This window comes from Streptomyces viridiviolaceus (assembly GCF_014650995.1).
GTDB classification, from domain to species: Bacteria; Actinomycetota; Actinomycetes; order Streptomycetales; family Streptomycetaceae; genus Streptomyces; species Streptomyces viridiviolaceus.
In genome coordinates, this window is the sequence record NZ_BMWA01000009.1 from 109,611 (window position 1) to 165,280 (window position 55,670).

Here is a 55,670-nt window from a genome sequence, read left to right on the forward strand (position 1 = left end):
GGGTGGTGCCCCATGCGGCCGCGCGGGGTGAACGTGCGCGTGCGACGGGCAGGCGGGTGTCCGCCCGGCATGTCCCCGACCTTGGGCCCGGGGGCCGCCGCAGCACGCACCGGACGCCCCCTAGGCCCCGCCCATCGGCTCGATGTCGACCCGCACCGGCGTCCCCCACACCCGCAGCACCTCGTAGTCCGTGAACTCGTGGACGAGCCGGTACGCCATGGCCGGGCGGGGGCCGCGGCGCTGGGCCGCGATGTACAGCTCGGCCTCGCGGCGGTCCCGGCGCGGGGTGCCGCACAGCTGCCACGCCTGCCCGTTCCACAGCTCCGGCAGCCAGCGCTGCTGGGGCTGCGGCCGGTCACCGCGCACCCCGTAGCGGGACGGGACCGGCTCGGTGGGACGGGGCGGGAGGGGGCCGCCGCCGTACTCGGAGCGGCGGGCGGCCCGGCGGCGGGTCTCGCACAGCAGGCACAGGTCGGGGGCGGCGGTGTCCACCGGGCCGTTCGGATGCTCCGGGCAGCGGGTGCTCGGGGCCGTCGTCGTGACGCTCTCCTCCAGCAGGTCCAGCGCGCGCTTCAGATCGGTCCTGACCTCGTGCAGCTTCGCGTCCGGAGTGTCGGCGGCCAGGGCCTCGCCGTGCTCACCGAGGAGACGCAGGGCGCGGCCCAGGGCGGTCAGCTGGGCGTGGTTCATGTCCCCCAGAGTCGCACACGGCACCGACAGCCCCGTCCGCGTCCACCGGGGCCCGCTCGTCGCGCAGGCCGAAGAGGTACGTCGCCGCGAAGCCGACCGCGTACCCCGTCAGCAGTCCGCCGCCGTACACCCCCGCCGTGACCGCCCACCCCCGGCTCCCCGCCAGCAGCGGGAACAGGGCCCAGCCCGACGGGCCGATCGCCGTCGCCCCGACATCGGTGCCGAGCATCGCGAACAGGCCGACGAAGGCGCCGCCCGCAGCGCCGCCGAAGCAGGCGGTGAGGAAGGGGCGGCCCAGGGGGAGGGAGACGCCGTAGATCAGGGGTTCGCCGATGCCCAGCAGGCCCGCCGGGAGCGCCGATCTGATGGTCGTCCGCAGGGACGTGTCGTGGCGCAGGCGGACGTACACGGCCGCCGCGGCGCCGACCTGGCCCGCGCCCGCCATGGCCAGGATGGGCAGCAGCACGGTGTGGCCCTGCTGTTCGATCAGGGTGGTGTGGATGGGGATCAGGGCCTGGTGCAGGCCCAGCATCACCAGGGGGAGGAAGAGACCGCCGAGGAGAAGTCCGGCCAGGGCGCCCGTGGTGGTCAGCAGCCAGTTCGCCGCCGTGCCGATCGCGGTCGCGACCTCTCCGGCCGCGTACATGAGGACGTACAGCGTGACCAGGCCGGAGACCAGAACCGTCAGGGTCGGGGTGAGCAGGACGTCCGCGGTGCCGGAGAAGCGGTCGCGGCACCGCTTCTCGACGGCGCAGCCGAGCAGCGCCGCCGCCAGCGCGCCGAGCACGCCGCCCTGGCCGGGGGCGAGCGTGACGCCGAACGCCGTCACCTTCGCCACCCCCGGGTACACCACGACGGCCGCGACCGCGCCCCCCAGCACGGGCGTGCCGCCGAACTCCTTCGCCGTGTTGTGGCCGACGAACACGGCGATCAGCGCCATGAAGGCGGAGGACAGGGCGGCCAGGGCGGGGGTGACGCCGGGGAGCCAGCCCAGGTTGGTGAGCAGGCCGCCGGCGCCCGCCAGGATGCCGCAGCCGATCAGGGCCGGGATGAGCGGCACGAAGACGGCCCCGACGCGCCGCAGGACCGTCTTCAGCGGGGTCGCGTTGCGCCGCTTCTGCCGTGCCTTCAGCTCGGCGCCGCGCCGGGCCGGCTCGTCGGCGGTCCCCCCGGCCGGCAGCAGTGCCTCGAACGCCTCCGTCACCCGCCCGACCGCCCCGGGTCCCAGCACGACCTGGTACGACCCGTCGTCCTCGACCAGGCCGAGCACACCGGGCAGTTCCCGCAGGGCCGCGTCGTCCACCCGGGACCGGTCGGCCAGTCCCAGGCGCAGGCGGGTCATGCAGTGGGCGACGGAGGTGACGTTCGCGGGGCCGCCGACCAGGCGGAGGATCGCCGCGGCCGTGGCGTGGGGGTCGTTGCGCACCCCCCGAGCGTGCGGTCAGCCCCGCGCCGCCGCCAGCGCGGCACGCAGATGGCCGCCGGAGTCCTCCAGAAGGCGGGCGGCCGTCGGGCCGTCCACCTCGGCCAGGAGGGTCAGGATGGCCGGCTTGACCTCGCCGTCGGTGGCGGTGAGCGCGGCCTCGATCTCGTCGTCCGCGGCCCCGGTCGCGAGGGCCACGATCCGCCGTGAACGGGCGCGCAGCTTCTCGTTGGAGGCGCGCACGTCGACCATCAGGTTCCCGTACGTCTTGCCGAGGCGGATCATCGTGATCGTCGACAGCATGTTGAGGACCAGTTTCTGCGCCGTGCCGGCCTTCAGCCGGGTCGAGCCGGTGATCAGCTCGGGCCCGACGACGACCTCGATGCCGTGCTCGGCGGCGGCCGCCAGGGCGCTGCCCGGGTTGCAGGCCAGGCCGATGGTCAGGGAGCCGCGGGCGCGGGCGTGCTCGACGGCGCCGATGGCGTACGGGGTGCGGCCGGAGGCGGAGACGCCGACCACCGTGTCGTCGGCGGTCAGGGCGAGGGCGTCCAGGTCCGCCCGGGCCAGCTCCTTGGAGTCCTCGGCCCCCTCGACGGAGGTGACCATGGCCTCGGGGCCGCCCGCGATCAGGCCGACGACCTGTCCCGGCCGGGTGTTGAACGTAGGCGGGCACTCGGAGGCGTCCAGCACGCCGAGCCGGCCGGCCGTACCGGCGCCCGCGTAGACCAGCCGGCCGCCGCGGGCCATGCGGGCGGCCACGGCGTCGATGGCGGCGGCGATCTCGGGCAGCCGCTCGGCGACCGCGGCGGGCACGGCGGTGTCCTCGCCGTTCATCAGCCGCGCGATCTCCGGCGTGGGCAGCCGGTCGATCTCGGACAGCTCGGGGCGGAACGCCTCGGTGGTCAGGGTCTCCAACTGGGCACGGAGGTCGTGGTGGTGGGAGGTGGAGGTCATGGCGGGCGGCTCTCTTCGGTGTCTTGCCGGTGCGGTACGTGTGCGGTGCGTCTGCTCGGTCGCTCGGTGAAGAGGAGGGCGGGGCCTAGCGGTGCGTTCCGCCGCGCGGACTGTGGCGGTGGGCCAGCGCCTCGTACGAGGCCGCCAGCGCCGGGGCGGCCGTCTCGTAGCAGCGCTGCGCCACCCCCACGAACAGGCAGTCCACGACGAGGAGCTGACTGGTCCGGGAGGACATCGCGGCGGGGCGCAGCTCGCTCTCCCGGGAGGTGGACGTGGTCAGCACGTGGTCGGCGTACTGGGTGACGGGGCTGTCGGGGCGGCCGGTGACGGCGACGGTGGTCGCCCCGTGCTCGAAGGCGACCCTCAGCGGCTCGATGACGTCCCCCGTCGACCCGGAGTGCGTGATGGCGATGGCGACGTCGCCGGCGCGCAGCTGCACCGCGTTGGTGACGGCGAGGTGCGGATCGCCGGGCGCGTGGGCTATGAGCCCTATGCGCAGGAGCTTCTGGGTGAGGTCCTGGGCGACCAGACCGGAGGCGCCGATGCCGTACACGTCGGTGCGGCGGGCGGCGGCGATCGCGGCGACGGCCGCGCCGAGCTGGGCTGTGTCCAGGCCGGCCGCGGTGTCGGCGAGGGTCTGCTGCTCGTCGTAGGCCAGTTTGGCGACGACGTCGGCGATCGGGTCGTCCACCGCGATGTCGGTCGTGATGGCGGGTGCGCGGCCCGACTGCTGCTGGGCGGCGAGCCCGGCCAGCGCGAGCCGGAGATCGCGGTAGCCGGGGTAGCCGAGCAGGCGGGCGGTGCGGACGACGGTGGCCTCGCTGGTGCCGGTGAGCTCGGCGAGACCGGTGACCGTGAGGGCCGCGCAGCCGGCCGGGTCGCTCGCGACGGCCTCGGCGACCCGCTGCATGGAACGGGTCATCGACGGCGCCAGCGTGCGCACCTTGGCCGCGAGGGCGCCGGGCGCCGGAGGGGTGGAGAAAGTTTCCTTCACGTCATCGGTCACTCTTGAAAGATATTTTCGTTTCGGCCTGCGGGTCAAGAGTGCGCACAATGGGTGCATGGACCCCATCAGCCCCCTGGAGCAGGCGCTGCATGCCGCGCGCGCCCTCGTGCTCGCCGACCTGGTGGCGGGCCAGGTCGCCGAGGCGGACGTCGTCTCGCTCGTCGAGGAGTCCGTCGCGCAGCGCCGGTGGTGGGTCGAGCAGTGGCCGGAGGGCGCGGAGTTCGTGGCCGGGCTGGTCGCGCAGGACGTGCAGGACGCGCTGCTGGAGCGCTACGGCCGCTGGCCCCTGTGCCCGGTCTGCGGCTCCGGCGATCCGCACGCCCTGGACGTCGAGCCCGAACTCGGGCCCGACCCGCACTGGGTGTGCCCCGAGGCGGGCGTGAAGGTCGCGGCGGTCGGCTCGCTGGGCACGGCCACCGGCGGCATGCCGTCCTCGTGAGCGCCGCCCGGTGACCGTCTACATCGACCCGCCGACCTGGCCGGGCCACGGCCGTATGTGGTCGCACCTGGTCAGCGACGTCTCCTACGCCGAACTGCACGCCTTCGCCGAGGCCCTGGGCGTGCCGCGCCGCGCCTTCGAACGCGACCACTACGACATCCCCGCGCACCGGTACGCGGAGGCGGTGTCCGCCGGTGCCCTGGAGGTCAGCAGCCGCGAGGTGGTGCGGCTGCTGCACGGCGCCGGACTGCGGCGGCGCAAACGGGCCGCTCAGCCCCGCAGTTCGTAGGCGAACCGCTCGTCGTCCTCGGACACCCGGGAGAAACCGGCGCGTTCGATGACGCGCTGGGACGCGACGTTGCCGGGCTCCGTCGTCGCGAACACGCTCGTCACCTCCTGCCGCGCCAGCGCCCAAGACGCCAGCGCGCGCAGTGCCTCCGTCGCGTAGCCGTGGCCGCGGGCGGTCTCGGCGAGGTCGTAGCCGACCTCCACCCGCCCCTCCCCGTCCGGCGCCCCGTGGAAGCCGATGCCGCCGACGGCGTGCCCGTCCTCCCGGCGCACCAGCGCGAACACCCCCCACTCCGGCCGGTGCACCCCGGCCTCGTACGCCTTGAGCAGCATCCCGGCGGCCTCGCGCGTGCCCTCGTACGGGCCGCCGTCGACCCAGAGGAACCCGCCGTCGCCGCCCGCGGCCAGGTCGGCCGCCCCGGCGGGCGTGACGCCCTGCAGGGTGAGGCGCTCGGCCGGGACGACCAGGTTGTTGTTCCAGCGCCACTCGGTGACCGGGGCCCGTCCGGGCAGTTCGCCGCGTCCGGTGGCCCACAGCAGGGTGCGCCAGTGATCGGGTCCGGGCTGGACGTGCGGGAAGATCCGGGTCAGGACGTACGCGCACACCTCGGCGGGCGGCTCGAACGACACCCCGAGGCCCGTGGCCATGTCGTGCGTGTGCAGCAGCGCCTCGGCGATCCCCATCGCGGCGAAGCCCTCGCGGTTCGCGCTGCGGAACGGGTAGGGGTGGAAGGCGCGCACCTCGCGCGGGGTGGTCCGTACGGCGGCGGCGAGCAGGGCGCCCATCGTCTCGACCACCCGCAGGACGCCCTCGTTGTCGGTGCCGTCCTCCAGGGCGAGTTCGAAGGGGATGTAGCCGTCGGCCGCGCGTCCGGCCAGCTGGCCCGCGTAGCCGACGAGGCACTCGGCGACGTGCAGTGCCGTGGCCCGGCAGCTCCAGTCGAGGCCGGCCGCTCTCACCCGCTCCCAGTCCTGGTCCGTCGCCGTCCGCAGCGCCGCCACGGCGCTCGCGACGGCCTCCTCCACCCGGTCCCCGCCCATGTTCAGCATGCCGGGCAGGCTACGGTGCCGGGTCGCCCCCGGGCGACAGCATTTCCAGCTCGCCGGCGATGTTGTAGCGGGCGGTCGCCTCCCACTCCCGCTGCCCGTGCGGCGTGCGGAACAGCCTTGGCAGGTCCAGCAGTTGGCGAAGCACCGCGGCCCGTCCCGTGCGGAAGGCGTCGTCCGGCACGAAGTGGTACTCCTGGCGGACGGCGGCGGCGTAGGCGGCGTACGCCGACGGCGACGAGGCGAGGACCGCCAGGTCGGCGTCGCACAGCACCTGCCCGTTCCGGTCGCCGTCGGCCGGGTCGTGCCCGACGGTGAGCCGGACCAGCCGCGCCACCTCGGCGGTCTTCGCCCCGGACACCCCGGCCTCGGGCAGGGCGCGCTCGGCGAGCCGGGCCGAGCGCTCCTCGTTCTCGGACCGGTCGGGCAGGTAGACGGCGTCGTGGAACCAGGCCGCCAGCCGGACGACGTCCGGGTCGTCGGCGTACTCCTCCAGCTCGTCGACGCGGTGGAGGACCGCGGTGAGGTGCGTGAGCGTGTGGTAGTGGCGCTGGGGCTCCTGCCAGCGGGCGAGCAGGTTGTCGGCGTACGGCGCCGGGTCCGGGCCCGAGCCGGGGCGCCGGGCTCCTTCCAGGGCGCGGGCGAAGCGGAAGCGCAGGGCGTCGAGATCGGCCATGCGTTCATTCTCCCGTCAGAGGGCGGGCGGCCCCTAGCGTGGACCCCATGACGACTCCTGCTGACGTGCACGACGTACGCGACCCCGAGCTGCCCGGGCGGCTGCTGACCATCGAGCGGGACGAGCTGGTGCCGCTGCTGCGGTCCAGGAAGGACGAGGACTTCGCGCTGCCGGTGGCCGCGTGTCCGCGCTGGACCGTGCGGGACGTGCTGGCGCACTGCTCGGCCGCGCTGATCAGGGTGGTGGAGCGCCGCTTCGAGAAGGGCGTCTTCTCGCCCGAGTGCAACGACCGGGACATCGCCGAACGCGCCGGCTGGACCAACGCCCGGGTCGTCGACGAGCTGGAGCGCGGTATGACCGAGGCCGGGCCGGTGATCGCCCGTGCGGGCGGCGTGCTGGACGCGGTCGCGCTCGGCGAGTGGGTGCACGCAGGGGATGTGCGGGTCGCCTTCGGGGAGCCGGGGGCGTACGCGGGGCGAGGTCTGCCGGAGGCGCTCGCGCTGCTGGCCGCGGTCACCCGCGCCCGCGGCCACGTTCCGCTGCACGCCGACCTCGACGACGTGGACGAGCCGCTGAAGCTCGGCGAGGCGAGCGGTGAGCGGCCGCCGGGACGCTTCATCGGCGACGCGGCGACGCTGGTGCGGCTGTACGCGGGGCGGCCGGTGAACGGCGGCGCCGGGTACGAGCTGGCCGGGGTGGAGGCGGCGGAGCTGAACATCTTCGGGGACTGATCGGCGGATGAGGGGAGCCCCGCGCCGGTGGTCGGGCGTAGTCTTGGATTGGACTAGACCTCTAGTAGCCCGATAAGCCTGACGAATGGGGCCCCATGAGCAAGCGTGCAGTCCTGGAGGTGATCGCCCTCGACGTCGAGGACGCGGTCGCCGCCCAGGCCGGAGGCGCGGACCGCCTCGAACTGGTCACCGACATGGCGGCCGACGGGCTCACCCCGTCGGCCGCGACCGTCGCCGCGATCCGCGCCGCCGTCGACATCGACGTACGGGTGATGCTGCGGCTCGCGGACGGGTTCGCCGCCGGGGACGCCGAGCGGCTGGTCCGGGTCGCGGAGGAGATGCGCGGCATCGGCGCCGAGGAGTTCGTGCTCGGGTTCCTGGACGCGGACGGTGACGTGGACCTGGGCGCGGTGGAGCGGGTCGCCGGAGCGCTGGAGGGCTGCCGGTGGACGTTCCACCGGGCCATCGACCGGGCCGCCGACCGGGACGGCCTGCGCAAGCAGCTCGCGGACTTCTCGGGGCTGGACACGTATCTGACGGCCGGGGCGTCCGGCGGGGTGGACGACGGACTTCCCGTGCTGCTCGCCGAGGCGAGGCGGTCGGGGGAGCCGGGGTATCAGCAGCAGTTGCTGGTGGGGGGCGGGTTGCGCCTCGACCATGTGCCCACGCTGCTGGAGGCGGGGATCGACGGGTTCCACATCGGGGGCGCGGCGCGGCCCGACGGGTGGGACGGGCCGGTTTCCGCGGAGGCGGTGGCGCAGTGGCGGCGGGTGCTGGGGGACTGAGCGTCGGCCGGGCGGTGACCGTTGCCTGCCGCGGGCTGGGGTGGGCGGCGCAGCCCGGCGCTGCGGGGTGCCTCCCCCACTCTCGGCTCCGCTCGGGCGGGGGGACCCCCACCGCCCACCCGTGCCGCCCCTGGGGGTACCTCCCAGGCCGTTCAGGCACTGGGCGAGGCACGATTGCCCGCGGTTACGCGGCTGCTCGGCTACGCGAGCTGCGGTGGCAGGTCGGACCCGTGCGTCACGATCAGGCCCGACACCGCTCGGGTCAGGCACACGTACAGGCGCCGCAGGCCGGTGCGTTCGTCCGGTTCGCCGTCGACCACGGCCCGCGGCTCGTCCAGGACCACGTAGTCGTACTCCAGGCCCTTGGCCAGCGAGGCCGGGACCAGGGTCAGGCGGGTCTCCCGCGTCGTCTCCTCGCCCGGCCCGAGGTGCGGGATCCCCGCCGCCGCGAGGGACTCGGTCAGCTCCGGGACGCGGGCGTCGGCGGCGATCAGGCCGACCGATCCCTCGCGTCCCAGCAGCTCGCGGCACGCCTCCACCACGTCCCCGGTCCCTGCGGCGGCGCGGATCTCGAAGAACCCCGGGTTCTCGCGGATCGACGCCACGGGCGTCAGGCCCGGCGCGATGTGCGGCAGCAGCCGGGAGGCGTACGTGATGACGTCCGTCGGCACGCGGAAACCGGCCGTCAGCTCCTCGATCACGGCGTCGCCCTTGCCCAGATGCGCCAGCGCCTCCTGCCAGCTCCGGGTCGCCCAGGGCGTGGTGCCCTGCGCGAGGTCGCCGAGGACCGTCGCCGAGCCGGTGGTGCAGCGCCGGCCCACCGCCCGGTACTGCATGGGGGAGAGGTCCTGCGCCTCGTCGAGGACCACGTGCCCGAGGGAATGGGTGCGCTCGATCAGGTCGGTGGCCTCGTCGATCAGCACGGCGTCCGCGGGCGACCACCGGGCGGACTTCACCGTCCGGGCGGGCTTCACCCACGAGATCGCCTTCTGCTCCTCCTCGGTGAGGACGCCCTCGGCGTGCTCGGCGAGGAAGTCCGCGTCCGTCAGGAGCCGGAGCACGAGCTTCGCCGGATCCACCGGCGGCCAGACAGCCTTCACCGCCGCCTTCACCGCCGCGTTGCGGGCCACCGCGTTCTGCACCCGGTCGTCCGGGGCCTCGCCCGCCCGCTCCATCTGCACCAGCACGGCGTGCGCGATGCGCTGCGGGAGGGCCTCGCGGGCGGCGCCGTACCGGATGTCCCGCTCCAGCAGCTCGCGGACGATCTCCTCGAGTTCGTACGCCGCGACGCGCCAGCGGCGTGAGCCGCGGACGACGACGACCGGCTCGGCGGGCATCGTCACGTGCGAGTACAGGGCCCGGCGCAGCACCTCGGCCATCCGGGCGTCGCCCTTGACGACCGCGGCCGCGGCGTCGTCCGTGCCGCGCACCTCGACGTGCGCGACCAGGTCGTCGACGGTGGCCTGGCGGACCGTCAACTCGCCCAGGGCGGGCAGCACCTGCTCGATGTAGTGCAGGAAGGACCTGTTCGGCCCGATGACGAGCGTGCCGGTGCGGGCGAGCCGCTCGCGGTGGGCGTAGAGGAGGTAGGCGACCCGGTGCAGGCCGACGGCCGTCTTCCCGGTGCCGGGGCCGCCCTGCACGCAGACGGAACCGCCGAGCCCGGCGCGCACGATCTCGTCCTGCTCCGGCTGGATGGTCGCCACGATGTCGCGCATCGGACCGACGCGGGGCCGCTCGATCTCCTGCTGGAGCAGTTTGCTGGTGGCCGCCGCCTCGGCCGGGTCGGACAGGTGCTCGTCCTCGTACGCCGTCAGATCACCGCCGGTGTACCCGAAGCGGCGGCGCAGCGCGATGTCCATCGGGTCCTTCTTGGAGGCCCGGTAGAACGGCTGCGAGACCGGCGCCCGCCAGTCGATGACCATCGGGTCGCCGTCCGCGTCGTGCACGTGCCGGCGCCCGATGTAGAAGCGCTCCCCTCCGGCGCCCTCCGCCTGCTCGGCGCCCGGCGCGTGCAGGTAGTCGAGCCGGCCGAAGAACAGCGGGGTGTCGCTGAGATCGGCCAGTGCCTTGATGCGGTCCTCGATCTGGCGCTCCAGGACGGCGGCGTTGACCCAGTTCGCGGTGACGTCCGAGATGTCGAGGGACTCGACGTCCTCCCGCATGGCGCGCAGCGCGGAACGGGACGCGGCGAGATGGGAGCGCTCTCGGGAGAGGGGGTCGTCGTGGACGGGCGTGGACAAGGGGGTGCCTCCGGGAAGACCTGCTGCGTGGACGGCGCGAGCTTCGCGCGGTGCCGACCGGTTTCCGTCCGGGCGGCGGCACTCCGTGGGGAGGCGGGCAAGAGCGGAGATTGTAGGGCAGCGGGGGAGCCGACAGCCAATGGTTTTTCCGACCCCTAGGGGACGCCGCCCGCCGCTGTGAGGGGAACGGTCCACCTGGAGGCGTACGCGGCCCGGGCACGGACTGGACCGGAGAGCGATGACGGCCGTATGCCCGAAATCGCACCATGGAGGCATGAGCGCAGCAACCATCTCCCCCGCCCCGGCACCCGGCCGCCCGCCCGGTGCCACGCCCGTGGCCGGCAGCCACCGGCACCGGCTCGGCGACGCCCTGCGCGCCGTGAGGGTGTTCGCGGGCGCCGCCTTCGACGTGGTCGTCCTCGGCGAGTACGGCGAGGAGGCCGGCGTCCGCCGCCGGTGAGCGTCCGGGGCCCGGACGTTCCTCAGGCGCCCTCCGCCAGCAGCTCGTCCGCGTCCACGATCCGGTACGCGTACCCCTGTTCCGCCAGGAAGCGCTGGCGGTGGGCGGCGAAGTCCTGGTCGATCGTGTCGCGGGCGACGACCGAGTAGAAGTGCGCCTGGTGCCCGTCGGCCTTGGGGCGCAGCACCCGGCCGAGGCGCTGGGCCTCCTCCTGGCGTGACCCGAAGGTGCCCGAGACCTGGATGGCGACCGTCGCCTCCGGCAGGTCGATGGAGAAGTTGGCGACCTTGGAGACGACGAGCACACTGATCTCGCCCTGCCGGAAGGCCTCGAAGAGCTTCTCCCGCTGGGCGTTGGACGTCTCGCCCTTGATCACCGGCGCGCCCAGGTGCTCGCCCAGTTCGTCGAGCTGGTCGATGTACTGGCCGATGACGAGGACCTGCTGCCCGGCGAAACGCCGCACGATCGCCTCGGTCACCTTCCGCTTGGTGTCGGTCGTCGCGCAGAAGCGGTACTTCTCCTCCGTCTCGGCGGTGGCGTACGCGAGCCGCTCGGAGTCGGTGAGGTTGACCCGGACCTCCACGCAGTCGGCGGGCGCGATGTAGCCCTGCGCCTCGATCTCCTTCCACGGGGCGTCGAACCGCTTCGGGCCGATCAGCGAGAACACGTCGGACTCGCGGCCGTCCTCGCGGACGAGGGTCGCGGTCAGGCCCAGGCGGCGGCGCGCCTGGAGGTCCGCCGTGAACTTGAAGACCGGCGCGGGCAGCAGGTGCACCTCGTCGTAGACGATCAGGCCCCAGTCCCGGGAGTCGAACAGCTCCAGGTGCGGGTAGACGCCCTTCCGCTTGGTCGTCAGCACCTGGTAGGTGGCGATGGTGACGGGCCGGATCTCCTTCTTCGTCCCGCTGTACTCGCCGATCTCGTCCTCGGTGAGACTCGTGCGCTTGACCAGCTCGTGCTTCCACTGCCGGGCGGAGACGGTGTTGGTGACGAGGATCAGCGTCGTGGACTTGGCCTGCGCCATCGACCCGGCGCCGACCAGCGTCTTGCCCGCGCCGCAGGGCAGCACGACCACACCGCTGCCGCCGTGCCAGAAGTTCTCCACGGCCTGCTTCTGGTAGGGCCTGAGCGCCCACCCGTCCTCGGCCAGCTCGATCGGGTGCGCCTCGCCGTCGACGTACCCGGCGAGGTCCTCGGCGGGCCAGCCCAGCTTCAGCAGCGTCTGCTTGATCTGGCCGCGCTCGGAGGGGTGCACGGCCACCGTGTCGGGGTCGATGCGGGCCCCGACCAGCGGCGCGATCCGCTTCGACTTCAGGACCTCCTCCAGCACCGGCCGGTCGGTGGTGGTCAGGACCAGCCCGTGCGCCGGGTGCTTGGAGAGGGTGAGGCGGCCGTAGCGGTCCATCGTCTCGGCGATGTCGACGAGCAGCGCGTGCGGCACGGGATAGCGGCTGTACTGCACGAGCGCGTCCACGACCTGCTCGGCGTCGTGGCCGGCCGCCCGCGCGTTCCACAGGCCCAGCGGGGTCACCCGGTAGGTGTGGATGTGCTCCGGCGCCCGCTCCAGTTCGGCGAAGGGCGCGATGGCCCGCCGGCAGTCGTCGGCCCGCTCGTGGTCGACTTCCAGGAGCAGGGTCTTGTCGGACTGGACGATCAGCGGACCATTCACGGGCGGCACCCTTTCGCGTGCGGACGGCCGGACGACGACTCGGCCAAACGTCCAGTGTGCCTGATCGAAGGGCGGTACTACTTCGGTCCGAGGTTGTTGATCAACGGCCCTTCGACGGTGACGCCCTCGGTGACCAGGGACTCCACGCCCGTGGTCGGCAGGGGGAGCGGCAGCGCGGTGGCCTCGGGGGCGAGTGCGCCGAACAGCGCGGCGCCGGTGATCAGGGCGGCCACGGAGACGGCGACGGCGGAGTGGGCGGTGTCGGAACGCTGGGAACGCATGGGGCTTTCCGGCCTTTCCTGGGCAGGGGAACGCGGAACGGGGAGAACACCGGGGCGGGAGCGGGCCGGGCCCAGGGGGACTGGGGCCGGCCCGACGGGATCCCGGGACGGGTCAGAAGGTCACGCCGCCGGTGAGGTCGATGCCGACCGCCGCGGCCTCGGCGGCGAAGGCGCCGAGGAGGGCTGCGGTGGAGGCCAGGACGGCGGCGACACGACGGAGGGAACGCATCGGTTTCTTCCTTTCGTTGCGGTGCAGGACACCCGGTGGCTGCCCTGGCGCCGACGTCTCGATGCGAATTATGAAAAAAGCTCCCTCTCGGGTGGGAAACACCCGGTGTGGCGTGCATGAAACGCCGCGTACGCCCGAAAGTGCGCAAGAAGGCGGAGGACAGGGCCCGTCCGCGTAAATCCAAGGGGTCAACGGCTGTCGTCCGCCAGCTCGGCCACTCCCGTGATCCGGTGCAGCGGATACGTGCGCACCTCGTCGGCGGTGTGGTCGTACGCCGTGACGAAACCGCCCTCGACCCGGATCGGGGCGACGACACGCTGGCTGGCGGCGCCCTCGGCGTTCACGTAGCCGATCCACAGCGCCTCGCCGGTCAGGACGGCGGCCTGCATGGTGGCGAGGGTCTCGGCGGGGCCGGTGCGGGGCAGCTCCCCGTTCGCGTCCGGGCTGTCGTCGCCGGGGGCCGGCTTGCGCGGGGCGGTGGAGGCCAGGTCGCCGGCCCGGATGGCGCGGATCGCGGCGGCCAGCAGGGTGTCGTCCGGCACGGGCGGGCCGTCGGGCACCGGTTCCGGCGCCGTGCGCGGCGGGGTGCGGTGGGCGTCGGCGCGGGCGATCAGCACATCGCCGGCCGCGGACTCGGCGGCGGGCGCGAAGCCCATCGCGCGCAGCCCCTCCAGCAGCGCCGCCGGGTCGGCCTGGGCGGCCAGCACGGTGGGTGCCAGGCGGCGCAGGCCCAGGGCCGCGGCGCGCTTGTCGGCGAGGATCTCGCTGAGCATCGCGTCGTCGTCGCAGCGCACGTACGCCGAGGCCGCGCCCACCCGCAGCTGCCCGTGCCGGCGCGCCACGTCGTCGATCAGGTACGCCAGCGGCTGCGGCACGGGCGTACGCGAGTGCGCGGCGAGGAAGGCGTGCAGGTCGGCGGCGGACCGACCGGCGTCCAGCGCGCGGCGCACCGAGGCGGGCGTGAACCGGTAGACGGTGGCCCCGCCCTTGGACTCCACGTCCGCGAGCACCCCCAGCATGTCCGCGAGCGGACGCTCCAGCGGCCCCGGTGCCACCGCCGTCAGGTCGGCCTGGAGGAGCACGTGGTCCAGCGGCTCGGGCAGGAGCGGGGCGAGCAGGCGCGCGGCGGTAGCCGACGCGGCGGCCTGCTCGGCGGGGGACAGGGACGCGGGTGCGTGCGGAACGCGGTGGTGGACGGGGAGCTTGTCGCCGGGGCCGGAGGGCTCCCCCTCGTCGGGGTGCCTGGCCTCGGGCGCCCCGATCAGCGCCCGCCCGGGTGCCGACAGCGCGCCCCGCCCGGTGACGCCCAGCAGCTCGGCCTCGGACAGCGTCCACCGGGCGAGGCGGGTGCGCAGGTCGTCCTCCCTGCGCTGGGGGCGCTCCCAGCGCAGCCGGGCCAGTACCGAGTCCTCCACCGGCGCGGCACCCTCGGGCAGCCCCGCCAGCAGGGCCAGCACCCGGTGCCGGACCTCGGGCGCCGCCGAACGGTCCAGGTTGGGTCCCAGCGCCGACAACGTACGGTCCTTGGCGTCGCGTCCGCCGACCAGCCCCGGCGTCCGGGTCGCGAGCAGCCACGCCTCGGCGAGCCGCACCCAGCGCTCGGCGGCGGGCAGCTCGCGCCACTCGTCGTACTCCGGTGTCGCCGCGTACCGCTCGTCGGCCTCCCCGTCGGAGGCCAGCAGTCCGGCCGCGTAGGCCAGCTCGACCCAGAAGGCGGCGACCGGCTCGGGCACGTCCAGGGCGACGGCCGTCCGCTTCAGGTCGCGCATGCTCAGCCCGCCGGCCCGCAGGACGGCCGGACCGCCCTCGTCCCAGTCCTTCAGCAGCTCCTCGACCGTCCCCAGCGCCGCCAGGGCCTGGCCGGCCGCGGTGGCGTCCACCATCTGCGGACGGTGCGTGGCGGCGGTCTCCACCGGCGGCGGCACCGGCTCGGGCGCGCGGTGCGCCCGCCCGCCGCGCAGGTGCAGGGCGACCTCGCGGGGCAGGACGACCGTGCCCGGCGCGGTCGGCAGCAGCAGCCCGCGGTCCAGCAGCCGGCGCAGGTGCGGCGCGGGGTCGTGGGTGACCTGGCCGTAGGGCGGGCCCCAGACCAGCCGGGAGAGCACCTGACGGGACTCCTCCGGCAGGTCGGCGAGCAGGGCCGCCATCCGGGTCCGGTCGGTGAACAGGGCGCCGAGCGCGGCCACGGCGGAGACGGAGTCGTGGGTCGAGGGCAGGCCGACGTCGGTGAGGATCTCCTGGATCCGGCCGGGCGACATGCCCGCGGTCGCCTCCTGCACGGTGGGCCCGAGCCCCGTCGGGGACGGGTGCTGCGCGGAGGGCGCCAGCAGCTCACGGGCGGTGCGCACCAGCCGCAGCCGGTCGTCGCCGCCCCACACCAGCGCCTGTTCGCGCAGGGCGGCCAGGGCCCGCGGCAGGGCACCGGCGACCGCCGGGTCGCCCTCGTCCCCGGCGAGCAGGCCGAGCAGTTCGTCGTACGTCGCCGGGTCCGCCGCCACGGCCAGCGCCTCCGCCGTCTGCAGCGTGAACCGGTCCAGCCGCTCCAGGGCCCGCACCACCGAGGCGCGGGTACCGGCGCGGGTGGCGAGCTGCGTGAGGTCCGTGGGCACGGGGGTGATGAGGTCGGGACGGCTGCGCAGGAGGGCGGCCAGGGAGGCGTCGTCCCTGGCGCGGAGGGCTTCCGCGAGGGACCGGGGGGCCGCGGGCTTCTCCTCGGTGCTCATCCGGTCAACGGTAGCGGGTGGGTACGACGGTGGGGTGGCGCGTACGCCGGTGCGCGGCGACGCGCGCGGGAAGCCGGCCGTCATCGCACCTCGCGGATACGCCGGCGGCCCGTCCGCGGGTCGTGGGCGACCTGACCGCGGGGCGGGCCCCGGGCCGGCCTGGAGAGCACCCGACGGGACTCCTCCGGCAGGCCGGCGAGCCGACCGAGTCGCGGGTCGGGGGCGGGCCGACGTCCGTGCACCGCGACATTCGGTACCGTCGTCCGACGGGGTATCACAACAGACCCGCCCCGGAGGGGTTCGTGGGGATCGAGAGCGACCAGGTCGTCTACGAGTATCTGAGCCGCGTCGGCGACGTGGCCCAGCAACGGCAGCTGCCGTCGGCCACCCGGATGAGGCTGGTCGCCGACCTGCGCAACGAGATCGACCGGCGCCGGGCCAAGGCCGCCGTCGACTCTCCCGCCGCCGTCCGCCGCATCCTGGACCGGCTCGGCAGCCCCGACGACATCGTGGACGCCGCCGGGACGACGGGCGCGGCGGGCGGCACGCCGCAGCCGCCGCCCTCCGCGGTACCCGAACAGCGGGAACCGGACGGCGGGGCGAAGCGCAAGGGCCTGCGCCGCGCCGTACCGCGCCCGCGCCCCGCCGCACCCCCGCCCGCGCCGGCGGCCCCCTCCGAAGCGGCCTCGCCACCGCACCTGGCGGCCGCGCACGAGCTGGGGGACGCCGTCACGCAGCCGGACTGGTGGCGGGTGGAGAGCGGCCCCTTCGGGGGCGGCGGCGACAGCGTGCCGGGCTTCGTGGGCGGCGTGGAGATCCCGGAACTGCTCAAGCCCCCGCCGCCGAAGGGGAACGACGCCGAGGACGCAAAGACCGCGAAGGGCAAGAGGGCGGCCGCCGAGGGGACGGATCCGGTCACCGAGGAGGCCGGGGGTGCCGGGGCGGCGCGTCGCCGCCTGCCGCGCCTGTGGCCCGAGGGCGGCTGGAACAACCCGCTGCTGCTGATCGCCGCCGTGCTGCTGATCGCCGGTGCCGTTCTCGGCAGCCTCGTCCCGCTGGGCCTCGGCTGGCTGATCGCCTACCTCTCCCGCCGCCTGACCCCCGCCCAGGCGAAGTGGGCCGTCCTGGGGCTGCCCGGCACGGTCGCCGCGGCCGGTGTCGTCTGGCTGTGGGGCCGCACGGAGGGCCGCTGGGGCGACCCCGTCGCAGAGGGCCGGATGAACGACGCCGTCGCCGACACCTGGCCCTGGGTGCTGCGCGGCGCGGCCGTCGCCACGGCCCTGTACCTGCTGTGGCGCTCCCGCCGCCCCCGCGGCTGACGCCGGAGGGCGGGCGGGAGGCGTCGGATCACTTGGCCAGCTTGGCTTCCAGCTCGTCCAGGATCTGGTCGGCGGCGGTGTAGCCGATGCCCATGAACCACAGGTCGTCGTTGACGTGGAAGGCCCGGCCCGCCTTGACGGCCTTCATGTTCTTCCACAGGGAGCCGTCCAGGGTCTTGGACTCCCCGGACTTCGACGAGTCGCCGAAGGACGTGTAGAAGACCACGTCCGCGTCCGCCTTGTCGATCTGCTCGGGGCTGACCTCGTAGGCGAAGCCGTCCTCGGCCTTGTCGACGACGGCGGGGCGTCCGAGCCCGGCGTCCTCGAGCACCGTGCCGATGTAGTTCTTGCGGCCGTAGAGCCGGATGTCGCCGCCCTCGACGAAGCGGGTCGCGCTGACGGTGGTCTGCGCGGCCTTCTCCTCGCCGCCGAGCGCCTCGGTGACCTCCGCCGCGTGCTTCTCGTACTCGGTGACGACCTTCTTGGCCTCCTCCTGCTTGCCGAGCGCCTCGGCGTGCAGCAGGAAGTTCTCCTTCCAGGGGTAACCGACGCCCTCGGCGAAGACGGTGGGGGCGATCTTCGACAGCTCGTCGTAGCGGTCGGCGTCCCGGACCTTGCTGCTGAGGATCAGGTCCGGCTTGAGCGCGGCGATCTTCTCCAGGCTGGGAGCGGCGATGTTGCCGACCTTCTCGATGCCCTGGATCCGGTCCTCGGGCAGGTAGCTGAGGAAGCCGTCGGCGACTCCGGCGTGGGTGGCGCCGACCGGCTTGACGCCGAGCGTGATGGCGGAGTCCAGCTCTGCGGTGTCGAGGACGACGACCCGCTTCGGCTCGTTCGGCACCTTCACGTCACCCATGACGGTCTTCACGACGTGCGTGCCGCCGTCGGCGGCGCCCTTGTCCGCCCCGGAGCCGGCTGCGGAGTCCGATCCGGAGCCGCATGCGGCCAGGGCGAGGGAGCCGACGAGGGCGGCGGAGGTCGCGAGCGCCGCGCGGCGCCGGCGCGGCGCGGCGGCGGAGGTCATCGGGGTCATGAGGGTTCCTTTCCGGGTGTACGGCCGGTGGGCCGCCGTGGTGCCGTACGGCAACCGGGGATACGACGGCTCACGTCGTCCGCACGGGGGACGAGACGGAGTCCGTGGGGGGTGTCTTCGGGGGCGGCGAGGGCTGCCAGGGGCGTCCCGGCACGATCAGCGGGCCGCCGGTCACCGGGTCCGGTACGACCACGCAGTCCAGGCCGAACACCTCGCGCACCAGCTCCGCGGTGACGACCTCGGACGGCGGGCCCTCGGCGACGACCCGGCCCGCCTTCATGGCGACCAGGTGACCGGCGTAGCGCGCGGCCTGGTTCAGGTCGTGCAGGACGACCGCGACCGTGCGGCCCTTGTCGTGGTTCAGCTGCCGGACCAGGTCCAGCACCTCCACCTGGTGGGCGATGTCCAGGTACGTCGTCGGCTCGTCCAGCAGCAGCAGTTCCGTCTCCTGCGCCAGCGCCATGGCGATCCACACGCGCTGGCGCTGCCCGCCCGACAGCTCGTCCACGGGCCGGTCGGCGAGCGCCGCCACGTCCGTGCGCTCCATCGCGTCGGCCACCGCGCGCTCGTCGGCCTCCGACCACTGCCGCCACCAGCGCTGGTGCGGCTGGCGCCCACGCGCCACCAGGTCGCCGACCGTGATCGCCTCGGGGGCGACCGGTGTCTGCGGCAGCAGCCCGATCTGCTGGGCGATCCGCCGGGTGGGCAGTTCGGCGAGTGCCTGCCCGTCCAGCAGCACGGCCCCGCCCTTCGGCTTCAGCAGCCGGCCGAGGGCCCGCAGGGTCGTCGACTTGCCGCACGCGTTCGGTCCGACGATCACGGTGACCTCCCCGTCGGGGATGTCGAGGTCGAGGGAGTCGACGACGGTGCGGTCCTCGTAGGCGAGCGTCAGTCCGCGGGTGCTGAGCCTGGTCATCGGGTGCCTCCGGCGTACCGGTGGCCGCGGGGCCTGGTCATCGGGTCCCTCCGGTCGGCTGGGGACGCTGGGTGCGGGCGCGGGGCGTTCGGGGCTGGGCGCGAGGGACCGGCCGGGCCGGCGGGTACTTCCGGCCGGCTGTCGGGGGCGGGGGCGTACGCCGGGTGGTGCCGGGCGGGGCGGGGCCGCCGGGTTCGGCTGTCGCGGGCGCTCGGCCGGGTCATCGGGTGCCTCCGTTGCGGCTGCGGACGATCAGCCAGATCAGGTACGGCGCCCCCACGGCCGCCGTCAGCACGCCCACCGGGAGTTCCGTGGGCGCGAACAGGCGGCGGGCCAGCAGGTCGCCGAGGACGACGATCACGGCGCCGAGCAGGGCCGAGCAGACGAGCGGGATCTGCGCGGTACGGGTGAGGCGGCGGGCGATCTGCGGGGCGAGCAGCGCCACGAAGTCGACGGGGCCCGCGGCGCCCGTGGCCAGGGACGCCAGCACGATCCCGAGCAGCGCCAGCCCGAACCGCACCCGGCCCAGCCGCACCCCGAGCGCGGTCGCCGTGTCGTCGTCGAGCCCGACCGTGCGCTGGGCCCGCGCCGCCCACGCCACCGCCGGCAGCAGCAGCACCAGCGCCCAGCCGAGCGGCTCGGACACCTCCCAGCCGCGGCCGTTGAGCGACCCGGCCATCCACACCTGGGCCTGCTGGGCGACGACGTACTCGCCCTTCGTCATGAACAGCGTGGTGACCGACCGCAGCGCGATCGCGAAGCCGATGCCGATCACCACGAACCGGGCCGCGTGCAGCCCGCCGCGCCAGGCCGCCAGGTACACGAGCAGCGCGGCGAGCAGGCCGCCCGCGACCGACAGGTACGGCAGCACCGTGTACGAGGTGACGCCGAAGGTCAGCGCACCGACCGTGACCGCGCTCGCGCCCTGGCTGATGCCGATGACGTCCGGGCTGGCCAGCGGGTTGCGCGCGACCGTCTGGATCAGTGCGCCCGCCACCCCGAAGGCGGCCCCGACCAGCAGGGCGACCACCAGCCGCGGTGCCCGCAGCGTGCCGACGACCAGCTCGTCCGGCGACGGCCGTCCGAGGACCACGTCCAGGGCGGAGGCGGGGGAGACGAAGGACTCGCCCACGCACAGGTACGCCAGTGACACCGCGGCCAGCGCCAGCGTGAGCGTCCCCGCGGCGACGAGGGAGCGGCGGTGCAGCAGAAAGGCGGCCGGGCCCGGCCGCAGCACGGCGTACCCGGTGGGTCGCAGGGGGCGTATCGACGCGGAGGTCATGCCGGCACCGCCTTCCGGCGCACCAGCAGCACCAGGAACGGCACCCCGATCAGCGCGGTCGTCACGCCCGCCGGCACTTCGCCGGGCGGGAAGACGATCCGGCCGACCACGTCGGAGACCAGGAGCATCACCGGACCGATCAGCGCGGCCAGCGGCAGCACCCAGCGGTGGTCGCCTCCGACGACCGCGCGGGTGATGTGCGGCACGGCGAGTCCGACGAACGCGATCGGCCCGGCGGCGGCCACGCCGACACCGGTGAGCACGGTGGCGCCGAGCCCGCCGACGATCCGGACCACCGCGACCCGCTGCCCCAGCCCGCGGGCCACGTCGTCGCCGAGGGCGAGCGCGTCCAGACCGCGCGCCACCGACAGCACCAGGACCGCGCCCACCAGCAGGAACGGCCACACCTGGCCGACTATCTGCGCGTCCCGTCCGGAGAGCGAGCCGACCTGCCAGAAACGGAACTCGTCGAGCGCCGCGGCCTTCGTGGTCAGGACGGCGGTGACGACCGCCACCAGCAGGGCGTTGATCGCGGCGCCCGCCAGCGCCAGCTTCACGGGCGTCGCCCCGCCCCGCCCGCCGGCGGCGACGGCGTAGACCGCGACGGAGGCGAGCGCGGCCCCGGCGAACGCGAACCAGACGTAGCCGGCGAGCGTGTGCACCCCCGCGAAGGCGATGGCGAGCACGACTCCGACCGAGGCCCCCTGGCTGACACCGAGGATGCCGGGATCGGCGACCGGGTTGCGGGTGATGCCCTGCAGAACCGTTCCGGCGAGGGCGAGTCCCGCACCGACCAGCACCCCGACCAGGGTCCGCGGCAGCCGCATCTCGCGCACCACCTCGGCGGCCTCGCCGTGCCCGCCGTGCAGCAGGGCGTCGAACACCGCCGACGGCGCGATCGGACGGGCACCGACGGCCAGGCTGAGCAGCATCGCGAGCGCCAGGGCCAGGACGGCCGCGGGGATCGCGACGGCACGTCTGGCTCGCATGGACGGGCTCTCCTTCGACGGGAACGACGGTAAAGGGTAGGTAAGGCTTGGCTGAGTTTAGGCCAAGACCGTACGCAGGTTGTGCCCCGCCCATGCACAGCCCGTGCACGGGTGCCGTGAGGGACGTCCCGGCACCCCGGCACAATGGGCGGCATGGCCACAACGACCCGCCCCGCACCGACCGTCGGCTTCGATCTCGACATGACCCTGATCGACTCGCGCCCCGGCATCCGCGCCTGCTACCTGGCGCTGACCGAGAGGACGGGGACGTACGTCGACGCCGACCTGGCCGTCACGCGGCTCGGGCCTCCACTGGAGCAGGAGCTGGCGAACTGGTTCCCGGCGGACGAGATCGCGGCCACCGCCGAGCTGTACCGCGCGATGTACCCGACCTACGCCGTCGCCGCCACGCCCGCGCTGCCCGGCGCCCGGGAGGCGATCGCGGCCGTGCGCGAGGCCGGCGGGCGGGCGATCGTCGTCACCGCCAAGTACGAGCCGAACGCCAAACTGCACCTGGAGCACCTCGGTATGGAACCGGACGCGGTCATAGGTGATCTGTGGGCGGAGCGGAAGGCGGTCGCGCTGCGCGAGCACGGCGCGGACGTGTACGTCGGCGACCACCTGGGCGACGTGCGCGGCGCCCGTACGGCGGGCGCCCGCTCCGTGGCCGTCGCCAGCGGTCCGTGCAGCGAGGAGGAACTGCGCGCGGCCGGTGCCGACGTGGTCCTCAGCGACCTGACGGAATTCCCCGAATGGCTCGCGGCCTACCGGGAGGGACTGGACGCCGCCCGAGCCTGACGCCGCCCCGCCGCGATCGACCGGAGCACACCCGCGCCGGCGATGAGGAACCCGACTCCCATGAGCATGCTCAATCCGAACATGTATGTGGGAAAGGGCGTCGTTCCCAGAAACAGCGGGGCCACCGTGACCAGTGTGGCCACGGTACCGATGAAGAAGACGATCGCACCGGCGCGGATCAGCCGATCACCGGGCGCGGCGGAATTCGTTTGGGTTTTGTCACGCACCCGACCAGGGTAGTTCCCAGCGCGAGAGAACAACCGGGCGACGTCTTGTCACCGGCCTGAAGACCATTAGCCTTGGTACCGGCGGGTCCGACGACCCGCCCAAGTGCTATCAAGAGCCGTTTCAGAAGCAGTTTTCCGACGAGTACGAGGACGAGGACAGACGTGCCTACCGGCAAGGTCAAGTGGTTCAACAGCGAGAAGGGCTTCGGCTTTCTCTCCCGCGACGACGGCGGTGACGTCTTCGTCCATTCCTCGGTCCTCCCCGCCGGAGTCGAGACCCTGAAGCCCGGCCAGCGCGTGGAGTTCGGCGTGGTCGCCGGCCAGCGCGGCGACCAGGCCCTGTCCCTGACCCTGCTGGAACCGGCGCCGTCCGTCGCCGCCGCCCAGCGCAAGAAGCCGGACGAACTGGCCTCCATCGTCCAGGACCTGACGACGCTCCTGGAGAACATCACCCCGATGCTGGAGAAGGGCCGCTACCCCGACAAGACCTCCGGCAAGAAGATCGCCGGGCTGCTCCGCGCGGTCGCGGACCAGCTCGACGTCTAGGACCCGTCAGGGAAAGGCGAGCGCGTCCGGGCCGAGGGCCGGTACCAGGCCCTCGGCCGCCGCACGCGTCAGCAGACCCCGCACCGCCGCGTAACCGTCCTCGCCGAGGTCGGCGGTGAACTCGTTGACGTACAGCCCGATGTGCTGGTCGGCGACGGCCGGGTCCATCTCCTGGGCGTGCTCCATGACGTACGGACGGGACACCTCGGGGTCGTCCCAGGCGGAGCGCACGGACGTGCGGATCGAGTCGGCGAGCAGCTCCAGCGCCCGCGCACCCAGCGACCGCCTGGCGATGATCGCGCCGAGCGGGATGGGCAGCCCGGTGCTGCGCTCCCAGTGCTCACCCATGTCGGCGAGCTTGTGCAGCCCGTAGTTCCGGTAGGTGAAGCGCGCCTCGTGGATCACGAGCCCGGCGTCGACCTTGCCGTCCCGCACGGCGGGCATGATCTCGTGGAACGGCATGACCACGATCTCCCCGACCCCGCCGGGCACGGTGTCCGCCGCCCACAGCCGGAACAGCAGGTACGCCGTCGACTTCTCGCTCGGCACCGCGACCGTGCGGCCGCGCAGGTCGGCGCCCGCCTCCCGGGTCAGCACCAGCGGCCCGCAGCCCCGGCCCAGTGCGCCCCCGCAGGGCAGCAGGGCGTACCGGTCGAGGACGTACGGCAGTACGGCGTACGACACCTTCAGCACGTCGTACTCGCCGCGCTCGGCCATGCCGTTGGTGATGTCGATGTCCGCGAACGTCACGTCCAGGGCGGGGGCGCCGGGGACGCGGCCGTGGGCCAGGGCGTCGAAGACGAAGGTGTCGTTCGGGCAGGGGGAGTAGGCGATCTGCAGGGGCTCAGCGGTCATGTGGGTTCCAACTCGTCAGGACGGGCGCGAGCTTCCCGAAAGCATCCGTCAGGGCCGTGAGCGCGTCACCGATGCGCCAGGCGGCCCGGTCGCGGGGGCCGACGGGGTTGGAGACCGCGCGCAGCTCCAGCACGGGCACCCCGTGCGCGGCGGCGGCCTCGGCGACGCCGAAGCCCTCCATGGCCTCGGCCAGGGCGCGCGGATGGCGGGCGCGCAGCAGCGCGGCGCGCTCGGCGGTGCCGGTCACGGTGGACCCGGTCAGGACGGTGCCGGGGCGCGCCCCGGTCGCGTCGGCGACCGCGCGGACCAGCTCGGCGGGCGGGCGATGGGTGACGGTCCCGAAGCCGAGGTCGGTGACCGGAAGGAAACCGTCGGCCGTCTCGGCGCCCAGGTCGGCGGCGGTGATCTCGTCGGCGACGACGAGGGAGCCGACGGGCGCCGCGGGCGCGAAGCCGCCGCCGATCCCGGCCGAGACGACCAGGCCGTACGGGGCGGCGTCGAGGGCAGCGGCGGTGAGCGCGGCGGCGGTGGAGGCGGCGGCGAGCGCCGGGCCGACACCGGCCGCCAGGAGGTCGCAGGCGCCGCCCGGAAGCCGATGGAGCGTCACTGAGGGACGGGGCACCTCCCGGACCGGTCCCGGGAACGCCCGAGCCACCGCGTCCCGCTCGGCGGGGACCGCGGTGGCCACGAGGACGCGCACGGAGGACGTGGTCAGTCGTCCTTCTTCAGCTTGAAGGACCACAGCCCGGTGGCCTCGTCGCTGTCGTCCTTGCCGTCGCCAGCCTTGATGGTGACGAGGGTCGAGTCGCCCTGCGCACCGTACTGGGCGTTGAAGAACACGCTGCCCGGGACCGTACGGTAGGTCTTGTCGCTGTCGTCGGTGAGCTGCTGACCGTTCATCAGGATGGTCCAGCGCCGCTCGGCGACCTCCGGGTCCACACCGAGGCGCACGGTCTCGTCGGGGTCGACCGTGATGGACTTGACGTCCTTGTCCTGCAGGCACTTCTGGATGTCGGCGGTCTTGAGGACCTCGTCCTCACCGCCGCAGGTGGCCTCGGAGCTGACCGAGGAGCTGCCGACCGTGATCGTCGACATCGGCGTCGGCTGGTCACACGCCGACAGCAGGAGCAGTCCGGCGGATACGGCGCCGGCGGCGGCGACGGCGCGGCGGCGTCGCACAGCGGATTGCAACGTGGTCATGGGCGAAGGCTATCTGGCATGCCCACCGCGTTCCCCACCTGGGTACGGCGTGCCGTACGTCACGCCACCCTCGGCCGTGTGCCGCCGCCGCGCCGGGCCGAGCCGATCAGGCCCCGAGCGGTGGTCAGCCAGCCGGTGGCGACGATCACCGCGGCCACCGACAGGCCGAGCGTGCCGTTCAGCGGCAGCGCGATGCCGACCCCTCCGCCGACCACCCAGGACACCTGCAGCAGCGTCTCCGACCGGGCGAACGCCGAGGTACGGACCTGCTCGGGCACGTCCCGCTGGATCAGCGCGTCCAGCGACAGCTTGGCCAGCGCCTGCGCGAACCCGGCGATCGCGGCCAGACCCGCCACCAGGACCGCGCCGAAGAACACCGCGGCCGTGACCGCCGCGGCCAGCACGAACGCCACGACCGTCACGATGATGATCTCCGGCGCCCGTGACCGCAGCCACGCCCCGACCGCCGTGCCCAGCGCGTTGCCCGCGCCGGCCGCGACGGCCACCATCCCCAGGGACACGGCCGCGCTCTGGCCCGTCATCGGGTGCTCGCGCAGCAGGAAGGCGAGGAAGAAGATCAGGAAGCCGGACAGGCAGCGGATGGCGGCGTTGGCGGCCAGGGCGTGCGTGACCGCCGTACCGACCGTGCGCAGCCCGGGACGCTTGACCGGCTTGCGGTGCGGCCCGTGCAGATGCCGCTCGTCCGCGGCGAGCAGCGCGCGGTCCTCACCGCGCGCCGAGTCCACCTTCGGCGGCAGGGTGAAGGACAGGACCGTGCCCACCACGAAGATCAGGAAAGCGCCGTACAGCGGCCAGCGCGGCCCGATCTGCTGCAACCCGGCGCCGATCGGCGCCGCGACGCCGGTGGCGAGCAGCCCGCACAGCGTCACCCGCGAGTTCGCCTTCACCAGGGAGAAGCGGGGCGGCAGCAGCCGCGGCACCACCGCGCTTCTGACCACGCCGTACGCCTTGGAGGCGACCAGCACGCCCAGCGCCGCCGGATACAGCTCGATGCCGCCGGTGACGACCGCCCCGGACAGCACCAGCGCGAGCAGCGCCCGGGCCGCCATGGCGGTCGCCATCGCCGCGCGGCGGCCGTGCGGGACGCGGTCCAGCAGCGGGCCGATCACGGGGGCGAGGAGCGTGAACGGCGCCATGGTGATGGCGAGGTACAGCGCGACCCGGCCACGGGCCTCGTCGGTCGGTACGGAGAAGAAGACGGTGGAGGCGAGGGCGACGGTGATCATGACGTCGCCGGCGCCGTTCACCCCGTGCAGTTCGATCAGCTTGCCGAGGCCCGACTCGCCGGCGCCGTGCGCGTGGGTGGCCCGGCGGATGCCGCGGGCCGTCCCGGTCACCGGTATGTGCAGGGCGCGGCCGATCGTACGGAACCGCCCGGGACCGCGTCCCCGGCTCCCGCTCTTGAACTCCGTCCGTGCGGCTGCCACCCCGTCATAGTGCCCCGGGAGCCGGGCGTATAGCGCCGATACGGCACGGATGGCGCTGATCGGGTCGGGCGGGACACCCGGGGGGAGCCGGGGCCGGGGCCGGGATCGTGCCCTCGCCGAAACCTCCGTCGGTGTAGGCCCAGCGCACATGAGCAGGTAGCGTGCGTAGCGCGCCGTGGCGAACGCTCTCGGCCGCGCGCCGTACGGCCATACCGCAGAATGGATGACGTAGGTGCGCCCGAGCGCGATCGGGCGCGGACGTCGACGCGGTCCACAGGTCCGCTCCGTCCGCCCCTCGCAGGTAGCGGCGCACTCGTGAGACGGCGTATGGAGAGAAGCGATACCTGTGAGCGCAGCGACAACGCGAAGCCGCACCCCCGACCGCCTGTGCGCCGAGGCGGTCGACCTCGCCCGGGCCGCGGCCGAGGAGGCAGCCGCGCCCGGCGTGGTCGGCGAGCACGAGGGACTCGTGTCGGAAGGTGACCGGGTGGTCACGCACTTCTTCGCCTGCAAGGAACTCGGGTACCGGGGCTGGCGCTGGGCCGTGACCGTGGCCCGCGCCTCCCGCGCCAAGATCGTCACGGTGGACGAGGCGGTCCTGCTGCCCGGCCCCGACGCCATACTCGCCCCCGAGTGGGTGCCGTGGAGCGAGCGGCTGCGCCCCGGCGACATGGGCCCGGGCGACCTGCTGCCCACCGACGCCGAGGACCTGCGTCTGGAGCCGGGCTGGTCCGGGGAGGACGAGCCGCCGCCGAACTCCGCCGTCTCCCACGAGATGGCCGACCTGGTGGAGGCCGAGGACGCCGAGGTCACGGCGGGCCCGCCGGCCGAGCTGCCGGCCGCCCCGGCGCGCGGCTCGATCGCGGCGGTCGCCGAGGAACTGGGCCTGCGCCGCGCCCGCGTGCTGTCCCGGTACGGACTGCACATCGCGGCGGACCGCTGGGAGGAGTCCTTCGGAGCCAAGACGGCGATGGCGCAGGCGGCCCCCGCCACCTGCGCCTCCTGCGGGTTCCTCGCCCGCATCGGCGGCTCCCTGGGCCAGGCGTTCGGCGTGTGCGCCAACGAGTTCTCCCCCGCCGACGGCCGGGTCGTCTCGCTGGCCTACGGCTGCGGAGGCCACTCCGAGGCCGCGGTCATGCCGAAGCCGCCGCAGCCGGCTCCGCCGGTGATCGACGAGACGCGGATCGACCCGTTCCCGCTGCGGCCGGCGTCGGACTCGGGCTCGGTCCCGGTGACGGAGGACGAGTCGTCGGCGGAGCTGGGGCATTCCTGAGCGGCTGCGGTGGTGCCGGGGCGGCTGCGGTCGCCTTCGGGTACGCATCGTCGCCGGGCGCGGGTGCGAGTGCCGTCGCCGGGTGCGGATGCGTCGTGGCGCGCGTCCCGGGGGCTGCGCCCCCGGACCCCCGTCGGCCTTGACGGCCTCGTCCTCAAACGCCGGACGGGCTGGAAGACGGTGCTGACCGGCGCTCGGACGCGCGCCGTCGGACGGCTGGGGAGTGGTGCTGACCGGCGCTCGGTCCCGGGCCGTCGGGACGGCTGGGAGGTGGAGCCGACCGGTATTCGGACGTGTGCCGTCGGGATGCTGGGAGACGGGGCTGACCGGCGCTCGGTCCCGGGCCGTCGGGACGGCTGAGGTGGCTCCGACCAGGGCTCGGGCGTGGATCGTCGGCGCGGGTTGAGAATGGTGCTGACCGGGCTCTACGGCTGATCGCCGGACGGGCCGGGACGACGCCGACCGGCGCTCGGGCGCGGTACGTCAGGCGGCCGGCACGGCGCTGACCGGGCTCGACGGCTGATCGCCGGACGGGCCGACGCGGCGCTGAGCGGCGCTCGGTCGCAGGTCTTCGGGATGCTGGGAGATGGGGCAGGCCGACCGGCGTCCGGTCCCGGACCGCCGGGACGGCCGGGACGGCTCCGGCCCCCGGCTCGACCGCTGGACGCCGGACCGGCGGGTCGGCGTCCTCGCGGTACCTTCGTGATCCGTCGATGAGGAGAGTGACCGTGAGCAAGTTCGTGCGGCCCGCCGCCGAGGGCGCGGACCCGTTCGGTACGGCACGTCTGCGGCGCGGGGTGCTGGACGCCTGGGCGACGAGCCCCGCCAGGTTCCGTGAGGACGCCAACGCCGAGGAGGACCTCGTCCTCGGCGGCTACCGGGACCGGCTGGTCGTCGAGCTCGCCCAGAACGCCGCCGACGCCGCCGCCCGCGCGGGTGTGCCCGGCCGGCTCCGGCTCACCCTGCGCGACGGCGTCCTCGTCGCCGCCAACACCGGCGCCCCGCTGGACGCGGCCGGCGTCGAGTCGCTGTCCACCCTGCGCGCCTCCGCCAAACGGGACACCGCCGCGGGCGCCGTCGGCCGGTTCGGCGTCGGCTTCGCCGCCGTCCTCGCCGTCACCGACGAGCCCGCCGTCGTCGGCCGGCACGGCGGCGTGCGCTGGTCCCTGGCCGAGGCCCGCGACCTGGCCGCCGACACCGCCCGGCACAGCCCCGGCCTCGGCGACGAGATCCGCCGCCGCGACGGCCACGTCCCGCTGCTGCGGCTGCCCTACGCCGCCGAGGGCACCGCCCCCGACCCGTACGACACGGTCGTCATCCTCCCGCTGCGCGACGCGGCAGCCGCCGACCTCACCGAACGGCTCCTGCACGCCGTCGACGACGCCCTGCTCCTCGCCCTGCCCGGCCTGGAGGAGGTGGTGATCGAGACGACGGACGTGCGCACCCTGCGCCGCCGCGCCGCGGGCGCCCTGACCGTCGTGGCGGACTCCCGCGAGGGCACCACCCACTGGCGCACCACCGCCGCGCACGGCCCCCTCACCCCCGACCTCCTCGCCGACCGCCCGGTCGAGGAGCGGCTGCGTCCGCACTGGTCGGTCACCTGGGCCGTGCCCGTCGACGACGAGGGCGCCCCCGTCCGGCCCCGCACCACCCCGGTCGTCCACGCCCCCACCCCCAGCGACGAACCGCTCGGTGTCCCCGCCCTGCTCATCGCGTCCTTCCCGCTGGACTCCACCCGCCGGCACGCCGCGCCCGGCCCGCTGACCGACTTCCTGGTGCAGCGGGCCGCGGACTCCTACACCGAACTCCTCGCCGGCTGGCGCCCGGTCACCGCCCGGATCATCGACCTCGTGCCCGGCCCGCTGGGCAAGGGCGAGCTGGACGGCGCGCTGCGGCAGGCGATCCTCGACCGGCTGCCGCGCACCTCCTTCCTGCCCCCGGCCGTCCCGCCGGCCGGCCACGAGGCCGAGGACCTGCCCGAGTCGCTGCGGCCCCGCGACGCCGAGGTGGTCGAAGGCGCCGGCGCCGACACCGTCCGGGTGCTGGCCGAGGTGCTGCCCACCCTGCTGCCCGCCGGTCTGGAGCGCCGGGCGGAACTGCGCACCCTGGGCGTGGCCCGGGTCCCGCTGACCGACGCCGTCGACCGGCTGGCCGGACTGGAGAAGGAGCCGGACTGGTGGCGGCGCCTGTACGACAGCCTCGCCGGGGTCGACCCCGACCGGCTGTCCGGGCTTCCGGTGCCGCTGGCCGACGGGCGCACGACCATCGGCCCCCGGCAGGTCCTGCTGCCCACCGCGGACGCGGCCTCCCTCGACCCGGAGATCCTCGCCCGCCTCGGCCTCAAGGTCGCCCACCCGGACGCCGCGCATCCCCTGCTGGAGAAGCTCGGCGCCCTCCCGGCCGTGCCCCGGGCCGTGCTCACCACCCCGCAGGTCCGGGCCGCCGTCGCCGCCTCGCTGGACGACGCGGGCGGCACGAACTGGGAGGAGGACGCCCTCGACGCCGAGGAACTGGCCGACACCGTCCTCGGGCTGGTGCGCGACGCCGGCCTCGACCCCGGCGACGAGCCATGGCTGGGCGCGCTCGCCCTGACCGACGAGGACGGCGAGCTGTCCCCGGCGGGCGAACTCGTCTTCCCCGGCGGGCCCTTCGCGCAGGTGATGCGCGAGGGCGAACTCGCCGCCGTGGACGCCGAACTCGCCGAGAGGTGGGGCCCGGAACCCCTGGCGGCCTGCGGTGTCCTCGTCGACTTCGCCCTCGTCCGGGCCACCGACGTCGTCCTGGACCCGGACGAACTGGAGCCCCGCGACGGGGACTTCGCCGAGCCGGACGACGCGGGCCTGCTGGACGCGGTGGACGTGTGGAGCGAGGACGTCCTCGACCGCTTCCCGGACAGCCCCGTACCCCCGGTCGCCACCGAGATCGTCGCCGTACGCGATCTGGACCTGGTGGACGACGCCAAGTGGGCCCAGGCCCTCGCCCTGCTGTCGAAGCCGCCCTTCCGCGACGCGATCGTCCAGCCGGTGCGGATCCTGCTGGCGGACGGCACGCACGAGGTCGTACGGCCGTACACCGCCTGGTGGCTGCGCGGTCACCCGGTGCTCGGCGGGCGCCGTCCGGCCGGGCTGCGCGCCGCCGGCGGCGACCCGCTGCTGCGCGGCCTGTACGACGAGGCCGACGCCACCGGCTTCGACGACGAGCAGGTCCTGCGGGCGCTCGGCGTACGGACGTCCGTCGCGGCGCTCCTGGACGAGCCCGGCGGCGCGGCCGAGCTGCTGGACCGGCTCGCCGACCCCGACCGCCCGGTCACGGCCGCCCAGCTCCACGCCCTGTACGGGGCGCTCGCCGAGCTGGACCCCGAGCAGGTGACCCTGCCGGACGAGCTGCGTGCCGTGGTCGACGGCCGGGTCGAGGTGGTGGACGCCGCCGACGCCGTGGTCGTCGACTCGCCCGACCTGCTGCCCTTCACCTCGGGTGTGCCGCTGCTGCCCGTACGGCCGACGCGGGCGGCCGACCTGGCGGAGCTGTTCCAGGTGCGGCGGCTGAGCGAGTCGGTCACCGGCCGGGTGGACTCCGACGGCGCCGAGCACGACGTACCGGAGCCGGTGCGGGTGCTGCTCGGGGCGCGGACCCCGGCGTCGTACGTCGAGCACGAGGAACTCGTCGTCGACGGCGTGGAGATCGACTGGCGGCTGACCGACGACGGCGTCCTGCACGCCGCGACCCTGGAGGGCGTCGCCGCCGGACTCGCGTGGGCGGCCGGTCAGTGGCCGCGCCGGTTCGAGGTCGCGGCGCTGCTGGAGGATCCGTCGCGGACCGAGGAACTGGCCCGGGACCGCTGGTTCGACTGAGGCACGGCGCCTCACGGCCGGAGGGAGGAACGCGCCCTCGAGGGGCGCGGGGCCGAGGATTCGGCTCCGCCCCGAGGGCGCGACCGGCCACCGCGGCTCCGCGGTGACCCACGGACTGGTCGGGCCCGACCACGGCGGAGCGTCACGCCGGGATGCGGCGGTCGACCCACCTCCACAGGATCTCCAGGGTGGCCGCCGCCACCGCCGCGATGGCGACCGCCGCCCACGGCATCGTCACCCCGACCAGCTTGAGCGCGAAGAAGTCCTGGAGCCACGGCACCACCAGAACCACCAGGAACGCCGCGCCCATCGCCGCGACCAGCGCGACGCGCCACCAGGTGTAGGGGCGGGCGATGATCGCCAGCACCCACATCGAGATCAGGAAGAGCGTCAGCGTCGCCGCGCTGGTCTCCGCGTCCAGCGCGCCCGGCCCCGAGTAGTGGTGCCGGGCGACCAGGTACGTCGCGAAGGTCGCCGCCGCGGCCACCACGCCGCCCGGGATCGCGTAGCGCATCACCCTGCGCACGAAGTTGGGCCTGGCGCGCTCCTTGTTCGGCGCGAGGGCCAGGAAGAAGGCCGGGACGCCGATGGTGAGGGTGGACAGCAGGGTGAGATGGCGGGGCAGGAACGGGTACTCGACCTGCGAGCACACCACCAGGACGGCCAGCAGCACGGAGTACACCGTCTTCACCAGGAACAGGGTCGCGACCCGGGTGATGTTGCCGATGACCCGGCGTCCCTCGGCCACCACCGACGGCAGAGTGGCGAAGCTGTTGTTCAGCAACACGATCTGGGCGACCGCGCGGGTGGCCTCCGAGCCCGAGCCCATCGCCACCCCGATGTCGGCGTCCTTCAGCGCGAGGACGTCGTTCACGCCGTCCCCGGTCATCGCCACCGTGTGCCCGCGTGACTGCAGGGCGCCCACCATCTCCCGCTTCTGCTGCGGGGTGACCCGCCCGAACACCGTGCCGTCGTCGAGGGCCTCGGCCATCCCGTCCCGCTCGGCGGGCAGCCGGCGCGCGTCCACGGCGGAGCCGGACAGCCCCAGCTTGGCGGCCACGGCCCCCACCGACACCGCGTTGTCACCGGAGATGACCTTGGCGCGGACGTTCTGGTCGGCGAAGTAGCGCAGGGTGTCGGCGGCGTCCGGCCGCAGCCGCTGCTCCAGGACGACCAGCGCGGTCGGCGCCGGGTCCCGCGCCACCTCGGTGTCGTCGAGCTCCCGGTCGGTCCGGGCCAGCAGCAGGACCCGCATGCCCTGCTCGTTGAGCCGCCCGGTCTCGGCGAGGGCGGGGTCGTCCTCGGCCAGCAGCACGTCCGGCGCCCCCAGCAGCCACGTGCTCGACTCGCCGTCGCCCTCGCTGAAGGTGGCGCCGCTGTACTTGCGGGCGGAGGAGAAGGGCAGCGCCTCGGTGCAGCGCCACTCCTCGGCGTCCGGGTAGGCATCGATGACCGCCCGCAGGGAGGCGTTCGGTCGCGGGTCGGACTCGCCGAGGGCGCCGAGGACCTTGCGCACGTACTCCTCGTCGGCGCCGTTCAGCGTCCGCAGCTCGGTGACGTCCATGCCGCCCTCGGTCAGCGTGCCGGTCTTGTCCAGGCAGACGGTGTCGACCCGGGCGAGCCCCTCGATGGCGGGCAGCTCCTGGACGAGGCACTGCTTGCGGCCGAGCCGGATGACGCCGATCGCGAAGGCGACCGAGGTGAGCAGCACCAGGCCCTCCGGGACCATGGGCACGATGCCGCCCACCGTCCGCGCGACGGAGTCCTTCAGGTCGTTGTCCTTGACGATCAGCTGGCTGATGACCAGGCCGATCGCGGTCGGGACCATCATCCACGTGACGTACTTCAGGATCGTGGAGATCCCGGAGCGCAGCTCGGACTGGACCAGAGTGAACCGGGACGCCTCCTCGGCGAGCTGCGCCGCGTACGCCTCCCGCCCCACCTTGGTCGCGGCGAACGCCCCGCCGCCCGCGACCACGAAGCTGCCGGACATGACCTGGTCCCCGGGCCGCTTGACGACCGGGTCGGCCTCACCGGTGAGCAGCGACTCGTCGATCTCCAGCCCGTCCGCCTCGACGCACACCCCGTCGACGACGGCCTTGTCCCCGGGGCCGATCTCGATGACGTCGTCCAGGACGATCTCCGACGTACTGACCTCGGCGGCCAGCCCGTCCCGGCGCACGGTCGGCCGTACCTCGCCGATCAGCGCCAGGGAGTCCAGGGTCTTCTTCGCCCGCCACTCCTGCACGATGCCGATGCCGGTGTTGGCGAGGATCACGAAGCCGAACAGGCTGTCCTGGATCGGCGCCACGAACAGCATGATCACCCAGAGCACACCGATGATCGCGTTGAACCGGGTGAAGACGTTGGCGCGGACGATGTCGGCCAGGGAGCGGCTGCTGCGCACCGGCACGTCGTTGATCTGACCGCGCGCGACCCGTTCGGCGACTTCGGCGGCGGTCAGCCCGGTGGCCGGTGTGGGGGCCGGAGCAGGGTGCACAGGGTCGAGTTCGGCGCCCGCGTCGATGTGCGTCATGCATTCGACGGTACGGGCGGAGCCACGGCTTCACCCGCCGAGTGGGCGGAAGATCCGACCTGGGTAGGACGGGCGGAGCGGCCGGTGTGCTGCCGCGGTACTACGCGGCGCGCTCGGCCCGCTTGATCGCGGCGTCCCGCTTGCGCACGTACCAGATGCCGATCAGTCCGAGGCCGCCGCCGGCCAGGCAGGTCCACAGCCACCAGGTGTGCCCGTGGTCGTCGAACCAGCCGTAGAAGGGCAGCTGGACCAGGAAGAGGACGAACCAGACGACGGTGCCGCCGGTGATGGTGGCGACCACGGGCCCCTCCAGGGGCTCCGGCGCCTCGTGCGTAGGTGTCCACTTCGCCATGCGTACAGCTTACGAGGGGGCTTCGCGGTGCCCTTCGCCACACGGGTCTACGCGCGGAGATAGCGATCTGCGGCTCATACGTTCATACTGAATCCGTTTGTCTCTGACCGCTTTCATTCGTAGGAAACACCAACAAGGCCGTGGGGGAACCTGTTGGTGATGAGGTCCCGCATGTCCACCTCGGCCTCCGCCAAGGTCCCCCCTGCCCCCGAGTCGCCCGAAGACCGGCGGCCCCCGCAGAACGCCCTCGACCGCTACTTCAAGATCTCCGAGCGCGGCAGCACGCTGGCCCGGGAGATCCGCGGCGGTCTCGCCACCTTCTTCGCGATGGCCTACATCATCGTGCTGAACCCGATCATCCTGGGCAGCGCGAAGGACATGTACGGCCACCAGCTGGACAACGGCCAGCTGGTCACCGCGACCGCGCTGACGGCGGCGTTCACCACGCTCCTCATGGGCGTCATCGGCAACGTCCCGATCGCGCTCGCCGCCGGCCTCGGCGTGAACTCCGTGGTCGCCCTCCAGCTCGCCCCGCGGATGTCCTGGCCGGACGCCATGGGCATGGTGGTGCTGGCCGGCTTCGTGGTGATGCTGCTGGTCGCCACCGGCCTGCGCGAACGGGTGATGAACGCCGTGCCCTACGGCCTGCGCAAGGCCATCGCGATCGGTATCGGCCTGTTCATCATGCTCATCGGCCTCGTCGACTCCGGGTTCGTCACCCGGATGCCGGACGCCGCCCAGACCACCGTCCCGCTCCAGCTGGGCACGGGCGGCCACCTGGTCGGCTGGCCGGTGCTGGTCTTCGTCCTCGGCGTGCTGCTCACGCTGGCGCTGATCGTCCGCAAGACCCCCGGCGCCATCCTGATCTCCATCGTCGTGATGACCGTCGTCGCGATGATCATCAACGCCGTCGCCGAGATCCCCTCCTGGGGTCTGACCACCCCGACCTGGCCCGGCAACCCGGTCTCCACACCCGACTTCGGCCTGGTCGGCCAGGTCAGCCTGTTCGGCGGGTTCGAGAAGGTCGGCGTCCTGACCGGCGTCCTCTTCGTCTTCACCGTCCTGCTGTCCTGCTTCTTCGACGCCATGGGCACGATCATGGCCGTCAGCGACGAGGCCAAGCTGACCGACGCCGAGGGCCAGATGCCCGGCATCAACAAGGTCCTGCTCGTCGACGGCCTCGCGGTCGCCTCGGGCGGTGCCAGCTCCTCCTCGGCCACGACCTGCTTCGTGGAGTCCACGGCCGGCGTCGGCGAAGGCGCCCGCACCGGCTTCGCCAACATCGTCACCGGCGCGCTGTTCGCCGTGGCCCTGTTCCTCACGCCGGTCGCCACGATGGTGCCGTCCCAGGCGGCCACCCCGGCACTGGTCGCGGTCGGCTTCCTGATCCTGGCCGGCTCGATCAGGGAGATCGACTGGGCCGACTACACGATCGCCGTCCCGGCCTTCGTGACGATGCTGATGATGCCCTTCACCTACTCGATCACCAACGGCATCGGCATGGGCTTCATCACCTTCTGCGTGCTGCGCCTGGCGGCCGGGCGGGGCCGCGAGGTGCCGGTGGCGATGTACGCGGTGTCGGCGGTGTTCGCCTTCTACTACCTGATGCCGGCCCTGGGCCTGACCTGACCGGCGGGTCTCAGTTGACCCCGTAGAACCGTTCCGTCTCCTCGACGGCGGACTGGAACCGCTCGTCGAAGTCATCCCGAATGAGCGTCCGGACGACATAGTCCTGGACGCTCATTCCTCTTTTCGCCGCATGGTGCCGGAGCCGTTCGAGCAGTTCTCCGTCTATCCGCAGGCTGAGCACGCTGGTCCCCATGGGCACGAGGGTCACCTCACACCGACGGGCGACGCCTCGGTTTCCGGAAACAGCTCACTCGTTCGGGTGATGCTCACGTTTCAGTGGCCCGCGTCACGGGCATAGCGCCGCGCCCGCGGTGGTATTTCGCCAGACTAATGAGTTACGCTAAAGACATGCCGGACCTCAACCATGGCGACGACGCCGCCGCCGTGAACTCCCTGCGATCCGCCGTGATGCGGCTGTCCCGTCGGCTCAAGCACCAGAGGGTCGACGAGTCGCTCAGCCCCACCGAGATGTCGGTGCTCGGCACGCTGTCGAACTGCGGCAGCGCGACCCCGGGCGAACTCGCCCGCAAGGAACACGTCCAGCCGCCCTCGATGACCCGCATCGTGGCGCTGCTGGAGGCCAAGGGGCTGGTCCGTCTGGAGCCGCACCCCGAGGACCGGCGCCAGAAGGTCGTGACGCACACCGAGCGGGCCGTGGTGATGCTCGAGGAGAGCCGCCGCAAGCGGAACGCGTTCCTGGCCGCGCTGGTCGAGGGGCTCGACGAGGACGAGTGGGCGAAACTGCGCGCCGCCGCCCCCGTGCTGGAGAAGCTCGCACACCTGTAAACAGCATTCGCGAGGAGGCGAACCCTTTTGAGTACGGGACCCGGAGCACCTTCCGCCCCCGCACCGGACCACCACGACGACCCCCTTTCCCGGACCCCCCGCAAGCCGTCCATGTTCGCCTCCCTGAAGGTCAGGAACTACCGCCTGTTCTTCATGGGACAGGTCGTCTCCAACATCGGCACCTGGATGCAGCGCATCGCCCAGGACTGGCTGGTGCTGAGCCTCACCGGCTCCTCCGCCGCCGTCGGCATCACCACGGCCCTGCAGTTCCTGCCGATGCTCCTCTTCGGCCTCTACGGCGGTGTCCTCGTCGACCGCCTGCGCAAGCGCCCCACGCTGCTGGTCACCCAGTCGGCGATGGCCCTCACCGCGCTCTTCCTGGCCGTCCTCACCCTCACCGGCCACGTCCAGGTCTGGCACGTCTACGTAGCGGCCTTCGCCATGGGCCTGGCCACGGTGGTCGACAACCCCGCCCGGCAGTCCTTCGTCTCCGAACTGGTCGGCCGGGACCAGCTGCAGAACGCCGTCAGCCTGAACTCGGCCAACTTCCAGTCCGCCCGCCTGGTCGGCCCCGCCGTCGCGGGCCTGATGATCACCGGTGTCGGCACCGGCTGGGCGTTCCTCTTCAACGGTCTGTCCTTCGTCGCGCCCCTCACCGGCCTGCTCCTCATGCGCTCCCGCGAGCTGCACGCCGTCGAGCGCGCCCCGCGGGGCAAGGGACAGCTGCGCGAGGGCCTGCACTACGTCGCCGGCCGCCCCGAGCTGATCTGGACCATCGTGCTCGTCGGTTTCATCGGCACCTTTGGCTTCAACTTCCCGGTTTTCCTGTCCGCCTTCGCCGACGACGTCTTCCACGCCGGAGCCGGCACCTACAGCCTCTTCAACACCCTGATGGCCGTCGGCTCGCTGGCGGGCGCCCTGCTGGCCGCCCGGCGCGGCACGGCCCGGCTGCGCGTGCTGATCGCGGCGGCCCTCGCCTTCGGCGTCCTGGAGATCGTGGCGGCCACCGTCCCGGGCCTGTGGGTGTTCGCCCTGCTGATGGTCCCGATCGGCGTGTTCAGCATGACGGTCAACGTCACCGCCAACACCAGCATCCAGATGTCCACCGCCCCGGCCATGCGGGGCCGCGTCATGGCCCTGTACATGATGGTCTTCCTCGGCGGCTCTCCCGTCGGCGCCCCGATCGTCGGCTGGGTCACCGACACCTACGGCGCCCGGGTCGGCTTCGCCGCCGGAGGCGCGGTCGCGGCCCTCGCCGCGGCCGTCATCGGCCTGGTCCTGGCCCGCGTCGGCAACCTGCGCCTGTCGGTCGGCTGGCACCACGGGCACCCCAAGGTGCGGTTCGTGCCGCGGGAGCGGCGGGAGGAGCTGGCGCCGGCGGCGTAGCGGGGGTCCGGATCAGTCGCGGGGGAAGTCGTCGGTCTTGAGGGTGAGGCCGACGACGGTGCCGGTCAGGTCGATGTCCTCGCCGAAGCCGAAGCTGATGTCGACGTGGTACTTGCCGTCCTGCGGGTGGGTGTGCAGGTGCCACTCGCCCACGTACGGATCCACGATCAGGTACACCGGGACGCCTGCGGCGGCGTACGTGTCCTTCTTCGGCCCGTAGTCGTTGCCGGCGGTGTCCTTGGAGATGACCTCGGCGACGAACTCGACGTCCTGGTGCCGTACGTGGCCCTTGTCGTCCTCCTCGGCGTCTTCCGCAAGAGCCACCACGTCGGACGCGAACCCGTTGAGACGCCCTGGATAGTCGATCCGGACATCGGACATCAGACGCGTGCGGGGATACTTGGTACGCAGTTGTTCGATGATGTTCAGGACGATGTCCCAGTGGGTGCGGCGCTGCGGCGTCATGAAGATGTGCCCCCCGACGATCTCGGTCTTGTATCCCTCGGGGACGGGCATCTTCTCCAGCCACTCGAACAACATGTCGAGCGTGAGTTCGCCGCTGCTCTCGGCCATCTCGATCCTGTCGTCAAGGACGGTCATCGTGGCGCTCCTCCCCAGCTGCCCCCGACGCGAGTGCAGCCGCGCGGTACAACGATACGCACGGTGACCGGGACACGCGCGGACGTACACGTGTTCCCCGGGGCAGACTGACCGCATGAGACTGTTCGCCGCCGTCCTGCCCCCGGAGAACGTCACGGCCGCCCTCGGAGCCGAGATGGCCGCGCTGAAGAAGCTGCCCGGCGCCGACCGGCTGCGCTGGACCGGCCGCCCCGGCTGGCACTTCACCCTCGCCTTCTACGGGGAGGTGGACGACGGCCTGGTCCCCGACCTGTCGGCCCGCCTGGAGCGCGCCGCCGACCGCACCGAGCCCTTCCCGCTGGCCCTGCGCGGAGGCGGCCAGTTCGGCCACGGGCGGGCCCTGTGGGTGGGGGCCGAGGGTGACGTACGGCCCCTGCGGCTGCTGGCCGACCGCGCCGAGTCGGCGGCGCGCAAGGCGGGCCTGCCGATGGGGGAGCACCGCCGCTACAAGCCCCACCTGACGGTGGCCCGCAGCCGGGCGGCCCACGACGTGCGGGCGTACCTGGATGCCCTGGAAGACTTCACGAGTCCCACGTGGACCGTGGAGGAGCTGGTGCTGGTGCGCAGCAACCTGCCGAAGTCCGGGGTGCCGGGCGAGCAGCCCCGCTACGAGGCGGTCGCCCGCTGGCCGCTCGGCGCGTCCGGTTAGGCTCTCACTGTGGACCCGAAGACCCGGAACCGGATCATGGCCGGTGTGCTCGTGCTGATGCTCGTCGTGGTGGCGGTGGCGGCGGCGCTCGGATAGCCGCGCAAGCGGCGCCGCGCGCCGCCGCCCCGCTCACCGCGCTACCAGGCGAAGGCCTCCGGAGCGGGCCCCGGACCCGGGAAGATCTCGTCGAGCCCGGCCAGCAGCTCCGGGGACAGCTCCAGCTCCACGGCGCGCAGCGCGGACGCGAGCTGCTCGGCGGTCCGCGGACCCACGATGGGACCGGTCACACCGGGCCGGGTGAGCAGCCAGGCCAGCGCGGCCTCGCCCGGCTCGATCCCGTGCTTGTCGAGCAGGTCCTCGTACGCCTGCACCTGCGCCCGCACGGCGGAGTCGTTCAGCGCGGTGGCGGCCCGGCCGCTCGCCCGTCGTCCGCCCTGGACCTCCTTCTTGATCACACCGCCCAGCAGTCCGCCGTGCAGCGGCGACCAGGGGATCACCCCCAGCCCGTAGTCCTGCGCCGCGGGGACGACCTCCATCTCGGCGCGGCGCTCGGCCAGGTTGTACAGGCACTGCTCGCTGACCAGCCCGATGGTCCCGCCGCGCCGGGCGGCGATCTCGTTGGCCTGGGCGATCTTGTACCCGGGGAAGTTGGACGAACCGGCGTACAGCACCTTGCCCTGCTGGACCAGTACGTCGACGGCCTGCCAGATCTCCTCGAAGGGGGTGGCACGGTCGATGTGGTGGAACTGGTAGAGGTCGATGTGGTCGGTCCGCAGCCGCTTCAGGCTGGCGTCGACGGACCGCCGTATGTTGAGGGCGGACAGCTTGTCGTGGTTGGGCCACGCGGGGCCGTCGGCGCCCATGTTCCCGTACACCTTGGTCGCGACGACGACCTTGTCCCGGCGTCCGCCGCCCTTGGCGAACCAGTTCCCGATGATCTCCTCGGTACGGCCCTTGTTCTCGCCCCAGCCGTACACGTTGGCGGTGTCGAAGAAATTGATCCCGGCGTCCAGCGCCGCGTCCATGATCGCGTGGCTGTCGGGCTCGTCGGTCTGCGGACCGAAGTTCATGGTCCCGAGGACCAGCCGGCTGACCTTGAGTCCTGTGCGTCCGAGCTGCGTGTACTCCATGGGCCCCAAGCCAACGGCTTGGAGTGCGCTCCAGGCAAGGGGCGGCTCAGTCGCGGGGGAAGCCGTCGGTCCTGAGGGTGAGACCGAGGACGGTGTCGGTCAGGTCGATGTCGTCGCCGAAGTCCACCTTGGTCCGCGTGACGTAGTCGCCGTTCTTGGGATTCGTGTAGACGAAGCAGCGGCCCTGGTAGGGGTCGGCGATGAGGTAGAGGGGAACCTCGGCGGTCGCGTAGGCGGCCTTCTTCGGGCCGTAGTCGTTGGCGGCCGTGCCCTCGGAGATGACCTCGGCGACGAACTCGACGTCCTGGTGACGCCAGTGGCCCGTCTCGTCCTTCGCCGCTCCGTCGCGCAACTTGGCCACGTCCGGGCAGAACCCGTTCTCGTGGCCCGGGAAGTCGATGCGGACGTCGGAGAACAGCCTGACGCCCTTCCCGAACTCTTCGCGGACAGCCGACGCGATGTCGAAGATGATCCCCCAGTGGGTGTCGCGCTGCGGTGTCATGTGGACGTTGCCCCCGACGATCTCGACCCTGAATCCTTCGGGGACGGGCATCCGCTCCAGCCGCTCGAACCACTCGTCCAAGCGCTGGGTGTTGGCGTCGGCCATGGCGATCCTGTCTTCGAGGACGGTCATCGTGGCGCTCCTCCCCGGCTGCCCCACGGACGAGTACAGCCGCGCGGTACAACGATACGCACGGTGACCAGGACACGGGAGGACGCGCATATGCCGGAGCGGGATCGCACCGACCACCTCGTCGCCCTCGTCCGCCGCCACCTCGGCGACGACGTGCTCGGCGTCTACGCGCACGGTTCCGCCACCCTCGGCGGCCTCGGCCCGCACAGCGACCTCGACCTCCTGGCCGTCGTACGGAACCGTACGGCGTACGGGCAACGCCGGGCGATGACCGAGGAGTTGCTCGAGGTCTCCGGCGGGGAGGCGCGGCGGCCCGTCGAACTGATCGTCGTCGTGCGGGGCGAGGTACGGCCCTGGCGGTACCCGCCGAACCGCGAGTACCTCTACGGCGAGTGGCTGCGCGACGACTACGAGCGCGGGGTCGTCCCCGAGCCGGAGGCCGATCCCGACCTCGCGCCGCTCCTGACGATGGTGCTGCGCGCCGACGCCCCGCTGTACGGCCCGCCGCCCGCCGAACTCCTCGACCCCGTTCCGCCCGAGGACCTGCGGCGGGCGATCGTCGCCGGGGTGCCGCGGCTCGTGGCGGAGCTGCCGGACGACACCCGCAACGTGCTGCTCACGCTCGCCCGCGTCTGGAGCACGCTCGACACCGGTGACATCCGGTCGAAGGACGCGGCGGCCGACTGGGTCGTCGCGCGCCTGCCCGCCGAGCACCGTCCCGTCATGGCCCGGGCCCGTGCCGTCTACCTCGGTCACGAGGAGGAGCGCTGGGACGACCTGGAGGGCGCGGTGCGGCCGTGCGCCCGGTTCCTGGTCCGGAAGATCGAGGGCTACGACCCGGTGTAGGGGCCGCCCAGCCCCCACCCCTCGTACATCGCCTCCGCGAACGCCTGCGCGATCTTGTGCTCGCCGTCGGCGTTGGGGTGCGTGCCGTCGTAGGTGTCGGTGTGGATGTCGTACGACGCCGGCGGCGTGGCCAGGAGCAGCGGGGAGTCCGGTTCGTCGAGGTCTATGACCGTCTTCGCCAGGAGGTCGTTGAAGCGGGTGACCTGCGTGGCGAAGGACGGGTCGGCCTCCGCGCGGATGTTGGGGATCACCGGGAGGACGGCCATCCGGATGCGCGGGTCGGCCGCCCGCGCCTCGGCGACGAAGACGCGGACGTTGTCCGCCGTCTGTTCGGCGTCGGTGTAGAAACCGAGGTCGATCAGGCCCAGGGAGACCAGGAGCACGTCCGCGCGGCAGGTGCTGACCATCTCGCGGATCAGCGGGGCCATGTGGTGCCAGCCCTCGCCCCAGCCGGCCAGGTGGGCCCGCGGGAAGTCGGGGTCGGCGTAGGCGTACGAGGTGGGGGCGTCCGTCGTCTGGTCGTGCAGGGTCTCGCGCGGGCCGACGAAGGTGAAGGGGCCGCCGTACGTGGCGCACAGGTGCTGCCACATCCGGTAGCGCCACGTGTGTTCGCCGGCGCTCCCGATGGTCATGGAGTCACCGACGGACATGAACCTGAGCATCCGATCATCATGGACGATCGGCCCGGTGACCGCGATGTGAGACCGGCCACCCGCCGTGAAGCGCCCCGCGGGATGGCAGTCTTGGGGGCATGCGCCGACCCTTCGCCCTGCTCGTTCCGGCCCTCCTCGTGGGCGCGTTCACCGCGCCCGCCTCCGCCGCCGACGGGAGCGACGGGTTCACGATCAGGGACCCGCGCATCACCGAGTCCAGCGGTCTCGCCGCCTCACGCCTCCACCCCGGCGTCTACTGGACGCACAACGACCAGGACAACGGGCCCTACCTCTACGCCGTGGACGGCGGCACCGGCGAGACCGTCGCCCGGATCGCCCTCTCCGGTGTCGGCACGCCCCGGGACGTCGAGGCGATCTCCATCGGGCCGGACAACCGGATCTTCGTCGGGGACATCGGCGACAACGACGGCGTCACCTGGCCGTACGTGTGGATCTACGAGCTGCCCGAGCCGAAGGAGCTGAAGGACCGGACGGTCCGGGCCACCCAGTACGTCGTCAAGTACGAGGACGGGCCGCGCGACGCCGAGTCACTCGTCGTGCACCCGAAGACCGGGCGGGTCTACGTCATCGACAAGCAGGAGGACGGCGGGCACCTGTACGAGGGCCCGGCGAAGCTGTCCGCCTCGGGCACCAACGTCTTCCGGCCCACCGCCGCCGTCGACCTGTGGGCCACCGACGCCGCCTTCTCCCCGGACGGCGAACGGCTCGCCGTCCGCGGCTACTTCGGCGGGATCTGGTACGACTGGAACGGCGGCAGGATCGAGCGGAAGGGGCGGCTCAGCGTGCCCCTGGGGCAGGGGGAGTCCGCCACCTACACCACCGACGGGAAGAAACTGCTGCTCGGCAGCGAGGGCACCGACAGCCCGGTGCGGGCCGAGGACGCGCCCGGGGGCGGCGGGTCCGGGTCGTCGACGTCCGGTGGCGGAGACGCCGACGGCTCGGACGGTGACGGATCCGGCGGGGACACGCTCAAGGTCGGGGCGCTCGGCCTGCTCGTCGTGGGCGCCGCGCTGTTCGGCCTACGACGGCTCTTCCGGCGCGGCTGAGCCGCCCGCGGCCCGCCGTGCGGCCACCAGCACCTCCAGTCCGTCCAGGATCCGCTGCAGCCCGAACTCGAAGTGGTCGAAGCCGGGGCCGAAGGTCTCCTCGGAGAGGGAGGCCAGGAAGGGATAGCGCCCGCTGGTCATGGCCTTCTCCAGCGTCGGCCGCTGGGCCTCCCAGAACTGCGCGTCCGTCAGCCCGGACGTGCGCTCGGCCTCCTGCTGGTACACCTGAGTGCGGGCGGCTCCGACGACGTACCCGTCGATCATGATGATCGCCGAGATCATCTCGGGATCGGACAGGCCGATGGACTTGATCCGGGCGAGCACCTTCTCCATGCCGTCGAGCGCCCTCGGGCCGAGGATCGGGCGGGACTGATTGACCTCCAGCAGCCACGGGTGGCGGCGGTAGAGGGCGAGGGTGGCGCGGGCCATGGCCTCCAGGGCGGCGCGCCAGGTGCCGTCGCCGAGGGCGGCCGCGTCGTCGGAGGGATGCTGGACGCGGTCCAGCATCAGGTCGAGCAGTTCGGCCTTGCCGGGGACGTAGCGGTACAGGGACATCGTGCCGGTGCCGAGTTCCGTGGCGATCCGGCGCATCGAGACCGCGCCGAGCCCGTCCCGGTCCGCGACCTCGACGGCGGCCTCCACGATCCGGTCCAGCGTGAGACCCGGTTTGGGGCCGCGGCTGGGCCGCCGGCCGGTGTCCCACAGCAGGTCGAGGGTCCGGGCGATGTCGCCGCTGCCGCTGGTCTCCGTACCGCTCGTCATGTGCGCAGTCTAGTTCCGCGCGGAAAAACTGGGTACGGCGTACGCGCAATCGGGTACGGTGTACCCAGTTATCGGAAGGGGGACCCATGAACGACGGTTACGCGGTCCGGGCCGAGGCCCTGGAGAAGCGCTACGGCGAGAAGCGCGCCCTGGACGGCTTCGACCTCGTCGTCCGGGAGGGCACCGTGCACGGGCTGCTCGGGCCGAACGGCGCCGGCAAGACCACCGCCGTGCGCATCCTGTCCACGCTGATCCGGCTGGACGGGGGGCGCGCCGAGGTGGCCGGTCTTGACGTGACCCGGCAGGCGCGCGAGGTGCGGGCACGGATCGGTCTCACCGGTCAGTACGCGGCCGTGGACGAGGTGCTGACGGGACGCCAGAACCTGGAGATGTTCGGCCGGCTGTTCCACCTGGGCGGCAGGCGGGCGCGGGCGCGGGCCGTGGAACTGCTGGAGCAGTTCGACCTGACCGACGCCGCCGACCGGGGCGTCGGCAAGTACAGCGGCGGCATGCGTCGCCGGCTCGACCTGGCCGCCTCGATGATCCTCGCCCCGGCGGTGCTGTTCCTGGACGAGCCGACGACGGGACTGGACCCCCGCAGCCGGGGCGAGGTCTGGGAGTCCGTGCGGGCGCTGGTGGCGGGCGGCACGACGGTGCTGCTGACCACGCAGTACCTGGAGGAGGCCGACAAGCTGGCCTCCCGCATCACCGTCATCGACCAGGGGCGGGCCATCGCCGACGACACCCCGGACGGACTGAAGAACCTGGTCGGCGGCGACCGTGTCGAGGTCGTGGTCGCCGAGCGCGCCGAATTGCCGCGGGCGGTGAAGGTCGTCGCCCGGGTGTCCGACGGCGAGCCCGAGACCGACGAGGACGCGCTGCGGGTGCACGCCCCGGTCACCGACCGGGTGAACGCCCTGACCGAGGTGGCGCGCACATTGCGGGACGAGGGGGTCCGGGTCGAGGACATCGGGCTGCGCAGGCCGAGCCTCGACGACGTGTTCCTGCGCCTGACCGGACACCGGACCGACGTCCCGCAGAGCAAGGAGGCATCCGCATGAGCGCCGTCGACCTGACCGGGCCGAGCCGTCACGGACGCCTGTACTGGCTGCTCGCCGACTGCGGCAACATCGTCCGCCGCGGCCTGACCCACTACCAGCGCCAGCCCGTCAACATCGCCTGGCAGCTGGGCTTCCCGATCCTCTCCGTGCTGCTGTACGGCTACGTCTTCGGCAGCGCGATGACCGTGCCCGGCGGTGGTGACTACAAGGACTTCCTGATGCCGGGGATGTTCGTGATGACGATGGCGTTCGGCTTCATCAACACCGCGACCGTCGTCGTCTACGACTCCACCAAGGGCGTCATCGACCGGTTCCGCTCCATGCCGATGGCCTCCTCGGCGGTGGTGGCCGGGCGCGGGGTGACCGATCTCGTGGTCGCCTGCGCCGAGCTGGGCATCATGATGCTGACCGCACTGGCCATGGGCTGGCGGCCGGACGGGGGCTGGGGCTTCCTGGCCGCGTTCGGGCTGCTGCTGTGGCTCAGGTTCGCGCTGATCTGGATCGGCGTCTGGCTCGGACTGCTCGTGCCCAACCCGGAGGCGGCGGGAGGGCTGTTCGCGGTGGCGTTCCCGCTGACGATGATCTCCAGCATCTTCGTCGCCCCGCAGCTGATGCCCGACTGGCTGGGCTGGGTGGCCGCCTGGAACCCCATCTCCTCCACGGCCGCGGCCGCCCGCGAGCTCTTCGGCACACCCGTCGGCGGTGGCGACTCGTGGGTCGAGCAGCACGCGCTGCTGATGGCGGGGGTGTGGCCCGTCGTACTCACGGTGATCTTCCTGCCGCTCGCGGTGCGGAGGTTCCAGCGGCTCAGCCGCTGACGCACACCGAGGCCCCGGCGGACCCGCCGGGGCCTCCTGCTCGATGCGACCGGCAACCCGCGGGGCAGAGACGGGGAAGGCGCCCCGCACGTGGTGCTGGGCGCCTTCGGGAACCGTCGGACGGGCCCGACACGGGGCCGGCCGCTAGAGCTTCTCGATCACGTAGTCGACGCACTTGGTCAGCGCCTCGACGTCCGCCGGGTCGATCGCCGGGAACATCGCGACGCGCAGCTGGTTGCGGCCCAGCTTGCGGTACGGCTCGGTGTCGACGATGCCGTTGGCACGCAGCACCTTGGCGACGGCGGCGGCGTCGACCTCGTCGGTGAAGTCGATCGTGCCGATGACCTGCGAGCGCTTGGCCGGGTCGGTGACGAACGGGCTCGCGAACTTCACGTCCTCCGCCCAGCCGTACAGCGTGCGCGCGGAGGCGGCGGTGCGGCCGGTGGTGAAGTCCAGGCCGCCCTGGCCGTTCATCCACTCCAGCTGCTCGTTGAGGAGGAACAGCGTGGCGAGGGCCGGGGTGTTGTACGTCTGGTTCTTGCGGGAGTTGTCGATCGCCGTCGGCAGCGAGAAGAACTCCGGGACGTGCCGGCCGCTCGCGTGGATCCGCTCGGCGCGCTCGATCGCGGCCGGGGAGAAGATGCCGATCCACAGGCCGCCGTCGGAGGCGAAGGACTTCTGCGGGGCGAAGTAGTAGACGTCGGTCTCGGCGATGTCGACCGGCAGGCCGCCGGCGCCGGAGGTCGCGTCGACCAGGACGAGGGCGCCCTCGTCGGCACCGGCCACGCGCTTGACGGGCATGGCGACGCCGGTCGAGGTCTCGTTGTGCGTGAAGGCGTAGACGTCCACGCCGGCCTCGGCCTGCGCCTCGGGGTGCGTGCCCGGGTCGGCGGAGATGATCGTGGGCTCGGCCAGCCACGGGGCGAGCTTGGCCGCCTTGGCGAACTTGGAGCTGAACTCGCCGAAGCTGAGGTGCTGCGACTTGTTCTCGATCAGGCCGTGGGTCGCGACGTCCCAGAACGCGGTGGAACCGCCGTTGCCGAGGATCACCTCGTAGCCGTCGGGGAGCCGGAACAGCTCGCGGATGCCCTCGCGCACCTTGCCGACCAGGTTCTTGACCGGGGCCTGGCGGTGGGAGGTGCCGAGCAGGGAGGTACCGGTGGCGGCCAGGGCGTCCAGCGCCTCCACCCGCACCTTGGAGGGACCCGCGCCGAATCGACCGTCCGCGGGCTTGATGTCAGCAGGAATCTGGATCTCAGCCACGAGCCGGAGGGTATCTCTTCGGTGAAACCGGACGGCGACGTGTCCGTTCGATGAGACGAGATCTCCGCCCAACGGACCTGTGGGGAGCTACGAGAGCATCCTGGTCGCATGACCGATCTGGAGGCAGCACTGCGCGAGGTCGTCCGGGGCGAGGTCGGGTTCGACGTCACCTCCCGGGCGTTGACGACGATGGACGCGTCCAACTACCGGCGGGTGCCGCTCGGTGTCGTGGCACCGCGCGACGCCGACGACGTGGCGGCCGCGCTGGAGGTGTGCCGGGGGCACGGGGTACCGGTCGTGCCGCGCGGCGGGGGCACCTCGATCGCCGGGCAGGCGACGGGGACGGGCGTGGTGCTGGACTTCACCCGGCACATGAACCGGCTGCTGGACCTGGACCCGCGGGAGCGCACGGCCGTCGTCCAGCCGGGACTGGTCCTGGACCGCCTCCAGGAGGCGGCCGCCCCGCACGGCCTGCGCTTCGGGCCCGATCCCTCCACGCACAGCCGGTGCACGCTCGGCGGGATGATCGGCAACAACTCCTGCGGGTCGCACTCGGTGGCCTGGGGCACGACGGCGGACAGCGTGCGGGAGCTGACGGTGCTCACCGCGCGCGGGCGGCGGCTCCGGCTCGGGCAGGGCTGGACCGGGGCGCCGCAGGGTCTGCGGGAGCTGGCGGAGGGCGAACTCGCGCGACTGCGCACCGGCTTCCCCGAACTGCCCCGCCGCATCTCCGGATACGCACTGGACGCGCTGCTGCCCGAGAACGGCGCGGACGTGGCCCGGTCCTTCTGCGGTTCGGAGGGCACCCTCGGCGTGCTGACCGAGGCCGTCGTCCGGCTCGTCGAGGCGCCGCCCGCGCGTGCGCTCGCGGTGCTGGCCTACGCCGACGAGGGCGCGGCGGCGGAGGCGGCGGCCGGGCTGCTGCCGCTCGGGCCGCTGACGGTGGAGGGCATGGCGGCGGACCTGGTGCCGGAACCGGCCGGGCTGCCCCGCGGCGGGGCCTGGCTGTTCGTGGAGACCGGCGGGCGGACGGAGGCGGAGGCACGCGCGCGTGCCGAGGCGGTCGTGCGGGCCGCCGACGTCGTCGACGCCCGGGTGGTGACCGACCCGGCGGGGCAGCGGGCGCTGTGGCGGATCCGGGAGGACGCGAGCGGCACGGCGACGCGGATGCCGGACGGCTCCGAGGCGTGGCCCGGGTGGGAGGACTGCGCGGTGCCACCCGCGCGGCTAGGCGCCTACCTGCGGGACTTCCGTGGCCTGCTCACCGCCCATGGCCTGCGCGGCACGCCGTACGGGCACTTCGGTGACGGCTGCATCCACGTCCGCATCGACTTCGACCTGCTGACCGAGGCGGGGATCGCCCGCTTCCGCCGCTTCTCCGAGGAACTCGCCGAACTGGTCGTCGCACACGGCGGCTCGCTGTCGGGGGAGCACGGCGACGGACAGGCGCGGGCGGAGCTGCTGCCGAGGATGTACGGCCCGGAGACGGTGGCCCTGTTCGAGAAGGCCAAGGCGGTCTGGGACCCGGACGACCTGCTCAACCCCGGCATGCTGGTGCGCCCGGCGCCGCTCGACGCGAACCTCCGCTTCTCCGTCCTGCCGCGCCGCCCGGTGGACGTCGCCTTCGGCTACCCGTCCGACGGCGGTGACTTCTCGGCGGCCGTACGGCGCTGCGTGGGCGTCGCCAAGTGCCGTACGGCGTCGGCGGCGGGCCCGTCCGTCATGTGCCCGTCCTTCCGGGTGACGGGGCAGGAGGAGCACTCCACGCGCGGGCGTGCCCGGCTGCTGCACGAGATGCTCGCCGGAGAGCTGGTGACCGAGGGCTGGCGGTCGACGGAGGTCCGCGACGCCCTCGACCTGTGCCTGTCCTGCAAGGGCTGCCGCTCGGACTGCCCGGTCGAGGTCGACATGGCCACCTACAAGGCCGAGTTCCTGCACCACCACTACGCCGGCCGCCGCCGCCCCGCCGCCCACTACAGCATGGGGTGGCTGCCGGTGTGGCTGCGCTGGGCGGCCCGCACGGGGACGGCACCGGTCGTCAACGCGCTGGCGTCCGTGGGGCCGGTGGCGGCGGTGGCCAAGCGGCTGGGCGGGATCGCGGGGGAGCGGGCGGTGCCGCGACTGGCGGGGGAGACGTTCAGCCGGTGGTGGCGGAAACGGGCTCGCACGGAAGGCGCGGGGGAGCTGGTCGTCCTGTGGCCCGACACCTTCACCGAGCACCTGTCGCCGTCCGTGGGCCGGGCGGCCGTACGGGTCCTGGAGGCGGCGGGGCTGCGCGTGGCCCTGCCGCCGACGCTGCGGACACCGCGCGGCCGGATCGGCGACGGCAGGTCGCGCACGGCGGCCGCCCTGCTGACGGCCCGTCGTGGCCGGGTGTGCTGCGGGCTGACGTACGTCTCCACGGGCCAGCTCGACCGGGCGCGCGCGGTGATGCGCCGCACGCTCGACCTCATGGCCCCGGTGCTGGAGTCCGGCGCCCCGGTCGTCGTCCTGGAGCCGAGCTGCGCCGCGGCCCTGCGCACCGACCTGCCGGAGCTGCTGCACGACGATCCCCGCGCGGCCCGGCTCGCCGCCCGCGTCCTCACCTTCGCGGAGACGCTGGAGCGCCATGCCCCCGACTGGACCCCGCCGGCCATCGACCGCCCGGTCACCGGCCAGACCCACTGCCACCAGCACGCGGTCCTCGGCGACACGGCCGACCGCCGCCTGCGCGAGGCCGCCGGCCTCACCGGCGAGCTGAGCGGCGGCTGCTGCGGACTCGCCGGCAACTTCGGCTTCGAGAAGGGCCACTACGAGGTGTCGGCGGCCTGCGCGGAGGACCAGCTGCTGCCGGCGGTGCGCGAGGCACCGGAGGGAGCGGTGGTCCTGGCGGACGGCTTCTCCTGCCGTACGCAACTGGCACAGCTCGCGGGGGTACGGGGGCGTCATCTGGCGGAGGTGCTGGCGGAGGGGCTGGGCGGTCGTGATGAGAACGGGTGACAAAACCGTCCTGAGTGTCATCCACCCGCTCAGTTGAGCCCGCGCAGTCTCCGTCCCCGGCTCTCGGCGACGCGCAGCGCGTCGCCGAGAGCCTCGGTCAATCGCTCCGCGAGGTAGTGGAGTTCGTAGTGTGAGGCGTCGGGAAGAATATTCCGGGCGTGGGTGATCAGCTCCGTGCCCATGGCGAGCTGAGTGGCCTCGGCGATGTCGGCCAGCCGCGACACGGGGCCACCGTCGTCATCGGTGACCAGGTAGCACGGCTTGCCCTCGTCACCGGCCCAGGGCAGCAGCCGCGGCTCCTTCACGCCGCCTCCCTCCCGTACGGCCGGCACGCGACGACGTACGGGCGCACGGACACCGTCTCGGCACCGTCGAGGACGGAGGGCAGGCCGTAGGGGCTGCGGTGGGAGGGGAGGGGGAGGACGTCGGGTGCGGCCAGTCGTTGTGGTGCCGGAGGTGAGGCCGGGTGACGCAGACGCGGGCCTCGAGGGTCGAACAGCAGGCTCACCCACGTGACGATGCGGCCGATTAGCTCGGTCATGTCAACAGCTCCGATCAGGGCTCAGCTGGTGGCCACCCCCCCCGGACGGCTCCACCCGTCGCAGGGGTCCTGACTCCGTGTTGGCAGTCGTGGCATGGTGCGTGCGGCTCCGGAAACGGAGTGTTTCCGCGCGGCATCTGCTGGCGGTGGCCGGTATCAACCGGTACGCGTCGCTGTTCGAGCATGCCGCGTACGCGCATCTGCACAAGGACCCGCTGCGGGAGAGCATCGGCACCATCCTCACCACCCAGGTCCACGACGGGAAGAAGGCGTTCACCTCGGCGTACTTCCACAGCGGGGCGCAGTTGCGCGACGAGGTGGTGGCGGCGGGCTTCGAGGGTGCGGACGTGTTCGGGATCGAAGGCCCCGCGTGGTCCTTGCTGGCGGCGGCGGAGCGGAACACCGGTCAGTCGTTCCGTGACTCGGACCTGTTCGATTCGGTGCTCGCCGCCGCCCGCATGGCCGAGTCCCACCCGGAGCTGCTGGCGGCCGGTTCGCACCTGCTGGCCATCGGGCGCCGACCGGCGTGAGCCGGGGGCGGGGGAGGGGAACCGTGGTGCGTCGCCGGGGCGTTCTTGATCGTATGCGTGGTTCGGGCGACGGGCGGAGCGGGGCGCGGGGGCGGACGCGCGCCGGCAAGAGGCGGTGGGTGACCGGGTGCGGGGCGGCGGCGCTGGCCGTCGTGGCCGGGTCCGTCCTCGTGTCGGACGACAAGGCTCCCGGCATCACCGCACCGCACGCGTGCCGCACCACCGCCCATGGCACCGCGCCCGTGGCCCGGCCCGCCCCGGCCGGTGCCGCACCCGCCGCCGACTTCGACGGGGACGGCCACCCCGACCTGGCCTTCGGCTCGCAGGGGGACGTGAAGGGCGGGTATGGCGGCGGCAGCATCGAGGTGGCGTACGGGGCGGGGGACGGCACGGGCCTCGGCCGCTGCCAGTACCTCACGCAGGACGACCCCGGGATACCCGGGAGGAACCGCCACGAGGCGTTCTTCGGGACCGATGTGGTGGCCCGTGACCTCGACGAGGACGGGTACACCGACCTCGCCACCGCCGTCTTCGACTGGAGACCGGGCGTCGTCGTCATGTGGGGTTCCCCGGACGGGCTGTCGCGTGCCAATCGGGTACCGGGGACGGACGGCAGCCACGTCGCGTGGGACAACGACCCGATCCTGGAGGAGCAGCTCGCAGCCGGTGACTTCGACGGGGACGGGCACGCCGACCTCGTCTTCGGGCTCGGTTCCGGCAGAGGGCTGCTCAAGGGTCCCTTCGAACGGGACGGCACCCCGGCGGGGACGGGGCGGGTCCCCGCCCCGCGCGAGCCCGAGGGGGGTGTCGAGTCCGCGACTTTCCGTGACCTCGTCGCCGGGGACCTGGACGGCGACGGCGCCGACGACCTGGTGACCTTCCACTACGGCGGGCCCTCCGGTGCGCCGTGGTCCGAGAAGCGCTGGCCGGTCGGCTACTTCCGGGGCGGCCCGGACGGCCTCACCCAGCCGGACGGCGTCGACCTCCCCGGCGCGGCGACGGCGGCCGTCGGTGACGTGGACAGCGACGGATACGGCGACCTGGTCCTCAGCCCCCGGGGCGGCGACGCGAGCCGCAGCGGGGTGACGGTGGTGTACGGGTCGGAGTCCGGGCCGGGGAAGCGGAGGACGACGATCGACCGCGACACGCCGGGTGTGCCCGGTGAGGAACCCCAGGACGAGAACGCCGTCCTCGGCTCCCTGGACACCGGGGACGTGAACGGCGACGGATACGCGGACGTGGTGGCCGGAGCTTCCCGGCGGGCCCCGTACGCGGAGCCGGGCCCGGAGCAGGTGCTGTTCCTGCCGGGCGGGCCGGACGGCCTCACCGGTGAAGGGGCCCGGGTGCTCGACGGGAGCGACCTCGGCGCCGACCCGGGCGGGCGGGCCGGCTTCGGCAGTTCGGTGGGCCTCACCGACCTGGACGGCGACCACCGGGCCGAGCTGGTGGTGACCGCGCCGGGCAGCGACACGATCGACAGCGTCGCCTGGCTGCTGCCCGGCACGGCCGACGGACCGTCCACCGGGGGCGTCACCCGGCTGCACGGGGACACCTTCGACGACAGCGAGGGGCTGGACCTGCTCATGGGCGGCGGGGGGATCGCCCGCTAGCGCCGTACGAAGCGGTACGCCTTCAGAAGACTCAGGGGACTCAGGGGACTCAGGGGACTCACGGGACTCAGGGGACTCAGGGGACTCGGGGGACTCAGGGGACTCAGGGGACTCGGGGGACTCAGGGGACCGTCTCGCCCCGCACCAGCGGACCGCACACCGGCTGGGCGCCCTCGGGCAGGTCGTCCGGGGCGCACCAGCGGGCCTCCAGGATCTCGAACGGGTCGAGGCGCAGTTCGCCGCCGAGCAGACGGGCCTCGTACGCCACCTCCATGCGGGTACGGAAGCCGCTGTTCAGCATCACCAGGCGGCCCACCTCCACGTCGAGGCCGGTCTCCTCCTTGACCTCGCGCACCACCGTCGCCCGGAAGTCCTCGCCCTTGCGCGCGAAGCCGCTCGGCAGGCCCCACTGGCGGCCCGGCGGCCACATCCGGTGCCGGAGCATCAGCACCCGCCCCTCGTCGTCGCGCACGACGCCGGTCACGCCGACGACGAACTTGGCGTTCAGACACCACATGATGCGGCTCTGCACCGGGCGCAGCATGCGCCAGACGCGGGCGAGGAGTCGTCTCACGGGGCCTCCGGGTGGGTGCGGGGAGTCGGGCCGGTCGTCTCGTCGCTGCGGACGCTATCCCGCCCGCGAGGCGTCCCGTCCGGCGAGCCCGTCCGTCCGGTGGATATCCGTTGACAGGCGCGCTCCCCGCCGACGACAGTTGCATGGCAGGGCTACACGCCTGACCGAGTCCACTACCCTGGACTGTGCCGTACAGCACGGTGAACGACACCGAATCGCAGACCGTCCCCGGAGCACCCGTGAGCACCCCCAGCGCCACCCCCGGCACGCCGACCCCGGCCGCCCCCGCGGCTCCGCACGCCACCGGCGGCACGCCGGCGCCGGGCGGCACCCCCGGCCGATGGGGCTCCCTCGGACCGGTCGGCCTGGTACTCGCCGGCGGCGTCTCCGTGCAGTTCGGTGCCGCGCTGGCGGTCAGTCTGATGCCCCGGGCCGGGGCGCTCGGGGTCGTGACCCTGCGGCTGGTGGTGGCCGCGGTCGTCCTGCTGCTGGTCTGCCGTCCCCGGCTGCGCGGCCACTCCCGCGCCGACTGGGGCACGGTCGTCGTCTTCGGCATCGCCATGGCCGGCATGAACGGCCTCTTCTACCAGGCCGTCGACCGCATCCCCCTCGGCCCCGCCGTCACCCTGGAGGTGCTCGGCCCGCTCGCCCTCTCCGTCCTCGCCTCCCGCCGCGCGGTCAACCTCATCTGGGCCGCGCTCGCCCTGGCCGGTGTCTTCCTCCTCGGTGGCGGCGGCTTCGACGGCCTCGACCCGGCCGGTGCCGCCTTCGCGCTGGGAGCGGGGGCCATGTGGGCCGCGTACATCGTCTTCAGCGCCCGTACGGGCCGCCGCTTCCCGCAGGCGGACGGACTGGCCCTCGCCATGGCGGTCGGGGCCGTGCTGTTCCTGCCTCTGGGCATCGCCGAGTCGGGGGCCAGGCTGGTCGACCCGGTGACGCTCGCGCTGGGTGCCGGGGTGGCCCTGCTCTCCTCCGTCCTGCCGTACACCCTCGAACTGCTCGCCCTGCGCCGCCTGCCCGCGCCCACCTTCGCCATCCTCATGAGCCTGGAGCCCGCCCTCGCCGCGGCGGCCGGCTTCCTCATCCTCGACCAGGCCCTGTCCGCCGGCCAGTCCGCCGCCATCGCCCTGGTCATCGCGGCCAGCATGGGGGCGGTGCGGACCCAGGTGGGGCGGGGCAAGAGGGCCGAGCGAGCGCTGCCGGGGCCGGGGGCCGACGGCCAGTAGCACCTTCCACCGCCCGGGCCGGGCCCCGGCCCCGCCCCGGATCAATTCATGCAAGCATGCTTGATTGTTTCTGGGCCTGCTGCCATGCTCCTCACCACACCGCGCCGCACGCCGCCGTGCCCGAGGGGAGCGCTCCGTGTCCGACCCGACGCCCGTGTTCGACGACCTGCGCGAGGAGAGCGAGGAACTCGACGCGCTGGTCGCCCGGCTGAGCCCCGAGCAGTGGGCGCTCGCCACCCCCGCCCCGCGCTGGACCATCGCCCACCAGATCGCGCACCTGGCCTGGACGGACCGGTCGGCCCTCCTGGCCGTCACCGACGAGGACGGGTTCCGTGCCCTGGTCGAGAAGGCCCTGACCGCGCCCGGCACCTTCGTCGACGAGGGTGCGGAGGAGGGTGCCGCCCTGCCGCCCGCCGAACTGCTGACGGCCTGGCGGGAAGGACGTACCGCGCTCGACAAGGCGCTGCGGGAGGCCCCGGCCGGCGCTCGCTTCCCCTGGTACGGACCGCCCATGGCGGCCGCCTCCATGGCCACCGCCCGGCTCATGGAGACCTGGGCCCACGGCCTGGACATCGCGGACACGATCGGTGTGATGCGCCCACCCACCGACCGTCTGAA

General features: G+C 73.4%; 53 protein-coding genes and 1 pseudogene (1 of these 54 only partly in view). 23 read left to right on the forward strand and 31 right to left on the reverse strand.

Annotation, left to right across the window (positions count from 1 at the left end; all coding sequences use genetic code 11):
* Positions 1–120: 120 nt before the first annotated feature.
* From IE260_RS14580 to IE260_RS14595, 4 genes are all read right to left on the reverse strand, one after another.
* A complete protein-coding gene (locus IE260_RS14580) occupies positions 121–690 on the reverse strand; it encodes a hypothetical protein (protein WP_189871750.1) in 570 nt (189 codons plus the stop codon).
* Complete coding sequence (locus IE260_RS14585; protein WP_189871752.1) at positions 638–2,116, reverse strand: PTS transporter subunit EIIC; 1,479 nt, start codon at positions 2,114–2,116, stop codon at positions 638–640. The genes IE260_RS14580 and IE260_RS14585 overlap by 53 nt, the downstream gene beginning before the upstream one ends.
* A 15-nt stretch (positions 2,117–2,131) precedes the next feature.
* Positions 2,132–3,067, reverse strand: coding sequence for an N-acetylmuramic acid 6-phosphate etherase (murQ, locus tag IE260_RS14590; protein ID WP_189871754.1), 936 nt, complete (start codon positions 3,065–3,067; stop codon positions 2,132–2,134).
* Between the two features lie 85 nt (positions 3,068–3,152).
* The gene (locus IE260_RS14595) at positions 3,153–4,073 is read right to left on the reverse strand and encodes a MurR/RpiR family transcriptional regulator (RefSeq protein ID WP_373303342.1); all 921 of its coding nucleotides are present in this window, start codon (positions 4,071–4,073) and stop codon (positions 3,153–3,155) included.
* A 55-nt stretch (positions 4,074–4,128) separates the two neighbouring features.
* Here IE260_RS14595 and IE260_RS14600 point away from each other — a divergent pair, with 55 nt between their 5' ends.
* Both IE260_RS14600 and IE260_RS14605 read left to right on the forward strand, forming a co-directional pair.
* Positions 4,129–4,512, forward strand: a complete 384-nt coding sequence (locus tag IE260_RS14600; RefSeq protein WP_189871756.1) for a DUF8819 family protein — start codon at positions 4,129–4,131, stop codon at positions 4,510–4,512.
* Positions 4,513–4,522: 10 nt separating this feature from the next.
* Entirely contained in the window at positions 4,523–4,801 is a 279-nt protein-coding gene (locus IE260_RS14605) for a DUF4031 domain-containing protein (protein WP_189871758.1), read from the forward strand.
* On the opposite strand, the gene IE260_RS14610 is transcribed toward IE260_RS14605, so the two are convergent.
* Positions 4,783–5,850, reverse strand: coding sequence for a GNAT family N-acetyltransferase (locus tag IE260_RS14610; RefSeq protein WP_189871760.1), 1,068 nt, complete (start codon positions 5,848–5,850; stop codon positions 4,783–4,785). The two genes, IE260_RS14605 and IE260_RS14610, sit on opposite strands and share 19 nt — an antisense overlap.
* Before the next feature lie 10 nt (positions 5,851–5,860).
* On the reverse strand, positions 5,861–6,523 hold the full coding sequence (locus IE260_RS14615) for an HD domain-containing protein (protein WP_189871762.1): 663 nt from the start codon (positions 6,521–6,523) through the stop codon (positions 5,861–5,863).
* 47 nt (positions 6,524–6,570) lie between these two features.
* Here IE260_RS14615 and IE260_RS14620 point away from each other — a divergent pair, with 47 nt between their 5' ends.
* Both IE260_RS14620 and IE260_RS14625 read left to right on the forward strand, forming a co-directional pair.
* A complete protein-coding gene (locus tag IE260_RS14620; RefSeq protein WP_189871764.1) occupies positions 6,571–7,254 on the forward strand; it encodes a maleylpyruvate isomerase family mycothiol-dependent enzyme in 684 nt (227 codons plus the stop codon).
* Between the two features lie 95 nt (positions 7,255–7,349).
* The gene (locus IE260_RS14625) at positions 7,350–8,039 is read left to right on the forward strand and encodes a copper homeostasis protein CutC (RefSeq protein ID WP_189871766.1); all 690 of its coding nucleotides are present in this window, start codon (positions 7,350–7,352) and stop codon (positions 8,037–8,039) included.
* Between the two features lie 200 nt (positions 8,040–8,239).
* Here the strand turns inward: IE260_RS14625 and IE260_RS14630 are convergent, their stop codons facing one another.
* Positions 8,240–10,282: a HelD family protein gene (locus IE260_RS14630; protein ID WP_189871768.1), complete on the reverse strand. Its 2,043-nt coding sequence runs from the start codon at positions 10,280–10,282 to the stop codon at positions 8,240–8,242.
* Positions 10,283–10,556: 274 nt separating this feature from the next.
* On the opposite strand from IE260_RS14630, the gene IE260_RS14635 reads away from it, so the two are divergent.
* Positions 10,557–10,742 (forward strand): hypothetical protein, encoded by a 186-nt coding sequence (locus IE260_RS14635; RefSeq protein ID WP_189871770.1) that lies wholly within the window; start codon positions 10,557–10,559, stop codon positions 10,740–10,742.
* A 22-nt stretch (positions 10,743–10,764) separates the two neighbouring features.
* On the opposite strand, the gene IE260_RS14640 is transcribed toward IE260_RS14635, so the two are convergent.
* The 3 genes from IE260_RS14640 to IE260_RS14650 form a co-directional block, all read right to left on the reverse strand.
* Positions 10,765–12,411 carry a DNA repair helicase XPB gene (locus IE260_RS14640; protein ID WP_189871772.1) on the reverse strand — a complete coding sequence of 549 codons (1,647 nt, stop codon included), beginning with the start codon at positions 12,409–12,411 and terminating at the stop codon, positions 10,765–10,767.
* 77 nt (positions 12,412–12,488) lie between these two features.
* Positions 12,489–12,692 (reverse strand): hypothetical protein, encoded by a 204-nt coding sequence (locus tag IE260_RS14645; protein WP_189871774.1) that lies wholly within the window; start codon positions 12,690–12,692, stop codon positions 12,489–12,491.
* A 417-nt stretch (positions 12,693–13,109) separates the two neighbouring features.
* Complete coding sequence (locus IE260_RS14650; RefSeq protein ID WP_189871775.1) at positions 13,110–15,644, reverse strand: helicase C-terminal domain-containing protein; 2,535 nt, start codon at positions 15,642–15,644, stop codon at positions 13,110–13,112.
* Between the two features lie 302 nt (positions 15,645–15,946).
* Here IE260_RS14650 and IE260_RS14655 point away from each other — a divergent pair, with 302 nt between their 5' ends.
* Positions 15,947–16,963 carry a hypothetical protein gene (locus IE260_RS14655; protein ID WP_189871777.1) on the forward strand — a complete coding sequence of 339 codons (1,017 nt, stop codon included), beginning with the start codon at positions 15,947–15,949 and terminating at the stop codon, positions 16,961–16,963.
* A gap of 28 nt (positions 16,964–16,991) precedes the next feature.
* Here the strand turns inward: IE260_RS14655 and IE260_RS14660 are convergent, their stop codons facing one another.
* The 4 genes from IE260_RS14660 to IE260_RS14675 all read right to left on the reverse strand — a co-directional run bounded on the left by IE260_RS14660 (position 16,992) and on the right by IE260_RS14675 (position 21,183).
* Complete coding sequence (locus IE260_RS14660; RefSeq protein ID WP_189872131.1) at positions 16,992–17,987, reverse strand: ABC transporter substrate-binding protein; 996 nt, start codon at positions 17,985–17,987, stop codon at positions 16,992–16,994.
* Between the two features lie 79 nt (positions 17,988–18,066).
* Complete coding sequence (locus IE260_RS14665) at positions 18,067–18,912, reverse strand: ABC transporter ATP-binding protein (protein ID WP_189871779.1); 846 nt, start codon at positions 18,910–18,912, stop codon at positions 18,067–18,069.
* A 220-nt stretch (positions 18,913–19,132) separates the two neighbouring features.
* Positions 19,133–20,194 carry a FecCD family ABC transporter permease gene (locus tag IE260_RS14670; RefSeq protein WP_189871781.1) on the reverse strand — a complete coding sequence of 354 codons (1,062 nt, stop codon included), beginning with the start codon at positions 20,192–20,194 and terminating at the stop codon, positions 19,133–19,135.
* Positions 20,191–21,183 carry a FecCD family ABC transporter permease gene (locus IE260_RS14675; protein ID WP_189871783.1) on the reverse strand — a complete coding sequence of 331 codons (993 nt, stop codon included), beginning with the start codon at positions 21,181–21,183 and terminating at the stop codon, positions 20,191–20,193. Before IE260_RS14675 ends, IE260_RS14670 begins: the two co-directional genes overlap by 4 nt.
* 153 nt (positions 21,184–21,336) lie before the next feature.
* Here IE260_RS14675 and IE260_RS14680 point away from each other — a divergent pair, with 153 nt between their 5' ends.
* A complete protein-coding gene (locus IE260_RS14680) occupies positions 21,337–21,981 on the forward strand; it encodes an HAD family hydrolase (RefSeq protein WP_189871785.1) in 645 nt (214 codons plus the stop codon).
* Here the strand turns inward: IE260_RS14680 and IE260_RS14685 are convergent.
* Positions 21,948–22,208, reverse strand: a complete 261-nt coding sequence (locus tag IE260_RS14685; RefSeq protein WP_189871787.1) for a hypothetical protein — start codon at positions 22,206–22,208, stop codon at positions 21,948–21,950. The genes IE260_RS14680 and IE260_RS14685 overlap by 34 nt on opposite strands.
* Before the next feature lie 162 nt (positions 22,209–22,370).
* Here IE260_RS14685 and IE260_RS42790 point away from each other — a divergent pair, with 162 nt between their 5' ends.
* Positions 22,371–22,754 carry a cold-shock protein gene (locus IE260_RS42790; RefSeq protein ID WP_189871789.1) on the forward strand — a complete coding sequence of 128 codons (384 nt, stop codon included), beginning with the start codon at positions 22,371–22,373 and terminating at the stop codon, positions 22,752–22,754.
* 6 nt (positions 22,755–22,760) lie between these two features.
* On the opposite strand, the gene IE260_RS14695 is transcribed toward IE260_RS42790, so the two are convergent.
* The 4 genes from IE260_RS14695 to IE260_RS14710 are packed head-to-tail and all read right to left on the reverse strand — an operon-like array spanning position 22,761 to position 26,257.
* Positions 22,761–23,609 carry a 1,4-dihydroxy-6-naphtoate synthase gene (locus IE260_RS14695; RefSeq protein ID WP_189871791.1) on the reverse strand — a complete coding sequence of 283 codons (849 nt, stop codon included), beginning with the start codon at positions 23,607–23,609 and terminating at the stop codon, positions 22,761–22,763.
* Positions 23,599–24,309: a futalosine hydrolase gene (locus tag IE260_RS14700; RefSeq protein WP_189871793.1), complete on the reverse strand. Its 711-nt coding sequence runs from the start codon at positions 24,307–24,309 to the stop codon at positions 23,599–23,601. The genes IE260_RS14695 and IE260_RS14700 overlap by 11 nt, the downstream gene beginning before the upstream one ends.
* Positions 24,310–24,320: 11 nt before the next feature.
* Entirely contained in the window at positions 24,321–24,809 is a 489-nt protein-coding gene (locus tag IE260_RS14705) for a DUF2771 domain-containing protein (RefSeq protein WP_189871794.1), read from the reverse strand.
* 59 nt (positions 24,810–24,868) lie between these two features.
* Positions 24,869–26,257, reverse strand: a complete 1,389-nt coding sequence (locus IE260_RS14710) for an MFS transporter (protein WP_189871796.1) — start codon at positions 26,255–26,257, stop codon at positions 24,869–24,871.
* A gap of 346 nt (positions 26,258–26,603) precedes the next feature.
* Between IE260_RS14710 and IE260_RS14715 the strand changes: the two genes are divergently transcribed.
* Positions 26,604–27,530, forward strand: coding sequence for a DUF3027 domain-containing protein (locus tag IE260_RS14715; protein WP_189871798.1), 927 nt, complete (start codon positions 26,604–26,606; stop codon positions 27,528–27,530).
* A 728-nt stretch (positions 27,531–28,258) separates the two neighbouring features.
* Positions 28,259–31,381, forward strand: a complete 3,123-nt coding sequence (locus tag IE260_RS14720) for a sacsin N-terminal ATP-binding-like domain-containing protein (RefSeq protein WP_189871800.1) — start codon at positions 28,259–28,261, stop codon at positions 31,379–31,381.
* A gap of 142 nt (positions 31,382–31,523) precedes the next feature.
* Here the strand turns inward: IE260_RS14720 and IE260_RS14725 are convergent, their stop codons facing one another.
* Positions 31,524–33,917: an HAD-IC family P-type ATPase gene (locus IE260_RS14725; RefSeq protein ID WP_189871803.1), complete on the reverse strand. Its 2,394-nt coding sequence runs from the start codon at positions 33,915–33,917 to the stop codon at positions 31,524–31,526.
* A gap of 100 nt (positions 33,918–34,017) precedes the next feature.
* A complete protein-coding gene (locus tag IE260_RS14730) occupies positions 34,018–34,269 on the reverse strand; it encodes a DUF2530 domain-containing protein (RefSeq protein ID WP_189871804.1) in 252 nt (83 codons plus the stop codon).
* Between the two features lie 171 nt (positions 34,270–34,440).
* Between IE260_RS14730 and IE260_RS14735 the strand changes: the two genes are divergently transcribed.
* Complete coding sequence (locus tag IE260_RS14735) at positions 34,441–35,898, forward strand: NCS2 family permease (protein WP_189871806.1); 1,458 nt, start codon at positions 34,441–34,443, stop codon at positions 35,896–35,898.
* Between the two features lie 10 nt (positions 35,899–35,908).
* Here the strand turns inward: IE260_RS14735 and IE260_RS14740 are convergent, their stop codons facing one another.
* Positions 35,909–36,091 carry a ribbon-helix-helix protein, CopG family gene (locus IE260_RS14740; RefSeq protein WP_189871808.1) on the reverse strand — a complete coding sequence of 61 codons (183 nt, stop codon included), beginning with the start codon at positions 36,089–36,091 and terminating at the stop codon, positions 35,909–35,911.
* Positions 36,092–36,246: 155 nt separating this feature from the next.
* Between IE260_RS14740 and IE260_RS14745 the strand changes: the two genes are divergently transcribed.
* Together IE260_RS14745 and IE260_RS14750 are read left to right on the forward strand one after the other, a co-directional pair.
* A complete protein-coding gene (locus IE260_RS14745) occupies positions 36,247–36,684 on the forward strand; it encodes a MarR family winged helix-turn-helix transcriptional regulator (protein WP_189871810.1) in 438 nt (145 codons plus the stop codon).
* Between the two features lie 27 nt (positions 36,685–36,711).
* The gene (locus tag IE260_RS14750; protein ID WP_189871812.1) at positions 36,712–38,070 is read left to right on the forward strand and encodes an MFS transporter; all 1,359 of its coding nucleotides are present in this window, start codon (positions 36,712–36,714) and stop codon (positions 38,068–38,070) included.
* Positions 38,071–38,082: 12 nt separating this feature from the next.
* Here the strand turns inward: IE260_RS14750 and IE260_RS14755 are convergent, their stop codons facing one another.
* Positions 38,083–38,670 carry a Uma2 family endonuclease gene (locus tag IE260_RS14755; RefSeq protein WP_189871814.1) on the reverse strand — a complete coding sequence of 196 codons (588 nt, stop codon included), beginning with the start codon at positions 38,668–38,670 and terminating at the stop codon, positions 38,083–38,085.
* 115 nt (positions 38,671–38,785) lie between these two features.
* On the opposite strand from IE260_RS14755, the gene thpR reads away from it, so the two are divergent.
* Positions 38,786–39,358, forward strand: a complete 573-nt coding sequence (gene thpR / locus IE260_RS14760) for an RNA 2',3'-cyclic phosphodiesterase (RefSeq protein WP_189871816.1) — start codon at positions 38,786–38,788, stop codon at positions 39,356–39,358.
* Positions 39,359–39,495: 137 nt separating this feature from the next.
* Here the strand turns inward: thpR and IE260_RS14765 are convergent, their stop codons facing one another.
* Positions 39,496–40,488, reverse strand: a complete 993-nt coding sequence (locus tag IE260_RS14765) for an aldo/keto reductase (protein WP_189871818.1) — start codon at positions 40,486–40,488, stop codon at positions 39,496–39,498.
* A gap of 46 nt (positions 40,489–40,534) precedes the next feature.
* Positions 40,535–41,122, reverse strand: a complete 588-nt coding sequence (locus IE260_RS14770; protein ID WP_189871820.1) for a Uma2 family endonuclease — start codon at positions 41,120–41,122, stop codon at positions 40,535–40,537.
* A gap of 90 nt (positions 41,123–41,212) precedes the next feature.
* On the opposite strand from IE260_RS14770, the gene IE260_RS14775 reads away from it, so the two are divergent.
* Positions 41,213–41,968, forward strand: coding sequence for an aminoglycoside adenylyltransferase family protein (locus IE260_RS14775; RefSeq protein ID WP_189872133.1), 756 nt, complete (start codon positions 41,213–41,215; stop codon positions 41,966–41,968).
* Here IE260_RS14775 and IE260_RS14780 read toward each other — a convergent pair.
* Positions 41,953–42,630: a GDSL-type esterase/lipase family protein gene (locus IE260_RS14780; RefSeq protein WP_189871822.1), complete on the reverse strand. Its 678-nt coding sequence runs from the start codon at positions 42,628–42,630 to the stop codon at positions 41,953–41,955. The genes IE260_RS14775 and IE260_RS14780 overlap by 16 nt on opposite strands.
* A gap of 89 nt (positions 42,631–42,719) precedes the next feature.
* On the opposite strand from IE260_RS14780, the gene IE260_RS14785 reads away from it, so the two are divergent.
* Complete coding sequence (locus tag IE260_RS14785) at positions 42,720–43,688, forward strand: WD40 repeat domain-containing protein (protein ID WP_189871824.1); 969 nt, start codon at positions 42,720–42,722, stop codon at positions 43,686–43,688.
* On the opposite strand, the gene IE260_RS14790 is transcribed toward IE260_RS14785, so the two are convergent.
* Positions 43,662–44,450, reverse strand: a complete 789-nt coding sequence (locus IE260_RS14790) for a TetR/AcrR family transcriptional regulator (protein WP_189871826.1) — start codon at positions 44,448–44,450, stop codon at positions 43,662–43,664. The two genes, IE260_RS14785 and IE260_RS14790, sit on opposite strands and share 27 nt — an antisense overlap.
* Positions 44,451–44,536: 86 nt before the next feature.
* On the opposite strand from IE260_RS14790, the gene IE260_RS14795 reads away from it, so the two are divergent.
* Positions 44,537–45,511 (forward strand): ATP-binding cassette domain-containing protein, encoded by a 975-nt coding sequence (locus IE260_RS14795; protein WP_189871828.1) that lies wholly within the window; start codon positions 44,537–44,539, stop codon positions 45,509–45,511.
* Positions 45,508–46,329, forward strand: a complete 822-nt coding sequence (locus tag IE260_RS14800) for an ABC transporter permease (RefSeq protein WP_189871830.1) — start codon at positions 45,508–45,510, stop codon at positions 46,327–46,329. The genes IE260_RS14795 and IE260_RS14800 overlap by 4 nt, the downstream gene beginning before the upstream one ends.
* Positions 46,330–46,473: 144 nt before the next feature.
* Here the strand turns inward: IE260_RS14800 and serC are convergent, their stop codons facing one another.
* Positions 46,474–47,592: a phosphoserine transaminase gene (gene serC, locus IE260_RS14805; RefSeq protein ID WP_189871832.1), complete on the reverse strand. Its 1,119-nt coding sequence runs from the start codon at positions 47,590–47,592 to the stop codon at positions 46,474–46,476.
* A 108-nt stretch (positions 47,593–47,700) separates the two neighbouring features.
* Here serC and IE260_RS14810 point away from each other — a divergent pair, with 108 nt between their 5' ends.
* Entirely contained in the window at positions 47,701–50,571 is a 2,871-nt protein-coding gene (locus tag IE260_RS14810) for an FAD-binding and (Fe-S)-binding domain-containing protein (protein ID WP_189871834.1), read from the forward strand.
* 29 nt (positions 50,572–50,600) lie between these two features.
* On the opposite strand, the gene IE260_RS14815 is transcribed toward IE260_RS14810, so the two are convergent.
* On the reverse strand, positions 50,601–50,876 hold the full coding sequence (locus IE260_RS14815; protein WP_229880759.1) for a hypothetical protein: 276 nt from the start codon (positions 50,874–50,876) through the stop codon (positions 50,601–50,603).
* Positions 50,873–51,112, reverse strand: coding sequence for a hypothetical protein (locus tag IE260_RS14820; protein ID WP_189871838.1), 240 nt, complete (start codon positions 51,110–51,112; stop codon positions 50,873–50,875). Before IE260_RS14820 ends, IE260_RS14815 begins: the two co-directional genes overlap by 4 nt.
* A 137-nt stretch (positions 51,113–51,249) precedes the next feature.
* Between IE260_RS14820 and IE260_RS14825 the strand changes: the two are divergent.
* Positions 51,250–51,642: pseudogene (locus tag IE260_RS14825) on the forward strand (SAM-dependent methyltransferase); the annotation flags it as partial.
* A 119-nt stretch (positions 51,643–51,761) separates the two neighbouring features.
* Positions 51,762–53,252, forward strand: a complete 1,491-nt coding sequence (locus IE260_RS14830) for an FG-GAP repeat protein (protein WP_189871840.1) — start codon at positions 51,762–51,764, stop codon at positions 53,250–53,252.
* A gap of 121 nt (positions 53,253–53,373) precedes the next feature.
* Here the strand turns inward: IE260_RS14830 and IE260_RS14835 are convergent, their stop codons facing one another.
* Entirely contained in the window at positions 53,374–53,826 is a 453-nt protein-coding gene (locus tag IE260_RS14835; RefSeq protein ID WP_189871842.1) for an NUDIX hydrolase, read from the reverse strand.
* A 239-nt stretch (positions 53,827–54,065) separates the two neighbouring features.
* Here IE260_RS14835 and IE260_RS14840 point away from each other — a divergent pair, with 239 nt between their 5' ends.
* Positions 54,066–55,052, forward strand: coding sequence for an EamA family transporter (locus IE260_RS14840; RefSeq protein ID WP_189871844.1), 987 nt, complete (start codon positions 54,066–54,068; stop codon positions 55,050–55,052).
* A 136-nt stretch (positions 55,053–55,188) separates the two neighbouring features.
* Positions 55,189–55,670, forward strand: partial view of a TIGR03084 family metal-binding protein gene (locus IE260_RS14845; protein WP_189871846.1) — the 5' portion only. Its footprint extends 313 nt past the window's final position; only the first 482 of its 795 coding nucleotides appear in the window; its start codon is at positions 55,189–55,191; the stop codon falls past the right edge of the window.

What these genes read in the sequence shown, in the direction of transcription:
- IE260_RS14580 (WP_189871750.1), bottom strand. Translation starts at nt 690, where the DNA reads ATGAACCACGCCCAGCTGACCGCCCTGGGCCGCGCCCTGCGTCTCCTC.
- murQ (WP_189871754.1), bottom strand. Translation starts at nt 3,067, where the DNA reads ATGACCTCCACCTCCCACCACCACGACCTCCGTGCCCAGTTGGAGACC.
- IE260_RS14600 (WP_189871756.1), top strand. Translation starts at nt 4,129, where the DNA reads ATGGACCCCATCAGCCCCCTGGAGCAGGCGCTGCATGCCGCGCGCGCC.
- IE260_RS14610 (WP_189871760.1), bottom strand. Translation starts at nt 5,850, where the DNA reads ATGCTGAACATGGGCGGGGACCGGGTGGAGGAGGCCGTCGCGAGCGCC.
- IE260_RS14615 (WP_189871762.1), bottom strand. Translation starts at nt 6,523, where the DNA reads ATGGCCGATCTCGACGCCCTGCGCTTCCGCTTCGCCCGCGCCCTGGAA.
- IE260_RS14620 (WP_189871764.1), top strand. Translation starts at nt 6,571, where the DNA reads ATGACGACTCCTGCTGACGTGCACGACGTACGCGACCCCGAGCTGCCC.
- IE260_RS14625 (WP_189871766.1), top strand. Translation starts at nt 7,350, where the DNA reads ATGAGCAAGCGTGCAGTCCTGGAGGTGATCGCCCTCGACGTCGAGGAC.
- IE260_RS14635 (WP_189871770.1), top strand. Translation starts at nt 10,557, where the DNA reads ATGAGCGCAGCAACCATCTCCCCCGCCCCGGCACCCGGCCGCCCGCCC.
- IE260_RS14645 (WP_189871774.1), bottom strand. Translation starts at nt 12,692, where the DNA reads ATGCGTTCCCAGCGTTCCGACACCGCCCACTCCGCCGTCGCCGTCTCC.
- IE260_RS14650 (WP_189871775.1), bottom strand. Translation starts at nt 15,644, where the DNA reads ATGAGCACCGAGGAGAAGCCCGCGGCCCCCCGGTCCCTCGCGGAAGCC.
- IE260_RS14660 (WP_189872131.1), bottom strand. Translation starts at nt 17,987, where the DNA reads ATGACCTCCGCCGCCGCGCCGCGCCGGCGCCGCGCGGCGCTCGCGACC.
- IE260_RS14665 (WP_189871779.1), bottom strand. Translation starts at nt 18,912, where the DNA reads ATGACCAGGCTCAGCACCCGCGGACTGACGCTCGCCTACGAGGACCGC.
- IE260_RS14670 (WP_189871781.1), bottom strand. Translation starts at nt 20,194, where the DNA reads ATGACCTCCGCGTCGATACGCCCCCTGCGACCCACCGGGTACGCCGTG.
- IE260_RS14675 (WP_189871783.1), bottom strand. Translation starts at nt 21,183, where the DNA reads ATGCGAGCCAGACGTGCCGTCGCGATCCCCGCGGCCGTCCTGGCCCTG.
- IE260_RS14680 (WP_189871785.1), top strand. Translation starts at nt 21,337, where the DNA reads ATGGCCACAACGACCCGCCCCGCACCGACCGTCGGCTTCGATCTCGAC.
- IE260_RS14695 (WP_189871791.1), bottom strand. Translation starts at nt 23,609, where the DNA reads ATGACCGCTGAGCCCCTGCAGATCGCCTACTCCCCCTGCCCGAACGAC.
- IE260_RS14705 (WP_189871794.1), bottom strand. Translation starts at nt 24,809, where the DNA reads ATGACCACGTTGCAATCCGCTGTGCGACGCCGCCGCGCCGTCGCCGCC.
- IE260_RS14725 (WP_189871803.1), bottom strand. Translation starts at nt 33,917, where the DNA reads ATGACGCACATCGACGCGGGCGCCGAACTCGACCCTGTGCACCCTGCT.
- IE260_RS14730 (WP_189871804.1), bottom strand. Translation starts at nt 34,269, where the DNA reads ATGGCGAAGTGGACACCTACGCACGAGGCGCCGGAGCCCCTGGAGGGG.
- IE260_RS14735 (WP_189871806.1), top strand. Translation starts at nt 34,441, where the DNA reads ATGTCCACCTCGGCCTCCGCCAAGGTCCCCCCTGCCCCCGAGTCGCCC.
- IE260_RS14740 (WP_189871808.1), bottom strand. Translation starts at nt 36,091, where the DNA reads ATGGGGACCAGCGTGCTCAGCCTGCGGATAGACGGAGAACTGCTCGAA.
- IE260_RS14745 (WP_189871810.1), top strand. Translation starts at nt 36,247, where the DNA reads ATGCCGGACCTCAACCATGGCGACGACGCCGCCGCCGTGAACTCCCTG.
- IE260_RS14755 (WP_189871814.1), bottom strand. Translation starts at nt 38,670, where the DNA reads ATGACCGTCCTTGACGACAGGATCGAGATGGCCGAGAGCAGCGGCGAA.
- thpR (WP_189871816.1), top strand. Translation starts at nt 38,786, where the DNA reads ATGAGACTGTTCGCCGCCGTCCTGCCCCCGGAGAACGTCACGGCCGCC.
- IE260_RS14765 (WP_189871818.1), bottom strand. Translation starts at nt 40,488, where the DNA reads ATGGAGTACACGCAGCTCGGACGCACAGGACTCAAGGTCAGCCGGCTG.
- IE260_RS14770 (WP_189871820.1), bottom strand. Translation starts at nt 41,122, where the DNA reads ATGACCGTCCTCGAAGACAGGATCGCCATGGCCGACGCCAACACCCAG.
- IE260_RS14775 (WP_189872133.1), top strand. Translation starts at nt 41,213, where the DNA reads ATGCCGGAGCGGGATCGCACCGACCACCTCGTCGCCCTCGTCCGCCGC.
- IE260_RS14780 (WP_189871822.1), bottom strand. Translation starts at nt 42,630, where the DNA reads ATGCTCAGGTTCATGTCCGTCGGTGACTCCATGACCATCGGGAGCGCC.
- IE260_RS14785 (WP_189871824.1), top strand. Translation starts at nt 42,720, where the DNA reads ATGCGCCGACCCTTCGCCCTGCTCGTTCCGGCCCTCCTCGTGGGCGCG.
- IE260_RS14790 (WP_189871826.1), bottom strand. Translation starts at nt 44,450, where the DNA reads ATGACGAGCGGTACGGAGACCAGCGGCAGCGGCGACATCGCCCGGACC.
- IE260_RS14795 (WP_189871828.1), top strand. Translation starts at nt 44,537, where the DNA reads ATGAACGACGGTTACGCGGTCCGGGCCGAGGCCCTGGAGAAGCGCTAC.
- IE260_RS14800 (WP_189871830.1), top strand. Translation starts at nt 45,508, where the DNA reads ATGAGCGCCGTCGACCTGACCGGGCCGAGCCGTCACGGACGCCTGTAC.
- IE260_RS14810 (WP_189871834.1), top strand. Translation starts at nt 47,701, where the DNA reads ATGACCGATCTGGAGGCAGCACTGCGCGAGGTCGTCCGGGGCGAGGTC.
- IE260_RS14820 (WP_189871838.1), bottom strand. Translation starts at nt 51,112, where the DNA reads ATGACCGAGCTAATCGGCCGCATCGTCACGTGGGTGAGCCTGCTGTTC.